Origin of the sequence: Corynebacterium sp. 13CS0277 (assembly GCF_002994655.1) — a bacterium.
In the GTDB taxonomy this organism is placed as follows: Bacteria; Actinomycetota; Actinomycetes; order Mycobacteriales; family Mycobacteriaceae; genus Corynebacterium.
Genome location: NZ_PPDL01000003.1, coordinates 115,343 through 163,305, shown reverse-complemented (window position 1 = coordinate 163,305; position 47,963 = coordinate 115,343). Strand labels below are relative to the sequence as shown.

Annotated in this window: 40 protein-coding genes (1 of these 40 cut by a window edge); 9 read left to right on the top strand and 31 right to left on the bottom strand. The window is 67.4% G+C overall.

From position 1 onward, the window contains the following. The first annotated feature begins 278 nt into the window (after positions 1–278). Positions 279–950: a MarC family protein gene (locus C1Y63_RS02035; RefSeq protein ID WP_233195525.1), complete on the top strand. Its 672-nt coding sequence runs from the start codon at positions 279–281 to the stop codon at positions 948–950. A gap of 152 nt (positions 951–1,102) precedes the next feature. On the opposite strand, the gene C1Y63_RS02030 is transcribed toward C1Y63_RS02035, so the two are convergent. The 3 genes from C1Y63_RS02030 to C1Y63_RS02020 form a co-directional block, all read right to left on the bottom strand. After that, positions 1,103–1,462 carry a hypothetical protein gene (locus tag C1Y63_RS02030; RefSeq protein ID WP_106014791.1) on the bottom strand — a complete coding sequence of 120 codons (360 nt, stop codon included), beginning with the start codon at positions 1,460–1,462 and terminating at the stop codon, positions 1,103–1,105. Positions 1,463–1,619: 157 nt separating this feature from the next. Then, positions 1,620–2,507: a tetratricopeptide repeat protein gene (locus C1Y63_RS02025; RefSeq protein ID WP_106014790.1), complete on the bottom strand. Its 888-nt coding sequence runs from the start codon at positions 2,505–2,507 to the stop codon at positions 1,620–1,622. A gap of 274 nt (positions 2,508–2,781) precedes the next feature. Further along, entirely contained in the window at positions 2,782–3,090 is a 309-nt protein-coding gene (locus tag C1Y63_RS02020) for an MTH1187 family thiamine-binding protein (RefSeq protein WP_106014789.1), read from the bottom strand. A 415-nt stretch (positions 3,091–3,505) separates the two neighbouring features. Here C1Y63_RS02020 and mce point away from each other — a divergent pair, with 415 nt between their 5' ends. Continuing rightward, positions 3,506–3,964, top strand: coding sequence for a methylmalonyl-CoA epimerase (gene mce, locus C1Y63_RS02015; protein WP_106014805.1), 459 nt, complete (start codon positions 3,506–3,508; stop codon positions 3,962–3,964). A 120-nt stretch (positions 3,965–4,084) separates the two neighbouring features. Here mce and C1Y63_RS02010 read toward each other — a convergent pair whose 3' ends face one another. From C1Y63_RS02010 to rho, 18 genes are all read right to left on the bottom strand, one after another. Beyond that, a complete protein-coding gene (locus C1Y63_RS02010) occupies positions 4,085–4,768 on the bottom strand; it encodes a hypothetical protein (RefSeq protein WP_146128831.1) in 684 nt (227 codons plus the stop codon). A gap of 182 nt (positions 4,769–4,950) precedes the next feature. Then, complete coding sequence (locus C1Y63_RS02005; RefSeq protein WP_106014787.1) at positions 4,951–5,241, bottom strand: hypothetical protein; 291 nt, start codon at positions 5,239–5,241, stop codon at positions 4,951–4,953. A 95-nt stretch (positions 5,242–5,336) separates the two neighbouring features. After that, entirely contained in the window at positions 5,337–6,029 is a 693-nt protein-coding gene (nucS, locus tag C1Y63_RS02000) for an endonuclease NucS (RefSeq protein WP_106014786.1), read from the bottom strand. 371 nt (positions 6,030–6,400) lie between these two features. Next, entirely contained in the window at positions 6,401–6,874 is a 474-nt protein-coding gene (locus tag C1Y63_RS01995) for a DUF2550 domain-containing protein (RefSeq protein WP_233195533.1), read from the bottom strand. A 584-nt stretch (positions 6,875–7,458) separates the two neighbouring features. Next, positions 7,459–7,830, bottom strand: coding sequence for a F0F1 ATP synthase subunit epsilon (locus C1Y63_RS01990; protein ID WP_106014784.1), 372 nt, complete (start codon positions 7,828–7,830; stop codon positions 7,459–7,461). A gap of 12 nt (positions 7,831–7,842) precedes the next feature. Continuing rightward, positions 7,843–9,288: a F0F1 ATP synthase subunit beta gene (atpD, locus tag C1Y63_RS01985; RefSeq protein WP_106014783.1), complete on the bottom strand. Its 1,446-nt coding sequence runs from the start codon at positions 9,286–9,288 to the stop codon at positions 7,843–7,845. A gap of 3 nt (positions 9,289–9,291) precedes the next feature. Next, positions 9,292–10,272 (bottom strand): F0F1 ATP synthase subunit gamma, encoded by a 981-nt coding sequence (locus tag C1Y63_RS01980; protein ID WP_106014782.1) that lies wholly within the window; start codon positions 10,270–10,272, stop codon positions 9,292–9,294. Positions 10,273–10,323: 51 nt separating this feature from the next. Next, complete coding sequence (atpA, locus tag C1Y63_RS01975) at positions 10,324–11,967, bottom strand: F0F1 ATP synthase subunit alpha (protein WP_106014781.1); 1,644 nt, start codon at positions 11,965–11,967, stop codon at positions 10,324–10,326. A gap of 237 nt (positions 11,968–12,204) precedes the next feature. Then, positions 12,205–13,023 (bottom strand): F0F1 ATP synthase subunit delta, encoded by an 819-nt coding sequence (locus tag C1Y63_RS01970; protein WP_106014780.1) that lies wholly within the window; start codon positions 13,021–13,023, stop codon positions 12,205–12,207. An 8-nt stretch (positions 13,024–13,031) separates the two neighbouring features. Continuing rightward, positions 13,032–13,610 (bottom strand): F0F1 ATP synthase subunit B, encoded by a 579-nt coding sequence (locus C1Y63_RS01965; protein ID WP_106014779.1) that lies wholly within the window; start codon positions 13,608–13,610, stop codon positions 13,032–13,034. A 48-nt stretch (positions 13,611–13,658) separates the two neighbouring features. Beyond that, positions 13,659–13,901: an ATP synthase F0 subunit C gene (locus tag C1Y63_RS01960; protein WP_106014778.1), complete on the bottom strand. Its 243-nt coding sequence runs from the start codon at positions 13,899–13,901 to the stop codon at positions 13,659–13,661. Between the two features lie 250 nt (positions 13,902–14,151). Continuing rightward, positions 14,152–14,982 carry a F0F1 ATP synthase subunit A gene (gene atpB, locus C1Y63_RS01955; protein WP_106014777.1) on the bottom strand — a complete coding sequence of 277 codons (831 nt, stop codon included), beginning with the start codon at positions 14,980–14,982 and terminating at the stop codon, positions 14,152–14,154. A gap of 1,464 nt (positions 14,983–16,446) precedes the next feature. Then, positions 16,447–16,956 carry a hypothetical protein gene (locus C1Y63_RS01950; RefSeq protein WP_233195524.1) on the bottom strand — a complete coding sequence of 170 codons (510 nt, stop codon included), beginning with the start codon at positions 16,954–16,956 and terminating at the stop codon, positions 16,447–16,449. Positions 16,957–16,962: 6 nt separating this feature from the next. Further along, entirely contained in the window at positions 16,963–18,240 is a 1,278-nt protein-coding gene (locus C1Y63_RS01945; RefSeq protein WP_106014776.1) for an MraY family glycosyltransferase, read from the bottom strand. Positions 18,241–18,243: 3 nt separating this feature from the next. Continuing rightward, entirely contained in the window at positions 18,244–18,894 is a 651-nt protein-coding gene (locus C1Y63_RS01940) for an L-threonylcarbamoyladenylate synthase (protein ID WP_106014775.1), read from the bottom strand. A 493-nt stretch (positions 18,895–19,387) separates the two neighbouring features. Continuing rightward, a complete protein-coding gene (gene prmC / locus C1Y63_RS01935) occupies positions 19,388–20,269 on the bottom strand; it encodes a peptide chain release factor N(5)-glutamine methyltransferase (protein WP_233195523.1) in 882 nt (293 codons plus the stop codon). Between the two features lie 10 nt (positions 20,270–20,279). Then, positions 20,280–21,356 carry a peptide chain release factor 1 gene (gene prfA / locus C1Y63_RS01930; RefSeq protein ID WP_106014773.1) on the bottom strand — a complete coding sequence of 359 codons (1,077 nt, stop codon included), beginning with the start codon at positions 21,354–21,356 and terminating at the stop codon, positions 20,280–20,282. Then, the gene (rho, locus tag C1Y63_RS01925; RefSeq protein WP_233195532.1) at positions 21,356–23,098 is read right to left on the bottom strand and encodes a transcription termination factor Rho; all 1,743 of its coding nucleotides are present in this window, start codon (positions 23,096–23,098) and stop codon (positions 21,356–21,358) included. Before rho ends, prfA begins: the two co-directional genes overlap by 1 nt. Before the next feature lie 1,374 nt (positions 23,099–24,472). Here rho and C1Y63_RS01920 point away from each other — a divergent pair. After that, a complete protein-coding gene (locus C1Y63_RS01920) occupies positions 24,473–26,206 on the top strand; it encodes a long-chain fatty-acid--CoA ligase (RefSeq protein WP_106014771.1) in 1,734 nt (577 codons plus the stop codon). A gap of 102 nt (positions 26,207–26,308) precedes the next feature. Here C1Y63_RS01920 and C1Y63_RS01915 read toward each other — a convergent pair whose 3' ends face one another. Continuing rightward, positions 26,309–27,301 (bottom strand): nucleoside hydrolase, encoded by a 993-nt coding sequence (locus C1Y63_RS01915; protein ID WP_106014770.1) that lies wholly within the window; start codon positions 27,299–27,301, stop codon positions 26,309–26,311. A gap of 119 nt (positions 27,302–27,420) precedes the next feature. Further along, positions 27,421–28,845, bottom strand: a complete 1,425-nt coding sequence (locus C1Y63_RS01910) for an MFS transporter (RefSeq protein WP_106014769.1) — start codon at positions 28,843–28,845, stop codon at positions 27,421–27,423. Positions 28,846–29,512: 667 nt separating this feature from the next. On the opposite strand from C1Y63_RS01910, the gene C1Y63_RS01905 reads away from it, so the two are divergent. Next, positions 29,513–30,454: a ribokinase gene (locus C1Y63_RS01905; protein ID WP_106014768.1), complete on the top strand. Its 942-nt coding sequence runs from the start codon at positions 29,513–29,515 to the stop codon at positions 30,452–30,454. A gap of 224 nt (positions 30,455–30,678) precedes the next feature. Further along, positions 30,679–32,196 carry a hypothetical protein gene (locus C1Y63_RS01900; RefSeq protein ID WP_106014767.1) on the top strand — a complete coding sequence of 506 codons (1,518 nt, stop codon included), beginning with the start codon at positions 30,679–30,681 and terminating at the stop codon, positions 32,194–32,196. A gap of 165 nt (positions 32,197–32,361) precedes the next feature. Here the strand turns inward: C1Y63_RS01900 and C1Y63_RS01895 are convergent, their stop codons facing one another. The 6 genes from C1Y63_RS01895 to C1Y63_RS01870 all read right to left on the bottom strand — a co-directional run bounded on the left by C1Y63_RS01895 (position 32,362) and on the right by C1Y63_RS01870 (position 38,991). After that, the gene (locus tag C1Y63_RS01895) at positions 32,362–33,069 is read right to left on the bottom strand and encodes a hypothetical protein (RefSeq protein ID WP_106014766.1); all 708 of its coding nucleotides are present in this window, start codon (positions 33,067–33,069) and stop codon (positions 32,362–32,364) included. Between the two features lie 9 nt (positions 33,070–33,078). After that, complete coding sequence (locus C1Y63_RS12795) at positions 33,079–34,050, bottom strand: hypothetical protein (RefSeq protein ID WP_199189046.1); 972 nt, start codon at positions 34,048–34,050, stop codon at positions 33,079–33,081. Beyond that, entirely contained in the window at positions 34,047–35,171 is a 1,125-nt protein-coding gene (locus C1Y63_RS01885; protein WP_106014765.1) for a hypothetical protein, read from the bottom strand. The genes C1Y63_RS12795 and C1Y63_RS01885 overlap by 4 nt, the downstream gene beginning before the upstream one ends. A gap of 123 nt (positions 35,172–35,294) precedes the next feature. Further along, positions 35,295–36,218, bottom strand: a complete 924-nt coding sequence (gene thrB / locus C1Y63_RS01880) for a homoserine kinase (RefSeq protein ID WP_106014764.1) — start codon at positions 36,216–36,218, stop codon at positions 35,295–35,297. Between the two features lie 351 nt (positions 36,219–36,569). Beyond that, entirely contained in the window at positions 36,570–37,643 is a 1,074-nt protein-coding gene (thrC, locus tag C1Y63_RS01875) for a threonine synthase (RefSeq protein WP_106014763.1), read from the bottom strand. Positions 37,644–37,653: 10 nt separating this feature from the next. After that, positions 37,654–38,991 carry a homoserine dehydrogenase gene (locus C1Y63_RS01870; RefSeq protein WP_106014762.1) on the bottom strand — a complete coding sequence of 446 codons (1,338 nt, stop codon included), beginning with the start codon at positions 38,989–38,991 and terminating at the stop codon, positions 37,654–37,656. A gap of 720 nt (positions 38,992–39,711) precedes the next feature. Between C1Y63_RS01870 and C1Y63_RS12790 the strand changes: the two genes are divergently transcribed. After that, the gene (locus tag C1Y63_RS12790; RefSeq protein ID WP_199189045.1) at positions 39,712–39,966 is read left to right on the top strand and encodes a hypothetical protein; all 255 of its coding nucleotides are present in this window, start codon (positions 39,712–39,714) and stop codon (positions 39,964–39,966) included. Positions 39,967–40,024: 58 nt separating this feature from the next. Next, entirely contained in the window at positions 40,025–40,288 is a 264-nt protein-coding gene (locus C1Y63_RS01860) for a hypothetical protein (RefSeq protein ID WP_106014761.1), read from the top strand. A 291-nt stretch (positions 40,289–40,579) separates the two neighbouring features. Here the strand turns inward: C1Y63_RS01860 and lysA are convergent, their stop codons facing one another. Both lysA and argS read right to left on the bottom strand, forming a co-directional pair. Continuing rightward, entirely contained in the window at positions 40,580–42,046 is a 1,467-nt protein-coding gene (gene lysA, locus C1Y63_RS01855; protein ID WP_106014760.1) for a diaminopimelate decarboxylase, read from the bottom strand. Then, positions 42,047–43,705, bottom strand: coding sequence for an arginine--tRNA ligase (gene argS / locus C1Y63_RS01850; protein WP_106014759.1), 1,659 nt, complete (start codon positions 43,703–43,705; stop codon positions 42,047–42,049). Positions 43,706–44,607: 902 nt separating this feature from the next. Between argS and C1Y63_RS01845 the strand changes: the two genes are divergently transcribed. After that, positions 44,608–46,275: an L-lactate permease gene (locus tag C1Y63_RS01845; RefSeq protein WP_106014758.1), complete on the top strand. Its 1,668-nt coding sequence runs from the start codon at positions 44,608–44,610 to the stop codon at positions 46,273–46,275. A gap of 910 nt (positions 46,276–47,185) precedes the next feature. Then, a protein-coding gene (locus tag C1Y63_RS01840; RefSeq protein WP_106014757.1) for a (Fe-S)-binding protein crosses the window boundary here: on the top strand, positions 47,186–47,963 show its 5' portion. 8 nt of this gene lie beyond the right edge of the window; only the first 778 of its 786 coding nucleotides appear in the window; its start codon is at positions 47,186–47,188; the stop codon falls past the right edge of the window.

Genomic DNA, 47,963 nt, shown 5'->3' with positions numbered 1-47,963 from the left:
GTCGCGTCAGCCGGCACTGGATCGTTGAAAACAACGACCAGTGATCGGCGCTTTGGCATGCCCTCACACACCCTGCTGGGGAGGTCCCGGCTGGTAGGCATGAGTATCACCAAGGACTACCAGCCGATTTGCGTTTAACATAGGAACACCCCCCCAAAGATTTGTCAATTTTTACCCCCACCCGGGGGAGAACCCGGCGGGCGGGCACCCGCTCCTCGGGCAGGATGTGGAGGCCCTCTGCCGTTGTTCGCCCCAAGGAGAGTTCAGCGTCCTCCGGCATGACCATCACGCCTGCAGCCACTACGATGGCGACCATCATGTCGACAACTCAGATCTTCATCGCCACCCTCGCCGCCCTATTCCCCATCACCAACCCCATTGGGGGTGTGGCTGTCTTCGCCAGCATGTCCGCCCCCTTGGCGGCCGCAGCGAAAAAGAAGCAGGCCATCATGACGGCCGTGTATGTGTTCGCCATCCTCGCCGTGTTCGCCACCGCTGGCCCGTGGCTGCTCAAGGGCTTGGGGCTGACAATCCCGGCCCTGCAGCTGGCTGGCGGCCTGGTAGTGGGGCACTCCGGCTACGCCATGCTCAATCAGAAGCCGGCCATGAGCGATGAGGAGCACGCCGACTCCCACGAGAAAGCCCAGTCAGGCACGGATATTGCGTTCACCCCGATGGCGTTGCCGATGATTGCCGGCCCTGGTGCGATTGGTGTTGTCATCGCGCTCGGGGCGAAGCACCCGGGGATGGAGTCCATGGCGGCCATCGTCGCCGGCATTGCCGCCATGGCGTTGCTCATTGGTGTGCTGCTGCGTTTCGGCACGCCACTGGTGGACAAGATGGGCCCCTCCGGCTTGGGCGCACTGTCGCGCATCATGGGCTTTTTGATTCTCGCCATTGGCGTGCAGCTCATCATCAGCGGCGCGACCGCCGTCTACCCGGTGCACTAAGGCCACGACCGCCCACAGCCATCTCCCCGGGCGGGCTGTTCCCTCCCGGGGGTGCCTGCCACACCACCGCACTGCCGGTGTCGTGTGTGCTTCTCCCCCGCCCCGCGGCTGATGCCCGGCGGGTGGTGTGGTGCTGATCCCCCGGCGGCCCTCTAGACCCAGTCGGCGCCGGGGAACTTCCCCAGGGTGATGACGTAGAGAACAAACAACACCGCGTACGCCGCCCAGAACATCACGAAGGGGGCGATGGCGGCCAGCACTGCGAGTGCCAGAAGCCACCAGGAGCGGACACGGACCGCGCACGCCCCAGCGATGATCCCGAGTGGGATACACACCGCAAACGCGGTCATCATCGTCGCCCCTGGGATCTGCGCGAAGACCCAGGGGCTGACGAACGCCACGAGGGACAGCACCAAACTGACCCACCACAGGCGGGTGCGGGGCCGGCGCTGCCGGCGCGCGCGACTGTCGAGATGGGGTGCGGCGGGGGCGTGTGGCGTGGTCTCAGGCATGATGGGGTCTCCTTCGGCAGGTGGGGGCACAGCCGGTGTGGGGCGGTGTGTCAGGGTGGTGTGGCGAGGTGGCCACTGGGGTGGCCGGTGGGCGCGAACCTAGATAGAGGAGCGCCCCCCGCAGCGGGTGGCTGCGAGGGGCGATAAAAAAAGGGGGCTAGAACAGGACACTGGCCAGGCGGGCGCGGGCGGCCAGCACCCGGGGATCGTCCGGCTCCGCGAGGGAGAACAACTCCAGCAGACGCGCCTTCACGGTGTTTTTCGTCTCCCCTGCGCTGCGCCCCATGAGGTCCAGCAGGCGGGTGTAGGCGGCCTCGGGGTTCGCGGCCGCGATCTCCGCATCGGCCGCCGCCAGCTGCGCATCCACATCATCCGGGTTCGCCTCGGCGGCGGCGAACACGTCCTGCGCCTTCGCCGCGGCCAGGCGGGACAGCAGGCGGGCGGAATCCCGGGCGCTGAGCGCCTCCTTGTTCGTCGGCTCGTGGGCGAGAATGTCGTCATAGACCGCGATCGCCGCCTCGAAATCGCCGGCGTTCAACGCCTCGGTGGCGGGCGCGAAGCGCGGATCCTCCTGCGGCACCGGGGCCTCGCCGAGGCCGGCGAGCTTGCCGGCGACGGCCTGCACCACCGCGGCCGTCCACTGTTGCAGGGCCTCCATCGGCTGCGCACCCTGGAAGTCCGCCAAGGGGCGCCCATCAGCCAACGCGATGACCGTCGGCAGGCCTTGCACCCCCAGCATGCGCGCCAGATCCGGGGTGGTGTCCGCATCAAGGTAGGCGTAGATCCACGCCAGCTGCGCCTGCTGCGCGAGTGTGCTCAAGTCCTGCTTGAGCTGCTCGCTCTGCGGGCTGCGGGCGGTACCCACCTGCACGATGACAGGCACCTGCTGGGAGCGCTCCAGCACCTCGGCTTGGAAATTGTCCATCGTGGCCTCCACGACGGCGGGGATTTCCCCTGCGGGGGTGGCCTGGGCGCGCGCCCGGGCCTCGGCACGGGCCTTCACTTCGCCCAGATCAATGGCGCCGCCCGAATACGGTGCAGTCATGGTTCGCGTCTCCTACACAACGTGGAAATTAAAGGGATAAACAGAAAGAAAAACAGTCGTCTGTGGCGGTCGTATCCACCGTGCAGACGTGTGGCGGCCTTCAGCGCTGAGGCAACCAAACACCGGCACCCCACCGGCACGGGGTCACCACCGCCAGCGTGTGCCCTTGAGCCTAAGGCCACGCGTCATCCAACGGAGAATCCGGCGGCCGGATTCCCCGCGCACCCAGCTCCCGGCAGCACAGGGAACCGTGCACGGGATACGCCAGGGGTGTTTAGGCCGGCGGCCCGAGGCGGTCGTCGATGGCCTCAACCTTGCGGCGGATGGTGTTGGTGTGGCCGGGGCGAATATCCGCCTTGAGCACCAAGCCCACCCGGGGGCTGGTGGCGAGCACCGCCTCGGTGGCGCGCTTGACGACATCCATGACCTCGTCCCACTCGCCTTCGATGTTGGTGAACATCGCGTTGGTTTCATAGGGCAGCCCCGAGGCGCGGACGACGCGGACCGCTTCGGCGACGGCGTCGGCCATCTCCGCCTGGTTGCTCGGCGTTTCGGTGGGGGCGACAGAAAAGGCAACAAGCATGGCCCCACCCTACCGACCTCCGCCGCACGAGGGGCGGGACCAGTGCCCCCATGCCCCACCCCGTGCGCCCCACCCGGCGTGGTACGTGCCGGCGTGGACATTCTCACACTGTGCCCCCATGCAACAGGCGCGGGCACTCCCCAGTCCTGGCGCCATTCGACGAACGTCAGGCGTGCGTGGTGGGCCACTGCCACACCATGCATGCGTGGACGCGCAGATTACCCCACGTCAGCGCAGGTTCCGAGCCCGCACGGCAGGCAGAGCGAGCCTCGCCCGGGTGCCGCGGGCACGGGCGGCTGCGCGCCGAGGTGGCGGAGCGCGGCGCACCCCACAGAGGCATGGACGTGACGAAGCCAACATCCATTGTCCGACTGTGTCCGAACGGGAGAATCTGGTTCAGCGTATCGTGGACGACATGAGCAATGACTACTTGAGCATCGAAATCCCCCACCAGTACGTCACCTGCCTGGACCACGTCGGCATCGCCGTGCCGGACCTGGACGCCGCCATCGAGTGGTACCGAGTCAACATGGGCTGGGTCAACCACCACCAGGAGACCAACGAAGAGCAGGGCGTGGTGGAAGCCATGATCGGCCCGAAGGATCTCACCGACCGCGGCGGCATGATTCAGCTGCTGGCCCCGCTGAACGAGGACTCCACCATCGCGAAGTTCATCGACAAGAAGGGCCCCGGCCTGCAGCAGATGTGCCTGCGCACCCGCGACATGGACGCGCTGTGTGAGCACCTCCGCGCCCAGGGCACCCGCCTGCTCTACGACACCCCGAAGATCGGCACCGGCGGCGCACGCATCAACTTCGTGCACCCGAAGGATGCCGGCGGCGTGCTCCTCGAGATCACCGAGCCCGCGCACTAAGCCATCGCATGAAGCCCCGTCCGCGGCACACCCCGCGGACGGTGCACACTCCACTCCCCGACTGCCGGCCCTCGTGGCCCTGGCAGCCGGGGAGTTTTTTCGTGCGGACGTGGCGACTGGTCAGTCCTGCGGGTCGGGACCGAAGACGCGCGGCCACAGCGGCGTCCGCACCCCCGGCCCCTGGTATGCGCGCTGCAACAACTCCAGACCCCACTGGGGCGGCGCGGAGTCCTCTCCCCGCGCGGGCTGGGCGCTCGTGGGGCTCGGCTCCCGGACATCCAGCAGCCACGAATCAGACACCCCCTCGAACTGCGGGTGCTCACACACGAACCCGGGCGGCAGCGGCAGCGGCACGATAAATGCTGGCGAATACGTGGCCGTGCTCCAGGATTCCACCGGCACGCGCACCAGCGACAGGCACACGTGCGCAGCGATCTCATCCTCGGCGAGATCCAGCTCGACTACGACGCCACGGGCGGAGGACGCCGCGATCCGCAGCGCCGGATCACACCCGTCTACCTCGCGGCAGAGGATCCGCGGATCCGGATCGGTGTCACTGCGCTCGACCGTGACGGCACAATCGAACAGGCACAGGCCCGGCGGAATGAGAAACTCCATCCGCAGCACCCGCACCCCACGGGCATCCCGGGTGACCAGCTCGCCCAAGTCAAGCAGATCAATGTCGCGCGCTGCGGGAAAGAACAGGTCCCCCAGCCACTCAGGCAGGTCGAGGTAGCCCACAATCCCTGGGATGGGGCCCTGGGGGCCGCACAGCAGCGGACGGGCCCACATCGCGTCGCGCACGGCGGGGAAGGCTACCACCCGGTATCACCCCGCAGGCACGCCCCACACACCGCACGGGCAGTCGGGGGAGAAAAGTTTTTCACCATACCCACACCTCACCACACGGCCTGCGTCTCCACAACTGCGTGATCATGCACGCACGTCTCCTCGGGCCGACGGGCACCGCACAGGCGAGGCAGACGTTAACGCCGCTCCCAGCAGGCCTGGTGCCAGTGGCGGCGATCCTCTGCCCCACGCAGCCCATCCTTCGGCCAGGCGACAATGTGGGCAATCCCCGGCGGGATATCCCCGTTGCAGCCCGGGCAGACATAGAACTTCAGCGCCCGATCGGAGCCGATGCGGCGCACCAGGTAGTCGCGCCCATAATCCCAGCGCGGCCCCGGTTGCACCTGGGCGCCGAAGAAGGCCGCCCCGTGGGAGGGCAGCTGCCGCGCCTGGCCGGCACCCGCCCACTTATTGCGTCGCTTTGCCATCGCTCAACCACACTTCCCTTTGGGTGAAATCACTGTGCCCCGATACTGATGCGCCTGCGGCAACAAGGCCTCGCCGCGTTGTACCGGGTGTAGGGCTAGAACAGGCGCAGCTCGTTGGACTCAATGCCGCGCAGCTCATCGTAGTCGAGCACCACGCAGCGAATCCCCCGATCCTCTGCGAGGGTACGGGCCTGCGGCTTGATCTCCTGGGCGGCGAACACGCCCTGCACGGGAGCCAGCACCTCATCCCGGTTCAACAGCTCCAGGTAACGGGTGAGCTGCTCGACGCCATCGATGCCGCCGCGGCGCTTGATCTCCACGGCGACGTGCCCGCCGTCGGCGTCCCGGCACAAAATATCCACCGGGCCAATGGCGGTCGGGTACTCCCGGCGCACCAACTCATACCCCTCCCCGAGGGTGTCGATGTGTTCCGCGAGGAGCTCCTGCAGGTGGCTTTCCACGCCGTCTTTGACCAACCCCGGGTCCACGCCCAGGTCGTAGGCGAGCTCCGCGTGAATGGCCTCAATGGTGATGCGCAGCTGCTCCTTCTTGGAGTTCTCCACGATCCACAGCTGGACGCCGATGGCGTCGCCGTCCTCGTCGGTGATTTCCTTCTCGGTGAGCGTCACCGGCGGCGTCATCCAGTTCAAAGGCTTGTAGGCGCGGTCGTCGGCGTGGATAGAGACCGAACCATCGGCTTTGACCATGAGCAGGCGATCCGCCATGGGAAGGTGGGCTTCCAGGCGGCCGATGTAGTCGACAGAGCAGCGGGCAATCACGAGACGCATAAGTGTCAACAATAGCCAATGACCGCCCACCACACCCACGCGCCCAGCATGCCCCCCAGCACTGCCAGCCGCCCGGCACGAATGACTCGGAGCAACGACCGACGCATGCCCCGCGACAGCCGGACGGTGTGGGCTGCGCCCCCTATCCCCCAGTGTTTCCCCGGCTGATTCCCCGCCCCTCCCGCAGCACCCCCCGTGGAATGAGCCCTCCCCTACCCGGCGTCAAGGGCTTGCGACGACACCGACAGCGGCAGCGTCACGCCGCCCACAGGACTTATCCCCCGGCACGCAGGTGCAGCCGCTGCCGCCAAGGGATACGCGCCCCACACAGCGTGCTGCGCGGGCGGTGTCGGCGGGTGTGCTGTGACTCGCTAGGCGTTCTTGTGGCGGCGGTGGTAGCGCTCCACCTGGCGCATGGCCGTGGCCGCATCGCTGCGCTCCAGGCGCTGCGTCGGCGCGGACTCCAGCCACGCAGTAAACGCAGTCTCCCCCCGCAGATCCAGCGCCAGCTCATACTCTTTTCCACCCGCGGCCACCACGAGCACCTTGAGGAAGCTTTCCAGGGTGTGGGCCTCGTCCTCCCGGGGCGAACGACGCTCGACGAGGGTGGTGCCCATGCGCTGCAGGGTGATGTCCGGCTTCCTAGACAGGGAACGCAGCTGGAAAAAGTCAAGCACCCCGTCGCTGTAGCGAATCACCCCATGGCGCCAGCCATGGCCGCCATCTGCTGGCAGGGTTCGCATCACGATCGGGGTGCCGTGCGGACGCAAGTACAGAAATCGGTAAGCAGCATGCGCACACGTGGCGAGGGCAACGATGCCGAGAATAGTCCAGAAATATGCCACGAGAGCCTTCCCATCAGTCGCAGACAAAGACGCCGTCCTCACCACCACCAACTCACACCCCCACCGCAGACGATGCGGCGACCGCGGTCGTTGTCACAGGGGCTGGTGCGCGGGGCTGGCGCGCTGTTCGCGGTGGGCTGGGCGCGCACCGTGGGTGCGCCCACGGGGCGGCGAGTCTGCGTCCGCGTCACGGGTGGGTGTGATGGTGCCGGTGAAGCACCTGGTATGTGACCAAATAGTACTCGGGCCGTGACCGGATTGTTAAACACATCCTCCCCCTCCACAGACACCCCCGTGCGACTGCACAGGTGCAGCCTATCCCGTGAGGCCGTTGCCGTTCGACGTCGTGAAGCCCACGGGCGCGGGCGTCGCCCGTGGCGTGAGCCCGCACCTGCACCCGGGACATCACAAAGCCCGCAGGCACCACCCGTTCCGGCCCCGGTGTGGGGCGCGGGCGGGGGTGCCTGCGGGCATGTGGGGGAACAAGTGGCGCGGGGCCACGGTGTGCGGGCGAAAACCCTCCCATGCGCACCGTCTGCGGGCACGGAGTTCACCGTGTCCGGGACGGGCGGTGGCGTGGGTGTTTAGGATTCCTTGCTGCGGCGCACGGCGCGCAGCTCAGCCTCGGCACGGGCCTTGTGTTCCTCGTCGTCGGAGTTCAACTCGGCCTGTGCTGCGGACTCGTCGACCTCGTCGGCCCACACTGCGTAGTCCGCGAGGATGGTGACCTTGTCGCCAGTGATGGACAGGAAGCCACCCTGGACCGCGGCGGTCAGCTTGCCACCCTCGATGGGGCGGATGGTGACCACACCGTTTTCCACGAGCTGACCGAGCATCGGCTCGTGGCCGGGCAACACGCCGATCTCACCTTCGGTGGTCTGGGCCGTGACGATGCTGGCCTTGCCCGACCAGAGCATCCGCTCGACGGAGACCAGTTCAGCGGCAATCTCAGCCATAGTGGAGCCCCTTTACTTTCCGGTCATCTTCTTGTACGCAGCTTCGACGTCGTCCAGGCCGCCCAGGCCGTTGAAGGCCTGCTCGGGGTAGTGGTCGAATTCGCCGTTGCAGATGCGCTCGAAGGCATCGATGGTGTGCTCGAGCGGCACGTAGGAACCGGGGATGCCGGTGAACTTCTCCGCGACGAAGAAGTTCTGGCCGAGGAAGCGCTCCAGGCGGCGGGCGCGCTGCACGGTGATCTTGTCCTCTTCAGACAGCTCGTCCATACCGAGGATGGCGATGATGTCCTGGAGTTCCTTGTTCTTCTGCAGGATGTGGATCACGCGCTGCGCAACGTTGTAGTGACGCTCGCCGACGATACCGGGCTCGAGGATTCGAGAGGTAGAGGTCAGCGGGTTCACTGCCGGGTAAATACCCTTGGAGGCGATACCACGGTCGAGCTCGGTGGTGGCATCCAGGTGGGCGAAGGTGGTGGCCGGAGCCGGGTCGGTGTAGTCGTCGGCGGGCACGTAAACGGCCTGCAGAGACGTAATCGACTTGCCCTTGGTGGAGGTAATGCGCTCCTGCAGGACACCCATCTCGTCAGCCAGGGTCGGCTGGTAGCCCACGGCGGAGGGCATACGGCCCAGCAGGGTGGACACCTCAGAACCGGCCTGGGTGAAACGGAAGATGTTGTCGATGAACAGCAGCACGTCCTGGTGCTGAACATCGCGGAAGTACTCCGCCATGGTCAGACCGGACAGGGCCACGCGCATACGGACTCCCGGCGGCTCGTCCATCTGGCCGAACACCAGGGCGGTGTCCTGGAGCACGCCCATCTCTTCCATTTCGAGGAAGAGGTCGGTGCCCTCACGGGTACGCTCGCCGACGCCGGCGAACACGGAGGTACCGGAGAACTCGCGGGCGATACGGGTGATCATCTCCTGGATGAGCACGGTCTTGCCCACGCCGGCGCCGCCGAACAGGCCGATCTTGCCGCCCTTGACGTAGGGGGTCAGCAGGTCGATGACCTTAATGCCGGTCTCGAGGATTTCGGTCTTGCCTTCGAGCTGGTCGAAGGGCGGCGGGTCGCGGTGGATGCCCCACTGCTCACCGTCGCGGCCGAGGCCCGGCTCGTCGAGGCAGTCACCGAGGGCGTTGAAGACGTGACCCTTGACGACGTCGCCGACGGGAACGGAAATCGGCTTGCCGGTGTCGGTCACGACGGCACCGCGGACGAGGCCGTCGGTCGGTGCCATGGAGACGGCGCGCACCAGGTTGTCGCCCAGGTGCTGGGCCACCTCGAGGGTGATGGTTTTCGCAACGGCTTCGAGGGTGACCTCGACAGTCAGTGCGTTGAACAGGGTCGGCAGTTCGCCGCGCGGGAATTCCACGTCGACGACCGGGCCGATGACGCGCACGACGCGGCCGCTGGCAGCTGCCTGCTGTGCGTTGTGCTCGCTGAGAGCTGTAGTCATTTGCTAGTCACTTTCTCCGCTTTCGGCGAGCGCTCCCGCGCCACCGACGATCTCTGTGATTTCCTGGGTAATTTGTGCCTGGCGGGCCTGGTTGGCGACGCGCGAGAGGTCCTTGACAAGCGCGGTGGCGTTGTCGGTGGCGGACTTCATGGCGTTGCGGCGAGACGCGGATTCCGATGCGGCCGCCTCCAGCAGCATGGCGTAGAGGCCACGGGAGACGTACTTCGGCAGCAGTTCGGCGAACAGGGTGTCGGCGTCCGGCTCGAATTCGAAGTCCGGGGCCACCTCCCCATCACCGGTGTGCAGCATGTCTTCGGAGACGTCGATCTCGTCCACCTCGACGACGGGCTCGATGGGCAGCAGCTGGTGGGCACGCGCGGTCTGGGTCAGCATGGACTCAAACTCGGTGTAGACCACGTGCAGCTGGTCGAAGCCCTGCACGGGCTCCCCTTCGGGGCCCGTGACGCCGGTACGCCACTTCGCGGTGCCGGCGGAACCGGCGACGAAGCAGTCGATGAGGTGGCGGCGCAGGTCGTGGGTTTCCTTGTAGCCCGGGTCCTGGGAGAACCCGGTCCAGGCGCCGGCGACCGGCTCACCACGGAACTTGTAGTAGCCAAGCCCCTTGTTGCCCGCAACGTACAGGACCACTTCGTAGCCCTTGTCTTCGAGCATGGACCGCAGCTCTGCGGTCTTCTTGAAGACGTTGTAGTTGTAGCCACCGGCCATACCACGGTCACTCGACACCACCAGGATGGCGGCGCGGTTGCCGCCCTCACGCTCGCGGAGCATGGGGTGATCCAGGGAGCTGGCGCTAGCGAGGCGGTCAATGACCTGGCGGATTTCCCGCGCGTAGGGCAAGGAGGCCTCGACCCTGGCCTGGGCCTTGGTGATTCGCGAGGTTGCGATGAGTTCCTGGGCCTTGGTGATCTTCTTCGTCGAGTTCACCGACTTGATGCGGTTACGCAGTTCGCGAAGATTAGCCATTGCTCATCGCCTCCCTTCTTTTCCTTGGTTGGTCATGTGTTGCAAGCGCCTTTACTTCTTGGCAGCTTTGCGGGACACCGTGATCTGGTTCTTCTTCAGCTCGGACTCGCTGAGAGCCTCGACCTCGGGGTCGTTGATGACCGGGGTGCCATCGGTGGTGACGAAGGAGCGCTTGAACGCGTTCGTCGCAGCGATGAGCTCCGCCTTGGAATCGTCGGAGAAGGCCTGGCCGCCGGCGATCTGCTCGTAGACACCTGCAGCGTTGGCGTGCAGGTACTCGTGCAGCTCTGCCTCGAAGCGGCGGACGTCCTCCACGGGGACGGTGTCCATCTCGCCTTCGCCGGCGAGGTAGATGGAAACCATCTGGTCCTCGACGGACATGGGGCTGTTCTCCGGCTGCTTGAGCAGCTCAACGAGACGCTGGCCGCGCTGCAGCTGAGCCTTGGAGGCCGGATCCAGGTCGGACGCGAAGGCCGCAAAGGCCTCCAGGTCACGGTAGGCGGCCAGGTCCAGACGCAGGGAGCCGGAGACCTTCTTCATGCCCTTGGTCTGGGCGGCGCCACCGACACGGGAGACGGAGACACCGACGTTGATGGCGGGGCGGACACCCTGGTTGAACAGGTCGGACTCGAGGAACACCTGACCGTCGGTAATGGAGATCACGTTGGTCGGGATGAAGGCGGACACGTCGTTCGCCTTGGTCTCGATGATCGGCAGGGCGGTCATGGAACCCGCACCCATGTCGTCGGAGAGCTTCGCAGCACGCTCCAGCAGACGGGAGTGGAGGTAGAACACGTCGCCCGGGTATGCCTCGCGGCCCGGCGGGCGGCGCAGCAGCAGGGAGATCGCACGGTAGGCCTCGGCCTGCTTGGTCAGATCATCGTAGATGACCAGGACGTGCTTGCCCTTGTACATCCAGTGCTGGCCGAGAGCGGCACCGGCAAACGGTGCCAGCCACTTGAAGCCCGCGGAGTCGGAGGCGGGAGCAGCCACGATGGTGGTGTACTCGAGCGCGCCGTGCTCTTCGAGGGTCTTGCGGACGGCCGCAATGGTGGAGCCCTTCTGGCCGATCGCGACGTAGATGCAGCGCACCTGCTTCGTCGGGTCGCCGGACTCCCAGTTCGCCTTCTGGTTGAGGATGGTGTCCAGGCAGACGGCGGTCTTACCGGTCTTACGGTCACCAATGATCAGCTGACGCTGACCGCGACCGATCGGGGTCATCGCATCGATGGCCTTGATGCCGGTCTGCAGCGGCTCTTCGACGGGCTGGCGCTGCAGCACGGACGGTGCCTGCAGCTCCAGGACGCGGTCTTCTTCCGCCGGGATTTCGCCCAGGCCGTCGATGGGCTGGCCCAGGGGGTTAATAACGCGGCCAAGGAACGCGTCCCCGACCGGGATGGAGAGGACCTCACCGGTCCGCTTGACTTCGTCGCCCTCTTTCAGAGTCTCGTAGTTACCCAGGACCACCACACCGATCTTGTCGGTGTCGAGGTTCTGCGCGACGCCAATGACGCCGCCCGGGAACTCGAGCAGCTCATTCGCCATCACCGACGGGAGGCCCGAAACCTGGGCGATACCGTCAGCTGCCGAAATGACCACGCCGACCTCCTCACGGGAGGCCTCCGGGGAGTAGCTCGAGGTGTAGTTCGCAATCGCGCTACGGATCTCGTCGGAGGAGATCGTCAGCTCCGCCATGTTCTTCCTGCTCTCGGTTGTTTCTTCCAGCATGTATTGGTTGTGTAATCGTCGTGTATCGGTGTGCGCAGGCACGCTCCGCTAAAAATCCTGCACTGCGACCACGGGTGCTGCCTCACCCTGCGCGGCGCCACATCAAGAATCATGCCTTGATATGGACGGCCGCGAGGAGAAAGGGAGGCCGCTGGCCCGTGACTCCCCCGGGTTGCCCCGGGGTGGGTGCGGGGGCGGGTTGCCTTAGACCATGGCGGTCCGGAGACGCTCGAGCTTGCCCGAGGTCGAACCGTCAATCACTTCGTCACCGACGCGGATAACCATGCCACCGAGGAGGCTGGGATCAACCTCAGTGTGGATGGACATCGCACGACCGTAAATTCGGCCCAGTTTTTCTTCCAGTGCCTTTTCCTGCCCGGCGTCCAGAGCGGTCGCCGCCACGACGTGAGCCACCTGGCGGCCCTGCAGCGCAGCCACAGTGTCGGCCAGGGAAGCCATGTCGTCGATGGGGTTGTGCTCGGGGCGACCGATGACCTGCAGGGCGAGAGCTTCAGTGACGGCAGAAACCTTGCCGTAGAGAACCTTCGCGAGCAGGTCACGCTTGGCAGACGGGGTTGCCGTGCGATCGCTCAGCAGCTGGGTGAGCTGCGCCTCGTTGTCCAGGACGCGGGACAGCTGGAAGAGTTCGCTCTCCACAGCGCCCAACTGGCCCTGGTACTCGGCCGAACGGAGCAGGGCACGGCGCCCACAGGCCACCAGACCGGCGCGCATTTCGCGCGGGGTCGACCAGGTCTGGGCCGCAGCAAAGGTGAGGACGTCGAGCGTAAGCTGCGACACCTTGCCACCAAAGACTGCCCGCATCAGGCCGGAACGCTTCTCGGCGTCGGCGGAGGAATCGGCGACGGCCACGCGCAGGGCGCGGTCGGTGTCGAGGACCTCCACCACGTCGAAGAGCTCAGCTCCGGTCTGGGCGGCGACGGCAACACCGTTGTCGATGCCGAACAGTGCGGAATCAACAAACTTGTCCAGTGCTGCCAGTGCTTCGCGGCTTGCTGCGTGCATAAAGTCGCCTACTTTCCTGCCGGTGCCACGGTGTCGAGGGAGGACAGGAAGCTATCGATGGTGCCGGAACGCTTCACGGTGTCGGAAAGCTGCTCCCCGAGCAGACGCTCGGCCAGATCGATAGAGGTCTGCCCCATCTCGCGGCGCAGCTCAGCAACGACCTGCTCACGCTGGGCCAGAAGCTGCTTTTCACCGGACTCGATGATGCGGTTGCTCTCTTCCGTTGCCTGTGCCTTCATGTCGGCCACGATCTGCTTGCCCTTATCGCGGGCTTCTTCGCGGATCTGTGCGGCCTCGGCACGGGCTTCGGCGAGCTGTGCGTTGTACTTCTCAAGGGCTGCCTTGGCCTCGACCTGTGCGGCCTCGGCGCGCTCAATGCCGCCCTGGATCTTGTCCTCACGCTCAGCGAGCACTTCCCGGTACTTCGGAAGCACGAACTTCGCGAAGAGCAGGACGACGACGATAAGCGGAATGAGAGACCAGACCATGTCGTACGGCATCGGGAGCAGCGGGTTGTTGCCATGCTCCAGGGGGAGCACGACACCAGCCTCGGCCCCTTCAGCCAAGTAATCAATGACGTCGGTCATAGTGCTGTGTCTTTCTTGGTCTAGGACTTTTTTTGAAGAAAAAGCGTCTTAGAACAGGAAGCCGGCAACGAGGCCGATCAGGGCGAGAGCCTCAACGAAGGCGATACCCAGGAACATGGTGGTGCGCAGCTGGCCAGCCATCTCGGGCTGACGTGCCATGCCCTCGAGGGCCTTGCCGACGAGGATGCCGATGCCCAGGCCCGGGCCGATGGTGGCCAGGCCGTAGCCGACGGTGCCGAGACCGGTGACCTTGGAGGCTTCGTCAGCAGCGAGGAGGAGGATGTCGTTCATGTGGGTTTCCGTTCCCTTTCTCAAAAGCCCGAGCGTGCGAGTCCCAGCACGCCCATCGGCCGCATCGCGCGGGGAACTGCTTCCCTAGCGAGCGACCAGCCGGGCAATACTGTTCGCCATGGGTGGCGAGTGCTCGGGCTGAACAAATTGTGTGAGGTTTTCAGATGACCGTGAGTCCCAGCCCCTACCACCACGAGGCGTGGCAGCGGAGGGCGAACAACTTACGTGTCGGGGCTTTAGGGTTTTAGGGTCAGTGTTCGTCAGCGTGCAACGACAGCTCGATGTACACAGCGGACAACAGAGCAAAGATGTACGCCTGCAGGAAGATAACCAGCAGCTCGAACATCGTGAACGCAATAGACGCGATGATGGTCACGCCCGAAACCACGGACCAGGCGTTGGCCTGCCACAGGAAGAAGTTCGTGGCAGAGAACAGCAGCACCAGGATGATGTGGCCTGCGAGCATGTTGGCCATGAGACGCAGGGTCAGCGTGGCCGGTCGCATGATGAAGGTCGAGAACGCTTCAATCGGCACCACCAGGATGTGAAGCAGCGGCGGCAGGTTAGGAATAACCACCGAGCTCTTCAGGTACTTGAAGAAGCCGTAGCGCTTCGCACCGGCCCACACGAAGGCGACATAGCCGAACAGGGCCAGCACCAACGGCATACCGATACGAGCGTTCGGAGAAACGTTCAGGCCAGGGATCACCGAGGGGAGGTTCGTGGCGAAGACAATGAAGAAGATCGTTGCCAGCACAGGCAGGAAACGACGGCCTTCCTTCTTGCCGAGAATCTCCTCAGCGATGTGGATCCGGACGAAGTCCAGGAAGTTTTCAGCGACATTCTGGATGCCGGACGGAACCAGCTTGGGGCTCCGCATAGCAATCAAGAAGAAGATCGCGACAATTGCCGTCATCAGCAGACGGACGAGCATCAGACGGTCAAGGGCGAAGTAGCCGCCGGCGAAATCGGTGAGCCACATGTTGACCACATGGCCGGTCTCGCCCTTGCTCGACGTGCCCTCGACGTGCCCCGGGAAAAATTCATGGTCCAAAGTGGGGGCGTGGAACGTCCCCTTCATGGACAAGACTGAAACGCTCAGGGTTCTCTCCCGTGTTTGGGCCGCATCCCACCGAAAGCGTTTGGCGGTGGGCGCGGTGCGATGGACGTCTGAAAGTGTGTCTGGATCACCGCGGATTCCGTCGCACATCAGCGCGGCGATCACTGGGCGCTGCGACCTTGGGATGCTCACCTACATCCGACCCCGAGCTCCTCCCGGCATCGCACCCGCCCCACATGACTGCGGGGAGGGAAGAAAATGCAGGGAATGTTTCGAGATGGTGCGGGTGGGCGGTTCACAGCCCGCACAAAACACTAGCAGCACGCTTGGGGTTTTAGGTAAGTATGGGCGGGGGTAGCCGGGGTGCAGGGTTGTGTTCCGGCGACACTGCTGGTGACGGCGATTTTTTACCCCCTGTAAGGTCAGTCACATACCCCCGTTAGGGGTTACTTGCCCTCCCGCGACTTCCCGTTTGGAATCACACAGCCGTAATTCCCGCCGCACAACACGCCTGCCTGCAGCAACTCTGCTGGAACCCATCCCACACGCCCCACAGGCGCCACGGGCACCTCGCCCCGCACACTGACCAAAGGCATGACCCCGCACCGCCCACTCCCCCATCACCGCCTTCGCGGCATCCAGCTACACGCCCGTGACCTGCGAGAAACCTGGTCCCACAGCCGCCAACGCCCTCACACCCACACCCCGCCCAACGACCATGCGCGCCAGCGAATGCATCGCACCCTGCTGGGGCACCAAGGACACCCCTCGTTCACACTTCGTAGGCGAGAATGCACGCACCCTACGACCCAGCCCGCGAGCTGGTAGCGGGCAGGCTGATGCAGCCAATACACCAGGTACACCATGGCCGCGCTGCGTCACGGGACTTGAGGCTCCACCCTCGCCCCGGGCGTTCACCCGAGCTGAGCAGGCAGGCACCGACAACGGGCCACCACAGGCCACCGGCCCACATCACCCCACTCCCCATCGGCCGTGCCTGAACACCAGGATGCACCCACAGCACCGCGCAGCTTTCGGGGGCGCTGCTCAGCCGCCAGCACTCCTGCGACCCCGGCTGCACACGCGCGGGTGGTGCCGGGCCGCAATGATCGCGCGCTCCCACCACAGCGCCCCGACTGTCCGGACCGGGGCTAGCGCGCGTGCGGACACCCCGGGGGGTAGGCAACGGAGAAACGCTCATCCAGCACAGGCCACAATGTGGCTTCTGTGGGTAACCACCCCCACCCCGACTCGGGCCCGCACCACCCCCACACGCCACCCCCGCGCACGCTGTGGAGCAGCCTTATCCCCCGCGAGCACCCCGCACCCGTGCCCGCCGCCCATACGGTGCGATGCAGGCTATGCACCGCCGCACAGGCCGAACGCGGCCGTGACGGTCAGCCGACGACAGCAGCCCCGCAGCATCTGCGCTGCGGAGCTGTTGTGGGCGGAGTCGCCGGGGCCGTTGCCCGGGGGTTGTGTTTTTTAAGTCCCGATGTAGGTGGTGCGGGACTTCATCACGCCCCACACCTCGCTTCCGAGCATCGCCAACAAGGCTGCGACGGCGGTAATGAACAGCGCCACGTGGTGGTAGAAAGTCAGGTCGCGAATGGCGAAGAGAATGATGAGCAGCACCACGATTTTCAGCAGCCAGCCGCCGAGAACCACCGCACCGGTGGTGGCCGGGTTGGTGTTCGCGGTGACGAGCACGGACAGCGCGGTGAGCGCGACGAAGCCGCCGCCGATGGCGGCACCGATGAGCGCACCCCAGATGCCCGGCATGCCCCACACCAGGCCCCAGAGGAAGAGGCTGACGACCGTAATCGCAGCGACGGCGAAAGCGCCATAGCGGATCCCGAGAATGATCGGCTTGCGCTGGTCGTCGGCGTAGACGACCTGGGTCGACTCATCACCGGTCCCCGCGCCGGCTGCGGGCGGGGTGGCGGGGGCAGTGGGGTCGGTGGCGCCGTGCGCGCCGTCGGGGGCTGCAGTCATGGGCGCTTATCCTACCGGATGCGAATCCACGCCCTGCGAGCCTGCTGCGGCATCCCCCGGGGTACCGGGGGCACCCTCCGTTGCCGCAAGAGGGGCTTTCGCACGGGGTGCTGCTCCCCTGCCACGGGGTGTGCCCGCGCCGCGGCCGGTGGCATCCCTGCGGTCTTTGAGCACCGGGATGGCCGTGAGCGCTGCCGCCACAATGATGCCGCCCAAGAGGATCAGGGCCGCCACATACGACGGGAAGGCCGCGAAGCTCACCGTGCCCATCGCCAGCGCCAGCATCCACGCGTAGAGCACCAACACCACGCGCCGGTGCGTGTGGCCGAGCTCCAGGAGGCGGTGATGCAGGTGCATCTTGTCCGCGGAGAACGGGCTGCGCCCATTCTTCGTGCGGCGCACGACCGCCATCACCAAGTCGGTCACCGGGATAGAAAACGCGCCCAAGACCACGAGGAGCGGCACCATGAGACCCACCGTGTCGGCGCCGCCGTAAAGAGCCATATTGATTTTGCCGGACGCGGACGTACTCGCCGCCGCCAGCAACAGCCCCAACAGCATCGCGCCACTATCGCCCATAAAGATGCGGGAGGGTTCAAAATTGTGCGGCAAAAAGCCCGCACAAATACCCAACAGCGCGGCGCCGATTATGGCCGGCGGGTAGGCAGCCACTGTGCCGCCCTGATCGTTCAAAATGATGACGGAGAACGCGAGCAATGCCATCCCCGAAATACCACCCAGGCCAGCCGCCAATCCGTCGAGACCGTCAACAAAGTTGATCGCATTCATCACGATGACGGCGAACAACGTCGTCCACGCCACCGACTGGAACTGGTCGAGCACCACCGTGGTGTTCGCGAAGGGAATGTAGATAAAGGTCCACGACAAGCCCATGAGGCTCATCGTCAACGCGCCGAGGATCTGGCCAATGAGTTTGGTGGCAGCATCCAACTCAACGAGGTCGTCGATGGCACCGACGGCGACGATGATGAACGCGCCCCAGACGACGGCATCCATCTCCGGGGTCACGGGTTTGAAGCCGCGAGTCAAGGCCGGAAGCTGGTCCGCCAGCAGGACGGCGGCGACGAAGCCTGTGTACATCGCCACCCCACCCAGGCGCGGCTTCGGCATGTCGTGCACATCGCGCTCACGGATCTCCATGAGCCGGCCGGAACGCACCACAGCAGAGCGCACCACCCCCGTGGCGAGGTAAGTGATCACGCACGCCACGAGGAAGACGAGTCCCAGTTCCCGCAGGGGAACGCCAGCGCCGCCCGCACCCATGGCTTAGAGCAAGCTCGCCGGGTCAAGCCCCAGGGCGTGACCGATAGCCTCTGCGGAGACGGCCCCTTGGCGCAGGATGCGCGGCGTCCGGGCCGAGAGATCCACGATCGTCGACGGCACCGCCTGCGGGCAGGGCCCACCATCGAGGTAGCAGCTCACCGCCGCACCCAGCTGGTCCTTGGCGTCCTGCGCCGTGGTCGCGGGCGGCTGGCCACTAATGTTCGCCGAGCTCACCGCCATGGGACCCGTGGTCCGCAGCAGTTCAATCGCCACCGGGTGCAGCGGCATCCGCAGCATCACCGTGCCCCGGGTATCGCCCAGGTTCCACGGCAGGCTCGGCGCCTGCGGCACGACGAGGGACAGCCCGCCCGGCCAGAACGCCTTGATGAGCACGTCCGCGTGGTGGGTGAACTCCCGCACCAGGCCCTTGGCGGTATCCCAGGAGCCGACGAGGACCGGCACAGGCATATCCGGGCCGCGCCGCTTGGTCTCCAGCAGCTTCGCCACCGCCTCATTATCGAAGGCGTTGCAGCCAATGCCGTAGAGAGTATCCGTCGGCATCACGATGAGACGCCCGGCCTCCACGGCGTTGGCTGCGGCCCGCAGGCCCAGCTCGCGGGCCTCACTGTCGGCACAGTCATAGATTCGGCTCATGCTTCACGCCTTCCATGCACGCGAGAACAACCTCTCGCGGGACGTTGTCTGTGAACGATATTCCCGCACCCAGAAAGCGTGCGGGTGCGTTACCTCTTGGCTTTTCTCCCCTGCCACACCTGCAGCAGAAAGAAAACCTGCGGCACCGTGCGCGGGCGAGGGAATCAGCGCCGAGCGTCTCCCGACGCACACAATCCACATAGCGCGAGAAACAACGCAAAGAAATAAAGAAATATGGGGAAATTTTCCTACCCCCTTGCGCGACGATCGCTTGTGCGGGTGCAGGCCAGGGGGGCAGAAAAACAAAGATAATATGCCAAGAAGAGAAAAGGTGAAAAAGAGTAAAGAAGAGAAATCACGGTGGGCGCGGCATCCTCCCGGGGAGCCATGGGCGCCGGGGTTTCCCTGCGGGCACGCACCCACCGTGGCGGGTGTTGCCCCACACCATCACAGTGATGGTTGGGGCAACTGCCGTCGTGAGTCCGCGCGCGACTTACGTGGCGCTGCGGCCGGCCTTCATCCGGGTGGCGGTGACGAAACGGGGGCGGCCCGCCAGGTCATGACGCTCCTGGATGTTGGTGAACGCCTTGGTGGCGCTCACCGCCTGGGTGACACGCGACTGGGTCGTCTCGTCGTGCTCCACGCCGAAAAACCCTCCCGGCGCCAACCAGTGGGCGGCGACCCGCGCCATCGGCTTGATGACCGCCATGCCGGTATCGGCGGCAAACACCGCCGCCAACGGGTCCGCACGAGTCTCACTGTCCGTGGCGTGCCCCGTGGGCACGTACGGCGGGTTGGAGACAAACACGTCCACACAGCCCGGCTGGTCCAGCTTGGATTCCAACACCTCCATCCGGGTGGCATCCGACTGGATGATCTCCACGCGCGGGTCGATGGCGCCGACGTTCGCCCGGAGAAACTCCACGGCCTGCGGGTACATCTCGATGGCGATGACTCGCGCCGCGGGCACCTCCCGGGCGATGGCCAATCCCAGCGCCCCGGAGCCGGCGCACGCGTCGACCACGATGGGGTGCTCCACGCCGCGGGCGATCGCATCCCGGGTGGCCTGGATGGCGATCTCCGCGAGTTGTTCGGTCTCCGGGCGGGGAATGAACACCCCGGAGCCGACCGTGAGCTCGAGGCCGTAGAAATGCGCCCGGCCGAGGATGTGCTGCAGCGGTTCGCGGCGTGCGCGGCGGGCCACCAGTTCCTGGTAGCGCGCCACCAGCGCCGCATCCTGCGGGGTATCCGCCAACCCCACCTCGAGGGCAGGAATGCCGAACACATACTCGGCCAGAAGTGCGGCGTCGACGCGCGGGGAGGCCACACCCGCGTCGGCGAGTTGGGCTGTTGCTGTCGCTATGAGTTCACGCACGGTGTCAACTCTACTGCTCTGCTTCCAATCGGGCAGCCCGATCGGCTGCCTGCAGGGCCGTGAACAGGTCCTCCAGGCCGCCATTGAGCACCTGATCCAGGTTGTTGGCCTTGTAGCCGATGCGGTGGTCGCTGATGCGGTTCTCCGGCCAGTTGTAGGTGCGGATGCGCTCCGAGCGGTCCATGGTGCGGATCTGGGCGGCGCGGCCTTCCGCGGCCTCCGCGTCGGCCTGCTCTTCGGCCATCTGCTGCAGTCGCGCGGCGAGCACCTGCATGGCGCGCGCCTTGTTCTGAATCTGCGAGCGTTCCTTCTGGCAGGTCACCACGATGCCGGTCGGCAGGTGGGTGATACGCACCGCGGAGTCGGTGGTGTTCACGCCCTGGCCGCCCTTACCGGAGGAGCGGTAGACGTCGATACGCAGGTCCTTGTCGTCGATGTCGACTTCGCCGACCTCGTCCGGCTCCGGGTAGACCAGCACGCCGGCGGCGGAGGTCTGGATGCGGCCCTGGGATTCGGTGACGGGCACGCGCTGCACGCGGTGCACACCACCCTCGAACTTGAACACGCTCCACGCCCCGTCAGCGCTGGGCTGCTTGGAGCGGATGGTCATGGTCATGTCTTTGACGCCACCGAGATCCGACTCGTTGAGGCCGAGCACCTCCGTGGTGAAGCCGTGCCTGTCCGCGTAGCGCTGGTACATGCGCGCCAGCTCCGCGGCGAACAGTGCGGCCTCCTCGCCGCCGGCACCGGACTTAATCTCCATGACGATGTCGTCGGCGTCGTGCGGGTCGCGCGGCGCGAGCAAGTCGGCGAGCTTTTCTTCCAGCTCCACCTCCTCGGCGGCAAGCCGCTCAGCTTCCGCAGCGAACTCGGAATCTTCGCGCGCCATCTCGCGGGCGGCCTCAAGATCCTCGCGCACGCCCTCGAGCTGCTCGTGCACCTTGATGATGGGCTGCAGCTGGGAGTAGCGCTTACCGACGCGGCGGGCGGCGGCGGCATCGTTGTGCAGCTCCGGGTCGGACAGCTGCGCCTCCAGGCCCTGGTATTCGGCGAGGATGTCGTCGACGACGGAAACAGTGCTCGCCATTAGGAGTAGTCCTCCTCACCATCATCGATGGCCATGTGCTCAGAGTTCATGACCTGCAGCAGGAATTCGCCGTTGTTCTTCGTCTTCTTCAGCTGGCGGATGAGCAGGTCGATGGCCTGCTGGTTGTCCAGCGCGGAGAGAATGCGGCGCAGCTTGTGCATGACGCGCGCTTCCTCCGGGGCGAGCAGCAGCTCGTCCTTGCGGGTGCCGGAGGGGTTGACGTCGACGGCGGGGAACACGCGCCGCTCGGAGATCTTGCGGTCCAGCTTGAGCTCCGCGTTACCGGTGCCCTTAAACTCCTCGAAGATGACGGTGTCGCCAGCGGAGCCGGTCTCCACCATGGCGGTCGCGATGATCGTCAGGGAGCCGCCGTTTTCGATGTTGCGGGCGGCACCGAGGAAACGCTTCGGCGGGTACAGGGCGTTGGAGTCCACACCGCCGGAGAGGATGCGACCCGACGCCGGGGAGCTGTTGTTGTAGGCGCGGCCCAGGCGGGTGATCGAGTCCAGCAGGACGACCACGTCCTGGCCCTGCTCCACGAGACGCTTCGCGCGCTCGATGGCGAGCTCCGCGACGGTGGTGTGCTCGCTCGGCGGGCGGTCGAAGGTGGAGGCGATGACCTCACCCTTGACGCTGCGCTGCATGTCGGTGACTTCCTCGGGGCGCTCGTCGACGAGGACGACCATGAGGTAGCACTCGGGGTTGTTCTGTGCGATCGCGTTCGCGATGTTCTGCAGGATCGTGGTCTTACCGGCCTTCGGCGGGGACACGATGAGCGCGCGCTGGCCCTTACCGATCGGCATGATGAGGTCGATGACGCGGGTGGTCAGCACCTTCGGGTCGGTTTCCAGGCGCAGACGCTGGTTCGGGTACAGCGGCGTCAGCTTCGCGAACTCGGGGCGCTGGCGGGCTTCCTCCACGGACATGCCGTTGATGGAATCCACCCGGAACAGCGGGTTGTACTTCGCCCGGTTGCGGCCCGAGCCGTAAGTCGTTTCCTTGCCCGGCTTGATGGCGCCGATGATGGCGTCGCCGCGGCGCAGGCCGAAGCGGCGAATCATCTGCGGGTTGACGAACACGTCCGCCGGTGCGGCGTTGTAGCCGGTGGTCCGCAGGAACGCGACATTGTTGTCGACGATGTCGAGGATGCCGCCGACGGTGACGAGGTTCGACTCGTCGACCTCCTGCTCCCGTGCCTCCCGGCGATCGTCGCGACGGTCGTCGCGGTTGCGGCCCCGCTCGCGGCGGTTGCGGCGCCCGCGGCGCTCCTCCTCGCGCTCCCGGCGGGACTCGCGCCGGTCGTCTCGACGATCCTCCCGGCGGGCGTCGGAGTTCTTCTGCTCCCGGCCCTTGGTCTCGCCGCGCTCCTCGGAGTGGGACTCGGAGTCCTGGCCGCGCCCGCGGCGGCGTTCTTTCTGGTTCTGGCGGGCCCGGTTGCGGCGCGCCCGGCGCGCAGCGGAGCGCGACTCGTAGCGCACCGGCTTATCCTCTGCTGCCGCGTCCTCGGACTGGGAGTCCTCAGCCTGGGCGGGGGCCTGGGTGGCCGCTTCAGCGGGAGCGGCGGTGGCGTCGTCCGCGTGGGCGCGGCGGCGGGTGCGGGTGCGGGGCACGCTGGGTTCCTCGCCCGTGGGCGCGGACTGCGCCGGGCGGGTGCTGCGGGCGGCGCCGGCGGCGCTGATCATGTCGATCAGTTCGCCTTTGCGCTTGGCAGAAATCCCCTTGAGGCCCATGTCCTGGGCCATTTTCTTCAGCTCAGGCAGGCGCAGGGCAGACAAGTCGCCCGCGGCGGTCGTGGAGTTCTCGCTCACGAAGATCCTTTGATCCTTTCATTCCTCGCCCCACGCACCTCCCCGGCACATCGTGTGCGCGCAGCACCTCACCTCATCTCCCCTGACCGGTTCCGCACCGTGGGTCTGGGCGTCGCATCCTCGTCCAAGCCGGGGAAGCGACACCATCGTCCACTGGTGGCGGTGGTGGGGTGGGTGGGGGCTGCACGCCGTGCGGGTGACAAAGGTGGTGGCGCGGTCGCACACGGGTGGTGGCTGGTGCCTGCAGCCGGGTGTCTTCTTTACGAGCGTTCGCCGCCGGAAAAGACCGTGGTCGAACGCAGCGTAAGAGAACACACCGGTGTCGCAGGCTCAGCCACACGCCCCGTCGTGCGTAGGGCACTGCCCGTAGACCCCAGCACTAGCTCCGGGGTGTCTACGCCATCTGGCAGGCGCCGATGTCGACGGTGGTGAAACAGTCACGACGACGCACAGGGCTGCAACCGTGAGGAACATGCACGCAGTGCGTGTTCCTCACAGACGGCAATCCCGGTGTCACGACGATGCCACGCCACCTGGCACCCCACAGTGTTCTTCCCTTTGTTCTTCCCTTTCCCCCTTCACGGGGTTCTCCCAGCAGCGTCACGCGGGATATGCCCCAGTGGGCGAGTGCCCGGTGGGCAGATTCCTTGTGCGGTCGGCGGGCCTGCTCCATGAAGAGCAGCTCTCACGGCAACCACCACGCGGGCGGCCTTGCGTCGGCGACGCGGGAGAACAAGGAGGGGGTAAGACGAGAAAGAAAGATTGTGGGCCTTCACCCACACACGCGCAGTCATGCCCCGACCAACCCGCCGACGCAGTGTCGACAATGGCCTGGGAAACATGAGGGGTGTGTGTTTGTGGGTGCTGGGCACGCCTGCGGCAATGGTTGTCGCACGGCGTCGTGCACACTCCCGACAGGCCCCAGTGCACGCGGGATAATGCGTGTGGTGTGGGGCGTGACGGTGGCTTTTCAAACGGTGGTGCGCGTCCGTCGGCTCCCGGCTGACGGTCGTGGGTTGCACCAAGGCAACCGTGGATCACTGCCGCTCCGCCGCAGCAGGGTCTGCTGAAGCTGGCCGACTAAGTCGCAGCCGGTGGGGAGCGTGTGGTGCGCACACGTGGCATCACGTGGGTCGTGGTGAATTCACCATGACGGGTGTAGCGCGCATTAGTTTAGCGCACCCCCGCACGGTTTTCGATTCCTGGCACCGCAGACACTCCCAGCACCCCGGTGGTGGCCTGCGGTCGTGGGGCCGCGCGGGGCCGGGTGCCCGTCCGGTTCCGGGTGTGGCCGCTAGAGTGGTGGGCATGCTGAGCACCATGCAGGACGTGCCCTTAAACATCGCCCGGATTTTGCGCTACGGGCAGTCGATTCATGCTGGCACGACCGTCACCACCTGGGACGGCGATGACTACGAGCAGACCACCTTCGCCGCCATCGGCGCCCGGGCGGCCGCGTTGGCGCACGCGCTGCGCGACGAGCTGGGCATCACCGGCGACCAGCGGGTGGGCACGTTCATGTACAACTGCGCGGAGCACCTCGAGACCTTCTTCGCGGTCTCCTGCATGGGGGCGGTGTTCAATCCGCTGAACAAGCAGTTGATGAACGACCAGATCGCGCACATCATCAACCACGCCGCCGACGAGGTCATCATCTGCGACCGGCGGCTGGGCGGGCACCTCGCGGAGATCATGAGCGAGTTCGACTGCCCAAGTGTGCGGGCGGTGGTGTTCATCGGCCCCGGCGATGTCACCGAATTGGCGGCACTGTTTGATTCCTCGGTGGGGGTGTATTCGTACGAGGCGCTGCTGGACGGCCGGGCCGCGACCTTTGACTGGCCGGAGCTCGACGAGCGTACCGCGGCCGCCCTGTGTTACTCGACGGGGACGACGGGCGCGCCGAAGGGGGTGGCGTATTCGCACCGGTCGATCTACCTGCACTCGATGAACCTGCGCACCACGGATAGTTTCGCGGTGTCCCACGGCAACACCTTTTTGTGCTGCGTGCCGATTTATCACGTGTTGAGCTGGGGTGTGCCGATCGCGGCCTTCGCCTGCGGGGCCCCGCTGGTGTTCCCGGGCACGGATGTGTCCGCCCCGCAGCTCGCGCGCATTATTGCCGCCTCCCACCCGCGGGTGGCCCACGGGGTGCCGACGCTGTGGATCGCATTGATGAACCACTACCGCGCCCACCCCCCGGAGCGCATGAGCCTCACCGAGATTTTCGTCGGTGGTTCCCCCGCCCCGCCGATCCTCATCAAGATGTGGGAGGAAGCCTACGGCGTCGATGTCGTCCACGTGTGGGGCATGACGGAGACCTCCCCCATCGGCACCGTCGCCCGGCCCCCGCAGGGTGCGTCCGGCGAGGCGCGCTGGCAGTACCGCATCAGCCAGGGCCGTTTCCCCCCGTCCCTGGAATACCGGGTGGTCAACGATGGGGAAAACGTCACCGGCACGGACCGCAATCAGGGCGAAATTCAGGTGCGCGGCAACTGGGTGACGGGCGCCTACATGCATTCAGCCACCTCGGAGGACGGCGGCCCGGCGCACACGTTCCGCGGTAAGGATGTCCACGACGCGGCCGACAAGTTCACCCCCGACGGGTGGCTCCGCACCGGTGATGTGGGCTCGGTGTCGAAGGACGGCTACCTCACCATCGAGGACCGCGCCCGCGACGTCATCCGTTCCGGCGGCGAGTGGATCTACTCCGTGCAGTTGGAAAACCTCGTCATGGAGGCCGCCGAGGTCGTCGAAGCGGCCGTCATCGGCAACCCGGACGAGAAGTGGGGCGAACGCCCGCTCGCGGTCACCGTGCTCCACGCGAGTGTGCCCCGCGGCGAGGAGGAAGACCGGGCGACGGCGGAGAAGCTCCGCGATCACCTGCGCGCCACCCTCCCGAGCTGGATGCTTCCCGAGTACTGGACCTTCGTCGACCACATCGATAAGACCTCGGTGGACAAGTTCGACAAAAAGGACCTGCGCCAGCACCTGCGGGACGGCCACTTCACCGTCATCAAGCTCAAAGGCCCCGGCGAGAAATAACTCCCCCGCACGCACGCAGCCCCCGACCTCACACATGGTCGGGGGCTGCGTGCCTAAAGCTGTGTCTCTGCGCGTATGGCGCGCGCATCGCGCGCCGTGCGTTTAGATGACGGGGCGTTGTTCGATGGCGGCGATCGCGTCGGTCACCAACGCCCAGAACTTCGCGTGATCCAGGTCGACCGCCACCTGGGTGTGGCAGTCGTCCGGCGCGGGGGCGCGGAAATCCGCCACCGTCATCCCCGTGGTCAGCGCGCCGGACAGTTCCACATCGACGGGCACCTTCACCGTGGAGACCACACTCGGGTCGATGAGGTAGGCGATGGTGCAGGGGTCGTGCACCGGCGGATCCTGGAACGCCTGGTTGGCCTGGTAGGCGGTGCGGAAGAACCCCATGAGGCCGACGACGAACTCGGCGGCGTCAGTGCCGAGCTCTGCGATGGTGCGCTCCACCTCCGGGGTGCACAGCGCCTGGTGGGTGAGATCGAGGCCCACCATGGTCACCGGCCACGGCTCGTTGAACACGATGTGGGCGGCCTCCGGGTCGACTTTGATGTTGAACTCCGCCACCGGCGACCAGTTGCCCTCGTGGTAGCCGCCACCCATGAGCACCACCTCACGCACCCGCTCGACGATCCGCGGCTCCTTCCGGGCTGCGAGCGCAATGTTCGTCAGCGGGCCCGTCGGCACCAGGGTGACGGTGCCCGGCTCGTTGTTCATGATGGTGTCGATGATGAAGTCGACGGCGTGGGTGTCCTGGGCGGCCTGCGCGGGCTCGGGCAGCTCCACCCCGTCGAGGCCGGTGTCGCCGTGAATGTCCTCGGCGACCTCCACGGCGCGCACGAGGGGGCGGGCGCAGCCCGGGTACACCGGGGTGGCAATCCGCGCCACCCGGGCCACGCTGAGCGCGTTGTGGGTGACCTTCGGCAGCGTCTGGTTGCCGCCGACGGTGGTAATGCCCAGCAGGTTGATGCTGGGGTGGCCGGCGGCGAGGATGATGGCGACCGCGTCATCGTGCCCCGGATCGCAGTCCAGGATGACGTTGTGCACGGCCGGGTCGGTGGACACAGGGGCCGGGGAAGCGGGAGTAAAAGTCATGACAACTCCGATACGAGGGGGACGAGGAGACCGAAAGAGATCACGGGGTGGGGCGCCCGCAGGCGCACGCCACCCCCGGAGGGCATCGAAAGCCGGAGAGCCTCAAAGGCCGCGCGCCCTTAGGCCGCGAGGGTTTCCGGCTTCGGGATGAGGAAGCTGGCGGCCAGTGCGGCGAGCAGGATGCCCATACCCGCCAGGGTAGCGATGCGGAAATCCGTGGCGGTGAGCACCGCGAACAGCACGGCGAAGGACAAGCCCGCACCCATGTTGAACGCGCCGGCGTTCATGCCGGGCAGGTAGCCCTGGTTATCCGCCGGGGAGAGCACAATCCCCAGGCCGTTGAGCATGATGTTGGTAATACCGGCGTAGGTGATACCGACGAAGATGGACACGCCCAGCAGCATCGGGCCGGTGATGTGGTCCACCATGGTCGCCAAGGCGCCCAGGCCGACGACGGTGCCCAGCAGACCGATCTGCAGCACCCGGATGTAGCCCATGCCGGCGGCCATGCGGCCGGCGATGGGGCCCATGAGCAGACCCGCCAAGGCGTACGGCGTCAGCGTCCACCAGCTCACCACATCGGCGCTCATGTTGGCGCCGGTCTCTGCCTGCGCGAGGTTCGGCACCAGGCCGTTCATGACGGCGAACACGCCCGTCATCGTCAGCGTCGTGGTGAGCAGCAGCGCCCAGGTGCGGCGCTGCGCGAGGTAGTGGGTGCTCACCAGCGGGTGGGTGGAGGCGCTCTCCACCTTCCAGAACACCACGAAGGCAACGATGCCGATGAGCAGCTCCACGCCGGCGAGCACCCAGTTGGCGTCGGCGAGCTTGCCGGCCTCGTTGAAGGCGAGCAGGATGCCGGCGAGGGCGACGACGAGGGGGACAGTGCCTGCCCAGTCCATGGGCATGCGGACCTCGGCGAAGGTTTCGCCGACGCGGGCAAAGATCGCCACGGCCGCGATCGCGCAGATGATCGCCATGGTCCAGAAGATGGAGCGGAAGCCCAGGTGGTCGGCCAGCCAGCCGCCGGCCAGGGCGTCGACGCCGGCGATACCACCGTTGATGGACGTGAGGATGGCCATAAGCAGGGCGTACTGCTTGTCGTTGGCGACGTGAGCGCGCAGCATAATCAGGCACAAGGGCACCACGGGGCCCGCCACGCCCTGGATGATGCGGCCGATGAACAGCATCGTCACGCCCTGCGCCAGCGCGGAGATCACGCAGCCGAGACCGGTGACCAGCAGCATGCCGAGGAGGATCTTCTTCCGGCCCACCAGGTCACCCCAGCGCGGCAGGAACAGGGAGAACAATGCCGCCGCGGTGAAGAAGGCGGTTTGGCTCATGCCGATCGCGGCATCGGTGGTGTTGAGTTCGCGGGTCATGGTCGCGAGCGCGGGCGACAGCATGGAGGCGTTGAGCTGGAAGGCGAACACTGCCACGAGCAGCGCCGCCAGCAAGGGGGCGGCCTGCGCGGTGGGGAGTGTCGGCGCGGCTGTATCGACGCCCCCGGTGCCGGCACCGGGGGTCTTCGTGGAGTCTGTGGTCATGAACACTCACCCTAGCTGCACCCCCGGCCCGCCTCCCACCCGGTTACGCGTCACCCACCGCCACACCCGCGCCCGCGACCAGCAAGAAAACCCCAGGGGGCATCCGCGTCCCCCGCAGTGCCCCGCCGGGCGGGCCGCGCGGGCCCCACCCACACCATCCATCGAAGGCAGGTCTGTGGCGACGATGAGCCCCAGGCAAACCCAGGCAGACACAGTCAAACGCGTTCACAACACTCCCCCACGCCCCTTGGGCCCCGGCGTCGCAGTGCCCGCCGCCCGGCACCCCACAGGCACCCACAGTGAGAGAATCGCCACAGATGCCGCCCACACCCACCGAGGCCACACTGCACCGTGCGACGCCAACGCACCCCGTGTGACGTGCAGAAATATCGCTCCTGCTGCAACCTCGTGCACCCGCACGTCAGCGCCAGCGGGCGCAAACCCACCCCCACACGGGGGTATGGTGGGAGTCATTGGCCGGCGCGCCGCGCCAGCCCCACCCGCGCCCACCCCGCCCCGCCGACCACGCGTCCGCCGGCGCTGGGGAATGCCCGACCGGGCATCGCGCCCTCCCCTTGTCTCCCCGTCGCCACTGCACCTGCGGGCCGTGTGCCCCCGCCCGGGCGCGGTGACGGTGGACACCTCGCCGATGTGAAAGGTTCCCTCGATGACGAACGCCTCCACCCCCTCCCACCGCATCGCCGTCGTCGGCTCGATTAACGCCGACCTGTCGGTGACCGTGCCCCGCCACCCCAAGCCCGGCGAGACTCTCCTCGGCACCGGCGGCCGCGTCCTGCCCGGCGGTAAGGGAGCCAACCAGGCTGTCGCCGCCCGCCAGCAGGGTGCCGAGGTCATCTTCATCGGCGCTGTCGGCGACGACGCCAACGCCACCGAGGCACTCAGCCTCATGAAGTCCTCCGGGGTGGACACCTCCCGCATTGAGACCGTCGACGCCCCCACCGGCCTGGCCGTGATCTCCGTCGACGCCTCCGGCGAGAACGCCATCGTCGTCGTCCCCGGCGCGAACGCCCTCGTCGACGCCGCCTACGTCAACCGCTTTGCTGACGATATTGCTGCCTGCGACATCGTGCTCTGCCAGGGTGAGCTGCCCGCGGAAGCTGTGGCCGCCGCCAAGGACGCCACCACGGGCCGTTTCCTCATCAACCTGGGCCCCGTCATCGACCTGCCGCGTGAGGTGCTGCTGGCCGCGAACCCGCTCATCGTCAACGAGCACGAGGGGGCGGCAGCGCTCGCGCAGCTCGGGGAGCCGGACAACTCCATCGGCCAGGACGATCTGGCGGAAAACCTCGTCAAGGCGGGCTTCCAGTCCGTCATCATCACCATCGGCAAGAAGGGCGCCATCGTCGCCGAGCCCGGCAGCCTCAAGCACGTCACCTCCCCGGGTGTGTCCGCCGTGGACACCACCGGCGCGGGCGACGCCTTCGCCGGTGTCGTTGCCGCACGGCTGGCCGCCGGCGATTCCCTCGTGGAGGCCGCCCGACACGCCTCCAAGGTGGCGGCCCTGTCGGTGACCCGTCCCGGCGCCCAGACCTCCTACCCCGCCGCCGATGTTGACATCGACCAGGCGCTCCAGGAGCTCGCCGACTAAGCAGCACTCGGCACCCGCTGATTCTTTTTCTCCCTTCTTCTCCCCGCCCGCCTGCAGCGCATGCACCACCCACGGTCCGCCGTGGGGGCGGCCGCCCCCGTGGTCGGCCCCGCACCCTGTCAGGCGGGCGGTGGCATGTCCGCGCCCGCGGCCTCGATCTCCTTGCTCAGGCGTGCCCCCGCGGGGGCCGACAGGGAGCGTGTGCGCTGCTACTGTTGTGTTTCGTGAGCCAGCAGCAGTCCTCCCCCACTCCTCCCGCAGGGGACACGGCCCCCGCCGCCGACACCTCCCGCGGGCCTCAGGCGCACCCCACCGGCGCGGTAGGCGCGCTGTTCGCACGCGCTGTGCGTGTGACCGCCACCGCCGTGCGCGGCGGGCTCAGCCTCTTCGTGCGTTTCTTCCCCGCCCTGCTGACCTTGGTGGCCCTCGGCATGGCGGGCCGGGGCGTGGTGCTGTGGTTGGCGTCCCGCCTGTCGGATTCCTCGCCGCTGGCCGGTAGCCTGCTCGTGCCCCTGGCGCCGATGTGTGTGCTGGCATCCCTGGTGGCCGCCCTATGGGTCATGCGCCCCGGCACGCACACCCTGTCGCAGCTGCCCGCCGTCGACCTCGACAGCAGCACAAGCGGGCCTGAATACCAGCTGCAGGCACAGCCGCGCCGCGGGATGGTGCTGCGCACGCACTTGCTCACCGTCGGCGGGCTGCTCGTGCCCTTCCTCGGGGTGTATGCCTCCAACGGCTTCCTCAAGGAGGACGTCCACCTCTTCATCGGCCAGTCCGCCCTCAACGAGCAGGCCCACTCTTTCGCCGACACCGATTTGTCCCGCGTCGCCCTCGGGGCGACCTGGCAGGTCGCAGCGCTCGTCGTCGTGGCGGTCGTGCTGCGCAAGATCATCGGCTATTTCGCCCTCGGGAAGAAGGGCCTCGGCTGGTCGGGAACGGCCGCCTACATTGAGATCCTGTGGATCAGCACCATCAGCGTCATCATCACCGCGAACACTGCGGCGCTCAAGGAGTGGACCGCCACCCGGGCGGTGTTCACGGAACTGCACTCCCGCATTGACGCCGCCATCGCCGCCGTCACCGGTGTGGATGATGCGCTCACCACGGCCATTGCGAAACTCGGTGGGGTGCTGGCCGCCGCCGATGACGTCGTGGTCGTCCCCGTCGCCTGGTTGACCGTCGGCGCTGTCGTCTTCGGCACCACCCTGGCGGCCGCACCGCCGAAGAAAACCCCCGCCCCGGCTGCCCCCGCCACGGACAGCGGCGCGGGTGCCGCGGCCGCTGCCCCGACCACCGCGGCGGCGGCCAGCACCGATTCCTCGGATGCGGCCGCCTGGAACGAGACTGTGCGCACCCGCGCCGCCGCTGAGGCCGAACGCTACCTGCAGGAAACCATCAAGCCTGTGGCGGGCCCCGCCAAGGCCATCTGGGCGGGCGTGAAGAAGATCGCCGCCGCAGGCCTCATCCCCATGCTGACGCTGTGCGTGGCCATCCTCTGCGCCCGCGCCGTCGAGGCCGCCACCGTCGCCGCGGTGCACGCGCTCATCGGCCCCCAGTGGGGGCTCATGGTCGATGCGGTGACCGCATGGGAGCTGCTGGCCGGCCGCATCGCCTACTTCGTGGTGGTCCTCCCGCTGGTGGCCGCCGGCGTCGACGCCGTCATTGGTGCCACCCTGGACACTGCGGAGGCGGACACCCCGGAGGGCTCCGCAGCACCGGCCACGTCCCACGCCACGGTGTAGCAAGCACCGCCGCACACGCCCCACAATCACCCTGCGGCCACGACCACATGGATCGCAGGCACCCACCCCCACAGATCGACACCGCCCCCACTCGCAGCGCACGAGCGCGAGTGGGGGCGGTCCGTCGTTGCGGGGCCTTAAGCCGCAGGCCGACAGGTGAGCCTGCTAGGTGGCGGGCACCACGTCGCTGGGCGCGGGCAGCGCCAGCTCCAGCGCGTGCGGCGGGTCCAGCGACAACGTCAGTGTCTCAGGTGTCGTGCCCTCCGGCAGCACGAAGATCAGCAGCTTCTCATAGGTGCCGGGGCGGGGCGGGTACCAGTCCTGACCCCCGCCCGGGGTGTTCCCCGGCACGCAGGCAAAACGATCCTCCACGGGCAGCTCCACGTCCGGATCCTTGTGCAGCGCCTCGCCCAGGTAACGGAACTCCTGCCGCCCACCGGGGGTGGACCCCAGAGCTGGCACCTGCGCGGTGAGGGTGGCGTGGCAGAACATCAAGTCGAGATCCGGGTCGGCGGTCACCTGAAAACGCACCCCCCACAGCACAGAGCCCGTGGCCGGGTGGAAGAACGGCACCCGCTCCGCGGGCACCTCGCCGGAGGACAGCAGCTCCACGGTGGCGTCCGCGGGTGCCGGGGTGTCCTCAAGGACGCGGCCCACCAGCACCCCCTGGTCGCCGACGGCCACGTGTGTGACCTGGGAGTAGGTGTTCGGCCGGACGGTCTCCACATAGGTGTAGCTGCCGGCGGCGACGGCCGCCACGACAGCCGGCACGGCGGCCAGCCACCACCACGGCCGCGCCCAGCGGCGTGCGGGCGGCAGAGCGCGGCCCCCCGCAGGGGTGGGGGCCTGCGTCGGTGCGGAATGTTTCGCCATGGTCCTCATCTACCCTTCGCTGTCTACGCCACCGGCAGGGGCGGCGGGTGCGTCGTCTGCGGGTGCATCCACGGCCGCAGTATCGTCTCCAGGCGCGTCCTGCGGGGGCAGGGGTACTGCGGGGGCATCCTCCGCGGCAGGGTCTGCCGGCGCGGCCGGCTCCTCCACCGCGGGCACGTCCGCCCCGGGGAGCGACACTGCAGGATCCTCGTCCTCGGCCAGCAGCCCCTCCAGCAGCTCCACGTAGGCGTCTTGGCCGCCCTCCAGCAGCAGCTCCGCCATGGCCTTGGCTTGCGCGGCGCTTTCAGCGTCGTAGACGGTGCGGTGCTCCAGCGGGGCAGTGACCACCGCGGCGTGGTTCTTCGACCCGCGGTACACCTCCAGCGTGGCGTCGGTGTCCTCCCCCACGGTGCCGGCGGGCACGAGGAAACGGAAGGTGCACCGGCGGCCGAAGTGCGGGTTGGCCAGCTGGCAGGAGTTGGTCTCCGGGGCGAAGGTGGTCTCCCCCACGACGAGCCGCACCGTCGGTGCGAGCGGTTCCTTGGCGGGCACGAACTCGGTGCGCACGAGTACGGCATCCGGCGCATCCTCGCCGCCGGGAAGCACGGCAGTCTCCGTCACGGTGAGGGTGCCGAGGGCATCCTCGGCGACGGTACCCATAAAGGAGCCGGCGGCAACATCCTGGGCCTTCGGAATCCACCCGACGACCAGGCTGCCGAGCGCCAGCGCCGCCACCACGTAGGCTGCGGTCACGGCCACCACGGCGCGGCTGCGCTGCTGCCCGGCGGCGGTGGCGACCTCAGCGAACTCTTCGCCGAAGGCGCGGGTACGGCCCGCGGCCGCCCCCACCACGGACTGGGCGTGCTCCCGGGCGGCACCCACCGCGCCGCGCAGCGGTGCCGGGCCACGCCCCGCACTGCTGGTGGGTTCAGGGGTGTGGGCGTGCGGGTTCTGGCCGTCGGGGGTCACTGTGTCGCTCACAGGTCCTCGTCTCCTCCACTGGCTGCACCGGCGGTATCTGCCGCCCCGGCGGCGGGTGCAGTGGCCTCAGCACCAGTGCCGAGTTCACCCGCACCGATCGTGCCGGATTCTCCTGTGAAATCCGGCGGCTGCGGCAGCCCGGGCTGCTCCACCGGGGGCAGCAGCAGACCGAATTCCTCCCGTAGGCGCTGGGCCTCCGCCTCGCGGGCGGCGCGCTGCTCCGCCTCGGCGCGGACGGCAGCCTCCACGGCCTGCGCTTCCGCGCCGGGGTCGACGGGAATGACGCCGACAAGCTTCGGGTCGAAAAAGCCCTTCGTGCCATCAATGGCACTCGCCCGGTAGGTGAGACCGTACACACCCACGCCGAGAGTCTCAGGCTCGGGGTGGTCGTCGTTTTTCGCCTCCACGTGGCGGGTATCGACGTAATCCCAGGGCACCACCACGGTGACGGCGGTGCCCACCCCGGGGTTGAAGTACCCGCCGAAAAAGCGCTCGTCTTTCCACACGATGGGATACTTCGGCCGCCACTGCGCAGCCGGGTTCTCGACCTGCGTGCCCGCCAGTGCGGCAGGATTTGTCGCCGCGTCCGCGTCGCTCGCGGTGTTCGCTGTGCTCTCTGTGCTCTCGGCGTTGTTGGGGTCGCGGGGGTCGCCGGCGAAGACCTTCGCCAGGGTGCGCCCCGACACCGGTTGTTTCGTCGTGTTCGTGGCGGTGAGTTCCACCTCCAGGCCGTCGACTGTCGGCTGGATGGCAGTGATCTCCAGGTCGAAGGGGGCGGCCTCCACGTGGTGCTCGGCCTGCGGTCCCACGATGACAGCCTCCGGGGGTGCGGCATCAAAGCCACCGACAACACCCATGGCGGCGACGAGGCCCGCCCCGCCGACGAGCATGAGGTTGTTGCGGGTCACGAGCTCATCGCGCACGGAGGCGAAAAAACCGCCCCAGGTCTTCTCCGGGGCAGGTGCGGCCGCAGCACCAGCGTCACCGGGGGTGGCCGCAGCCATAGAGGTGCCAGCGCCTTGCGCGCCAGTGCCCTGGGCGCCAGCGGTGCCCTGCGGCGCAGCGCTCGGCTGGTCGCCGGTGGTCGCAGGCCCGGGTGTGGGCGAATCGGGGCCAGTCATCACGGCCGCCTCCCTTTCGCAGACGATGCAGAAGGTGAAGAAGAATCACGTCAGGGGTGTGTGCGCACCAGGCCACCTGCCGGGCGTCTACGTCGGTGTGTCGTGGCCTGGTGCTGAGAAGCGCTAGCTGGTGGTGATCTCCACGGGGCCGGCCACCTGCAAGGGCAGCACCCGCAGGCCCGCGGCCTCCGCCTCGGCGACGATGGCCTCCGGCAGCGGCTCAGTCGACAACACCATGGCGGTGGGGCCCGCACCCGAGAGGTAGGCGGCGAAGCCACGGTTGCGCAGGCGGTTGACCCACTCGGCGGTCACCGGCAGCACGTCCGCCCGGTAGGGCTGGTGCAGGCGGTCGCGGGTGCCCTCCCACAGAAGCTCCGGGTGGTGCTGCAGCGCCACCGTCATCACCGCGCAGCGGGACACGTTGAAGCGGGCGTCCAGGTGGGTGACATCGCTGGGCAGCACGCGGCGCACAGCCTCCGTGGAGGCCTTGAAGTCGGGCACCAGGGCCGTGGCCTGGATGCGGGAGTCCACCGGGATGCTCACCGCCTTGTACTGGGGGCGAGTCTCCCCGTCGACGGGAATGTCCGTCCAGCTGACCACCGCCTGGCCGAGCACACTCGCGGCCGCGTTATCAGGGTGGCCTTCGAATGCGGAGGCCAGCTGCACCATCTGCTCCGGGGTGAGCGGGCTGCCCGCCAGCCCGTTGGCGGCGGCCACGCCCGCCACCGCGGCCGCCGCCGAGGAACCCAGGCCCCGGGACTGCGGGATGGAGTTGTGGCACACGACCTTCATGCCGGGCACGCTCACACCGATCTCCTGCAGGGCGGCGTTGATGGCGCGCACGACGAGGTGGCGGGCGTCGCGGGGAAGGTTGTGTTCGCCCTCCCCGTGGATCTCCACCACGAGGCCGGACTCGATGACGGTGACCTCCACCGTGTCGTAGAGGCTCAGTGCCAGGCCGAGGGTGTCGAAGCCCGGGCCGAGGTTGGCGGACGAGGCCGGAACTTTCACAGTGGCGTGGGTACCGACAGGCACAGCGGTGGCCATAAAACTCAACTAGTCCTTCCAAGACATACGGACACCACCACGCCCGCAGCCGGCGCGGGGATACGCGCGGGCGGGTCCTGCTGGTGGGTCACACAGGTATTCCTAGAGAAGTCTAAAAGGTGTCAGCCCCCGGGGGCGAACACCGGCCACCCCCTTGGTGGACGGCGCACCCACCCGGGCGCGTGCTCCCGGGCAGTACCCCACCCGGGCACCGACGCACGCCGCCCACCGCACCTGCTCCTGCCGCGGTACCTCATGATCGATGATCGTAGGGGCAGCGGCGAGGAGGGGTGCGGTGGGCGGCGTGGAGGGGGCGCGGCCTTTGTCAGGCTCGCACGCCCCGTGGGGGTGTTACTTCAGGCCCAGGGCGTCGACAACGGCGGCGGGGTCGACGTCGATGGGGGTGGGCTCCGGCATGGACAGCAGGGCGGTCGTCGGATCCTTGAGGCCGTGGCCGGTGACGGTGCACACGATCGTCTGGCCGGGCTCCAGGGTGCCGGCGCGGTGCGCGGCGAGCACACCCGCGTAGGAGGAGGCGGAGGCGGGCTCCACGAACACGCCCTCCTTGGCGGCGATCATGCGGTAGGCCTCGAGGATCTTCTCGTCGGTGGCGGCCACGAACTCGCCGCCGGACTCTTCCTTTGCGGCCACGGCGCCGTGCCAGGAGGCGGGGTTACCGATACGGATCGCGGTGGCAATGGTCTCCGGGTCGGTGACCGGGGCACCGTTGACCAGCGGGGCCGCGCCGGCAGCCTGCACGCCCAGCATGCGGGGGCGCTTGGTGGTGACACCGTCAGCGAAGTACTCGCTGTAGCCCTTCCAGTAGGCGGTGATGTTGCCCGCGTTGCCCACCGGCAGCGCGTGAATGTCCGGGGCATCGCCGAGGCCGTCGGCGATCTCAAAGGCGGCGGTCTTCTGCCCCTCGATACGCATCGGGTTGACGGAGTTGACCAGGGCGATCTCCGGGTACTCGGTGGTGGTCTTCTGCACCAGCTCGAGGCAGTCGTCGAAGTTGCCGCGCACCTGGATGATCTCCGCGCCGTGCATGACGGCCTGCGCCAGCTTGCCCTGGGCGATCTTGCCCTCGGGGATGAGCACGCAGCTCTTGATGCCGGCGCGGGCAGCGAACGCCGCCGCGGAGGCGGAGGTGTTGCCGGTGGAGGCGCACATGAGCACCTTCTTGCCGTTCTGCACGGCGTCGGTGACGGCGACGGTCATGCCGCGGTCCTTGAAGGACCCGGTGGGGTTCGCGCCCTCCACCTTGAGGTAGACGTCGCAGCCGGTCATCGCCGACAGGTAGTTGGCGCGCACGAGGGGGGTGTTGCCCTCGTGGAGGGTGACCGGCTCCCAGTCCTTGGCAAAGGGCATGCGGTCACGGTAGGCGGCGATGAGGCCGGGCCAGCGGTTGTACACAGCGGAGGTCATAAACGTTGTCCTATTCACCTTCAAGTCGGATGACACTGTTGACGGACTTTACCGCCTGCAGTTCGTTGATCGAATTCACCGTGGCCGCAAGATCCCGCTCCCGGGCCTTGTGGGTCACCACGACGAGGCGGGCGCCTTCGGAGGATTCTTCCTGCCGCACCGCCGAGAGGCTGATGCCGTTGGCGGAGAACTTCGCCGCCACCTCGCTGAGCACGCCAATGCGGTCGTCGACTTCCATGTCGACGTGGTAGCGGGTGCGGGTATCCCCGAAGGCGGCAATCGGCAGGTTGGCGTAGGTGGACTCGCCGGGGGCGCGGCCGCCGTGGACGCGGTTGCGGGCCGCACCCACGAGGTCGCCCAGCACCGCGGAGGCCGTCGGGTTGCCGCCGGCACCGTTACCGTAGAACATGAGCCGGCCGGCGGCTTCTGCCTCGACGAAGACGGCGTTGAAGGACTTCGACACGCTCGCCAGGGGGTGGCTGCGCGGCACGAGGGTCGGGTGGACGGCGGCGGAGATCTTCTCCACCCCATCGTCGTCGGTGAAGCGCTCGCACACGGCGAGCAGCTTGATGACGTAACCGGCCGCGCGGGCGGCCTCCACGTCGGCGGCCGTGATCTTCGAAATGCCCTCGCAGTAGACGTCGTCGTAGCTCACGCGGGTGTGGAATGCCAGGGAGGCCAGGATGGCGGCCTTGCTGGCGGCGTCGTGGCCCTCCACGTCGGCGGTCGGGTCGGCCTCGGCGTAGCCCAACGCCATCGCCTCGGCGAGCATGTCATCGTAGGAGGCACCGGTGGAATCCATCGCGTCGAGGATGAAGTTCGTGGTGCCGTTGACGATGCCCATGACCGAGTTGACCTTGTCGCCCGCCAGGGAGCGGCGCAGCGGGCCAACGACCGGGATCGCGGCGGCCACAGCCGCCTCGAAGTACAGGTCCACGCCCGCCGCATCGGCGGCCGCGGCCAGCTCCTCCGAGTGGGCCGCCACCAGGGCCTTGTTGGCGGTGACGACCGACTTGCCGGCGTTGAGCGCCGCCAGCACCAGGGTGCGCGGGTAGTCAATACCACCGATGACCTCCACCACGATATCCACGTCATCACGGTTGATGAGCGCCATCGCATCCTCGGTGAGCAGCGCCGGGTCCACGCCCTCGCGGGGCTTGGACGCATCAGACACCGCCACGCCGCGCACGGCCACGGGCCCGCCAATGCGGTGGGTGAAGTCCTCGGAATTCTCCGTCAGCAGGCGGTAGACCGCCTGGCCGACAGTGCCGTAGCCCAGCAGGGCGACGCCGACCTCCGTGCCGACACCGGCACCGGGCTTGGGATGGGTGGGGACAGTTTGGCTCATGGCACTCCAAAAACATCGGTGTGAACCAGACCCCGTGCAAACGCCGTGCGGGCAGCGCCCACCGGCCGGGAGGTCCGAAAGTGTTACCTCACGCATTCTAGAGTGCGCCCACCACCCTGGGCATCACACCCCTCCCCCCACGGCTCGCCCCCACAGGCGTCCGCGCCAGCGGCGACACCTGCCGTCAGCGCGCACAGCCCACAGCACCCCCGGATGAGTGCACCCGCCGCGGGCGCAGGTGACGCACCCCGTCACAGCGATTCCTGCGGCGGGGATGCCGGGGCGCGCACGCGCCCGCACCATTGTGCGGACGAGGACGACTGCGGCCGGGTGGCGCCCCCTCGCGCGCGCCCGGCGTGCGGCGAGACCTGCGCGAAGGGCGTCACATGTGCAGCCCCACGGGTGGGGGTGCGACACCGTGCGCGCGGGCGCAGACCATGGCCCACAAGCTGCGCCATGGGCGGGGACCCGGGCGCCACCGCCACCCCGAGTAAGCCGCCTGTCACGCCACCCCCAAACGTGTGAAGGAACACATCATTGTGGACTCTTTGTTTATAATCACCACTAGCTTCGAGATGTGAACATTTGAGGTCCGATGCCAGCACATGGCATCTCGCCCGAAAGGGTGTGACCCCGTATGTCAGGGCCGCACCGCACTCTCGACTGTCCCGTGTCCCTTGTCGGACACACCACATTGTGAACACTTCAGAGGAGTTCCCCGTGACCCGTCGCATCACCACCGGCATCGTCGCCGCCGCCACCGCCCTGTCCCTCGGCATGGGCACCGCCGCCGCCTCCCCGAACCCGGATGAGGCCACCAGCGGTTCCCCGACCTCCGCCGTGACCTCCCTGGCCAACACCGGTTCCTCCCTGGCATCGCAGGCCGTGGGCCTGGCCATCTCCGGCGTCATCCTCGTCGGCGTGTACAACTTCATGGTCCAGCAGCACCTCATCCAGCCGCTGCGCACCGCCTAAGAGCACACGCCACCACCCCCATCCCTCATTTCATCGTTTTCAAGGACGTGATTTTTTCATGACTCGCTTCTCCAAGGGCCTCGTCGCCGTCGCTACCTCCGCAGCACTGCTCACCGGCACCGGTGTGGCTGTCGCTGCCCCGGCTGACACCGACCTCGACGCCACCGCCGCCTCCGCCACCCTGAGCGCCGGCCTCGGCTCCGTCGCCGTCGGCTCCGCCGCCAGCGTCCTGCGCTACGGCATCATCGTCGCCATCGTCGTCGGTGCCTACAACTGGGCTGTCGACCAGCACCTGATCCAGCCGATCGCCCTGCCGCAGTAAAACGCCCCGCGCGCACGCGCAGGCTTTTTCTCACCGCGCCGTCCCCGGACCACCACCGGGGCGGCGCGGTCGTCTTTTTACTCCCCTCCCCCTTTTTGGCCAAGGCCGTTCTCCCCCGGCGTACCCAGGCGGGGTTCGGGCTCAGTGTGAAGACGTGTGTATGACGCCCGCGAATGCCGCTCACCGCACACCCCGCCCCACGCACGAAGTCCCCCGGCCCGCAGGTGCCCCACGTCGCTCACGTGGGGTGCCTGGGGCAGGGGGACTGCTTAGTTGTGCGTGTCGGTGGCCTTAGAGCCCCATCTCGAGGGCGAGGACGTCCTCGATGGTCTCCCGGCGCACCATGAGACGGGCCTGGCCGCCACGGACGCTGACGACCGCGGGGCGCAGCATGTGGTTGTACCGGCTCGACATGCCGAAGCAGTACGCGCCAGTCGCCGCCAGGGCCACCAGGTCACCCATCGCCACATCGTCCGGCATCGGCGCATCGTTGATGAGGATGTCGCCGGACTCGCAGTGGGAACCCACCACGCGGGTGCCGACCAGATCCGCATCCGACATGCGGTTGACCATCCGGATGTCGTACTCCGCCTGGTAGAGGGAGGGGCGAATGTTATCGCTCATGCCGCCGTCGACGGCGACGTAGCGGCGCTGGGCATTGTCACCGATGGTGACGTTCTTGATCACGCCCACCTCGTACATCGTCACCGTGGACGGGCCGGCGATGGCGCGGCCGGGCTCCACCATGACCTTCGGCGGGGTGAGGCCCAAGGCTGCGGCGTAGCCCTGCACGCGGGAAATGAGGTCCGCAGCGACAGCCGCCACGTCCAAGGGCTTCTCGTCCGCGGTGTAGGCGATACCGTAGCCGCCACCCAGGTCGAGGACCTCGAGGGCGTCGACGGCCGCCGGGTCAACCTCGGCAATGTCGCGCTGCAGCTGGCCCCACAGGCCCAGCACGCGCTCCGCGGCGAGGGAGAAACCTTCGGCGTCGAACACCTGGGAACCGACGTGGCAGTGCAAGCCCACGAGGCGGAGGTTCTCCGCGCGGACGGCCGCGAGCGCGGCCGCGTGCGCCGACCCGGAGGCCAGGGAGAAACCAAACTTCTGGTCCTCGTGGCTGGTGGCGATGAACTCGTGGGTGTGGGCCTCAATGCCGGGCTTCACGCGCACCAGCACGTCCTGCACGGTGCCCTGCGCGGCCGCCATCATGTCGAGCAGCTCGAGCTCCTGGTGGCTGTCCAGCACCAGCTGGCCGACGCCCTCCCGGACGACGGTACGGAGGAACTCCGGCGACTTGTTGTTGCCGTGGGCAGTGATCCGCGCCGCGGGGAAGCCGGCGGCCAACGCCACCTGCAGCTCGCCGAGGGACGCCACGTCGAGGTTGAGGCCCTCCTCGTCCACCCACCGGGCGATGGTGGTGGTGAGGAACGCCTTCGAGGCGTAGTGCACGAACTCGCCGCCGCCGAACGCCTGCGCCATGTCCCGGCAGCGGGAGCGGAAATCATCCTCGTCGACGACGAACAGCGGGGTGCCGTAGGTGTGCGCCAAGCGGCTCAGCGACACACCACCGATGGTGACCTGCCCGTCCTCCTCGCGGCGGGTGGTACGCGGCCACACGTGGGCGGGCAGCTCGTTGAAGTCGGTGACGGCCACCGGCTGCTGCGGGGGCGGCGCCGGGGTGGGGCTGGCCGGCACGGAGGTCTCAGCGGCGTGGCCGCCGCCGGCCACCTGGGGGGAGGGAGAAAAACGTGCGCTCATTTACATCCGCTCCGGTGCGGTAACCCCCAGCAAGCCCAGCGCATTGCCGAGCACCTGGCGGGTGGCCTGCGCCAGGGCGAGGCGGGCGGTGTGAATGGGGGCCGGCTCCTCGCCCTGCTTCGGCAGGATCTGGCAGGAGTCGTAGAAGCGGTGGAACGTCGCCGCCAGCTCCTCGGCGTAGCGGGCGATGCGGTGCGGCTCCCGCAGCTCAGCGGCGGCGGTGACGACAGCGGGGAACTCACCCAGGGTGCGGATGAGGTCGCCCTCGCGGGGCTCGGTGAGAAGCGCCACGTCCGGGTTGGCGGCCGAGACCCCCAGCTCGTCGGCCTTGCGCTGGATGGAGCACAGGCGGGCGTAGCCGTACTGCACATAGAAGACCGGGTTATCGGAGGACTGGGAGGTCCACAGGTCCATGTCGATGTCGAGGGAGGAGTCCGCGGAGGAGCGCACGAGCGCGTAGCGGGCGGCGTCCACGCCAATCGCCTCCACGAGGTCGTCGAGGGTCACCACAGTGCCGGCACGCTTCGACATGCGCTTGACCTCACCACCGGCGACGAGGTTGACCATCTGGCCAATCATGACCTCCACCTGGTTGGCGTCGTAACCCAGAGCCGCAGCCGCCGCCTTGAGGCGGGCAATGTAGCCGTGGTGATCCGCGCCCAGCATGTAGATCGCCAGGTTGTGGCCGCGGTCGAACTTGTCGGCCACGTAGGCGATATCGCCGGCAATGTAGGCGGCGTTGCCGTCGGACTTGATGACCACGCGGTCCTTGTCGTCACCGTAATCGGTGGACTTCAGCCACCACGCCCCGTCCGCCTCGTAGAGGTTGCCGGAGTCCTTCAGCTGCTGCACAGCACGATCCACCGCACCCGACTCGAACAGGGAGTTCTCGTGGAAGAACACATCGAAGTCGGTGCCGAACTCGTGCAGGGTGCGCTTGATGTGGGCGAACATCAGCTCCACGCCGGCAGCGCGGAAGGCTTCCTGCATCTCCTCCTCGCCGAGCTCCATGATGCCGGGCTGCTGCGCGATGACCTGCTGGGCGATGTCCTGGATGTACTCGCCGCCGTAGCCGTCCTCCGGGGTGGGCAGGCCCTTGGCGGCGGCCACCAGCGAGCGGGCGAAACGGTCGATCTGGGTGCCGTGGTCGTTGAAGTAGTACTCGCGGGTCACCTGCGCGCCCTGGGCTGCCAGCACGCGGCCCAGCACATCGCCCACGGCCGCCCAGCGGGTACCACCCAAGTGGATGGGGCCGGTCGGGTTCGCGGAGACGAACTCCAGGTTGACCTTGAGATCCTTGTAGGCATCGCTGTGGCCATAGGCGTCGCCCTGGGCGAGGATGACGTTGACAAGCTCGCCCTGGGCGGCGGCCGCCAGGCGGATATTAATGAAGCCGGGGCCGGCCACCTCACAGACCTCAATGCCGGCATCCTCGGCGAGTGCCGCCGCGAGCGCCTCGGCGAGCTCGCGGGGGTTCATCCCCACCTTCTTCGCGATCTGCAACGCCAGGTTGGTGGCGTAGTCGCCGTGCTCCGGGTTCCGGGGGCGCTCCACCACAACCTTCTCCGGCGCGGGGAGGACAGAGACGTCGAGGCCCCGGTCGGTCAGGACACGGTGAGCAGTGCTGTGCACAAGCTGTGCGAGATCTGTGGGAGTCATGAGCGGAAAGTTTATCAGGCGCAACAGCCCAGTCCACGCCCCGCCTCCGCACCCAACCCCAGCCCCCGCCCCAGGACACACCGGCTGGCATTTCTGCAGCACGCACGCCCCACCGCCACGGCGAGGATCCACCCCGCCGCCGGCACGCCGGGCGCGGGTCACGCCGCGCCCCGCGGCGGGGTCATGCGGGGGCTGCGGGCATGTCGGCGGCCACAGCACCTCCATGAGCTTGCTCACGTGATAGCGGCCATAGTTTGATGGAAAAAGTGGTACATGCACATCTCGCGGAGGAGTCCTAATGGTGCTGGATAGGGGGAATCCACGCACCGCACACAGCCCGAGAACCCACATGCAAACGGGGGCAGAATGAGCATTTCACAGCGTATGCACGGGTTTTTGTGGCAGTTTTCACATGGTTTAGCATGATGCATGGCCGCTCACATGAATGCTGCTCGCACGTCACACTCGCAGTGAGTCCACTGCCGCGACAGCGATGCGCGGGCGAAACACCCGACTGGCGCAATCGCCGCCGGCACTCGCCCCCGCCTCGCGCGAGAGCCTCAGCTGAGCACACAACGAGGTATCCGACCCTGCCTTGGGGCCACACACAACTCCACGCACCCCACCACGAGGCGGTGCCGCGCCCGCGCGGACCGCGCAGCAAGCGACTGTGCCTTTCCCCACACTGTCGCCGGTGGCGTGCTTCTCCCCCGGGCACCCCGCCCGGGGCGCGGCCACGGAGCCTGGGACGCCGCTCGCGTCCCCGTGCGCACACCCCGCGCACAGGCCACCGCCGCCATCCGTGCCAGGCCGACCCCACCCGGTCGCCACGGGCACTGAGATACCCCTTGTTTCCTTAAAACAACCGTTCACACCCGACTGAAAAGAAAAAGGAGTTGACCGTGCAGACCTTTACCGCCGTCACCACGGCCGTGGGCGACAGTCTCGGACTGTCCGCCCTTGTCGCCACGATTCCGCTGCTGACGTTCTTTGTCATGCTCATCGGTTTCAAGGCCCGCGCGCATGTCTCCGCCCTCGTCGCTCTGCTGGCATCCCTGATTGTGGCCGTCGTCGGCTTCAAGATGCCGGTGCTGCTGGCGGTGGCTTCCGCCGGCCGCGGCGGCCTGTTTGGCCTGCTGCCGATCGTGTGGGTCATCGTCATGGCGATCTGGTTCTACCAGGTCACCGTGGTCTCCGGGCGCTTTGAGGACCTGCGCCGCACCTTCGACCGCCTCGGCGCGGGCGATGTGCGCATCCAGGCCATCCTCATCGCGTTCTGCTTCGGCGGCCTGCTGGAAGCCCTCGCCGGCTTCGGTGCCCCCGTGGCGATCACCGCCACCATGATCCTCGCGCTCGGCATCAAGCCGCTGCGCGCCGCGGTCGTGGTGCTGCTCGCCAACACCGCGCCCGTCGCCTTCGGCGCGGTCGCCATCCCGATCACCACCGCCGGCAACGTGGCGGGCCGCACCGCCGAGCAGACCGAAAACATCGCCGCCATCGTCGGCCACCAGGCCCCCTTCCTGGCGTTCTTCGTGCCGCTCATCCTGCTGTTCATCCTCGACGGCATGAAGGGCGTGCGTGACGCCTGGGTGCCGGCCGTCGTCATCGGCCTGTCCTTCGGTGTCGCCCAGTGGGCGACCTCCAACTACTTCGCCTACGAGCTCACCGACGTCGTCGCCTGCATCGTCTCCCTCGGCGTGGCTGTCGCCTTCCTGCGCTTCTGGACCCCGCGCGGCGTGCCCGAGATGCGTCAGCGCATGGGTGTGCCGGAGGCCACCATCCAGGAGGAGCTCCCCGCCGTGCGCGTGTGGATGGCGCTCATGCCCTACGGCATCGTCACCGTCATCTTCGGCCTCGCGAACCTCATCGACCCGTGGAAGAAGGCCCTCGACGGCATCAAGATCACCGTCGATTGGCCGCTGCTCAGCGAGTACCTCGTCAAGGCTGACGGCACCCCCGTCAACTCCGCCTACTCCCTGTCCTGGCTGTCCAACCCCGGTACCCTGCTGCTGATCTCCGGCCTCATCGTCACCGTCATCTACTCCATCTTCAACGATGGCGGCCGCTACAAGATCACCCTCGGCCAGTCCCTGGCTGAGATCGGCCACTGCATGTACCGCATGCGCCTGGCAGCCCTCACGATTGCCGCCGTGCTGGCCCTGGCCTACGTCATGAACTACTCCGGCCAGACCGTCGCCATCGGCGAATACGTCGCCTCCCTCGGCGCGCTGTACGCCTTCCTCGCCCCCACCCTGGGCTGGATCGGTACCGCCGTGACCGGCTCCGACACCTCCGCCAACGCCCTGTTCGGCAAGATGCAGGTCACCGCCGCCAACCACGCCGGCATCAACCCCGACCTCATGCTCGCCGCCAACACCACCGGTGGCGTGGTCGGCAAGATGGTCTCCCCGCAGTCCCTGGCGATTGCCTCCACCGCCGTCGCCCTCGAGGGCGAGGAGTCCTCCATCTTCAAGGCCGTCCTGCCCTGGTCCGTCGGCATGCTCTTCGTCGTGTGCACCCTGGTGTTCCTGCAGACCAACGTGCTCAGCTTCCTGGTGCAGACCGTCTAGGCACACCCCCACACAAGGAGCACCCCGCGCTCCTACCCCATCCCCTCTCCCCGACACCCGCCACCGCTGTGGCAGACGCGATCGGTGGGAGGGGATTTTTTTACGCGCCTCCTCCGGGCGGAGTCACGCGCCCGGCGCTGGCGCCGGCGTCCCGCGAGGAAGTCTGTGTGCAGTGGAGTGCATATGTGGCGGTGGGGTGATTCGTCGATGCGAAAACACACACGGCGTGGAGTTCCATTGTGGTTTTTTCTTCGCCGGCAGGGAGAAAATACTCCGGGCGGGTGGGCGGCACCTGGGGTGGTGTCGAACAAGGCCCCACGGGTCAGCCCCGCGCCCGGCATGAGCGGGGGTAACCCACCGGCCGATGTCGAGGCGCGATGGCCGGTGCCCGGTGCATAACTGCGGGGTTCGCGGGCTAATTTTCCAACATTTTCGTTGCGTTATTTTCGCAGGTAGGTGGCCCTAAACTGTTCGCGATAGCCCCCAAAAGAGGGTAATATCACCACCACAACACACTGCCCTCCCGGCAGCGTCACACACCACCCCCGCGACACCCGCCAACCCCTGCACGCGCCCGGAGCGCGCCGGCAGATCTCTGGCCAGTGTCCGCGGGCGGGAATGGGACATTCTGCCCGCACTGGGCCAGTTTTCCCGGCCCCACCCGAGGGCGGGCGCGATATTTTTCGCCAATCCTTTAAACATTGCGATTGCCCCACCTTGGATTGGGTGAGGAAAATGCTTTTTCCTCACCCCATTTTCCCGCCGCGGTGCCGGTGGCCGTGAGGTGTGAAGCTCGACCAGCCCCGAGCTTCACCCCGCACAGCCTCCCCCGCCCGCGGGGTGGTGTGTGGCCGCCGGTGGCGGCACTGTCTTTGACTTTTTTATCCCCCTAAAACCCAAGGAGCACCCCGTGCGCGTAGCTCTCTTCTCCACTTGCATCGGCGATGCGATGTTCCCCGACGTGGTGAAAGCCACCGCGGTCATCCTCAGCCGACTGGGCCATGAGGTTGTCCTCCCGCCCGAGCAGTCCTGCTGTGGCCAGATGCACGTCAACACCGGCTACCAGCGGGAAGCGATCCCGCAGATCAAAAACTACGTCGACGCGTTCTCCGACCCGTCGATCGACTGTGTGGTCGCCCCGTCCGGTTCCTGCACCGGCGCGGTCCGCGAGCAGCACGTGCACGTGGCCAACCGCTACGGCAGCAAGGCGCTCGCCGACGCGGCGAAGACGACCGCCGCGAAGACCTACGACCTGTCGGAGTTCCTCATCGACGTCGCCGGCGTCGATCAGCTGGGCGCGTTCTTCCCGCACCGCGTCACCTACCACTCCACCTGCCACTCCCTGCGCTTCCTCAAGGTGGGCGACCGCCCGCTGCGCCTGCTGCGCAACGTCGAGGGCATCGACCTGGTGGAGCTGCCCGCAGCCGACGAGTGCTGTGGCTTCGGCGGCACTTTCTCCGTGAAGAACGCCGAAACCTCGGCGTCGATGGTGGGCGACAAGGTTCGCAACATCAAGTCCACGGAGGCCGAGTACGTCACCGCCGGTGACGCATCCTGCCTGATGAACATCGGCGGCGCCCTGTCCCGCCAGCACGCCGGCACCCGCGCGGTGCACATGGCGGAAATCCTCGCTTCGACCAAGGAACACCCCTGGTCGCCCACCTCTGCTGTGTACTCCAAGGAGGCCA

Excerpts from the sequence above, each read along its gene's own strand:
- C1Y63_RS02035 (WP_233195525.1), top strand. The coding sequence starts at position 279 with ATGACCATCACGCCTGCAGCCACTACGATGGCGACCATCATGTCGACA.
- C1Y63_RS02030 (WP_106014791.1), bottom strand. The coding sequence starts at position 1,462 with ATGCCTGAGACCACGCCACACGCCCCCGCCGCACCCCATCTCGACAGT.
- C1Y63_RS02025 (WP_106014790.1), bottom strand. The coding sequence starts at position 2,507 with ATGACTGCACCGTATTCGGGCGGCGCCATTGATCTGGGCGAAGTGAAG.
- C1Y63_RS02020 (WP_106014789.1), bottom strand. The coding sequence starts at position 3,090 with ATGCTTGTTGCCTTTTCTGTCGCCCCCACCGAAACGCCGAGCAACCAG.
- mce (WP_106014805.1), top strand. The coding sequence starts at position 3,506 with ATGAGCAATGACTACTTGAGCATCGAAATCCCCCACCAGTACGTCACC.
- C1Y63_RS02005 (WP_106014787.1), bottom strand. The coding sequence starts at position 5,241 with ATGGCAAAGCGACGCAATAAGTGGGCGGGTGCCGGCCAGGCGCGGCAG.
- nucS (WP_106014786.1), bottom strand. The coding sequence starts at position 6,029 with ATGCGTCTCGTGATTGCCCGCTGCTCTGTCGACTACATCGGCCGCCTG.
- C1Y63_RS01990 (WP_106014784.1), bottom strand. The coding sequence starts at position 7,830 with ATGGCTGAGATTGCCGCTGAACTGGTCTCCGTCGAGCGGATGCTCTGG.
- atpD (WP_106014783.1), bottom strand. The coding sequence starts at position 9,288 with ATGACTACAGCTCTCAGCGAGCACAACGCACAGCAGGCAGCTGCCAGC.
- C1Y63_RS01980 (WP_106014782.1), bottom strand. The coding sequence starts at position 10,272 with ATGGCTAATCTTCGCGAACTGCGTAACCGCATCAAGTCGGTGAACTCG.
- atpA (WP_106014781.1), bottom strand. The coding sequence starts at position 11,967 with ATGGCGGAGCTGACGATCTCCTCCGACGAGATCCGTAGCGCGATTGCG.
- C1Y63_RS01970 (WP_106014780.1), bottom strand. The coding sequence starts at position 13,023 with ATGCACGCAGCAAGCCGCGAAGCACTGGCAGCACTGGACAAGTTTGTT.
- C1Y63_RS01965 (WP_106014779.1), bottom strand. The coding sequence starts at position 13,610 with ATGACCGACGTCATTGATTACTTGGCTGAAGGGGCCGAGGCTGGTGTC.
- C1Y63_RS01960 (WP_106014778.1), bottom strand. The coding sequence starts at position 13,901 with ATGAACGACATCCTCCTCCTCGCTGCTGACGAAGCCTCCAAGGTCACC.
- atpB (WP_106014777.1), bottom strand. The coding sequence starts at position 14,982 with ATGAAGGGGACGTTCCACGCCCCCACTTTGGACCATGAATTTTTCCCG.
- C1Y63_RS01950 (WP_233195524.1), bottom strand. The coding sequence starts at position 16,956 with ATGACTGCAGCCCCCGACGGCGCGCACGGCGCCACCGACCCCACTGCC.
- C1Y63_RS01945 (WP_106014776.1), bottom strand. The coding sequence starts at position 18,240 with ATGGGTGCGGGCGGCGCTGGCGTTCCCCTGCGGGAACTGGGACTCGTC.
- C1Y63_RS01940 (WP_106014775.1), bottom strand. The coding sequence starts at position 18,894 with ATGAGCCGAATCTATGACTGTGCCGACAGTGAGGCCCGCGAGCTGGGC.
- prfA (WP_106014773.1), bottom strand. The coding sequence starts at position 21,356 with ATGGCGAGCACTGTTTCCGTCGTCGACGACATCCTCGCCGAATACCAG.
- rho (WP_233195532.1), bottom strand. The coding sequence starts at position 23,098 with ATGGCCCAGGACATGGGCCTCAAGGGGATTTCTGCCAAGCGCAAAGGC.
- C1Y63_RS01920 (WP_106014771.1), top strand. The coding sequence starts at position 24,473 with ATGCTGAGCACCATGCAGGACGTGCCCTTAAACATCGCCCGGATTTTG.
- C1Y63_RS01915 (WP_106014770.1), bottom strand. The coding sequence starts at position 27,301 with ATGACTTTTACTCCCGCTTCCCCGGCCCCTGTGTCCACCGACCCGGCC.
- C1Y63_RS01910 (WP_106014769.1), bottom strand. The coding sequence starts at position 28,845 with ATGACCACAGACTCCACGAAGACCCCCGGTGCCGGCACCGGGGGCGTC.
- C1Y63_RS01905 (WP_106014768.1), top strand. The coding sequence starts at position 29,513 with ATGACGAACGCCTCCACCCCCTCCCACCGCATCGCCGTCGTCGGCTCG.
- C1Y63_RS01895 (WP_106014766.1), bottom strand. The coding sequence starts at position 33,069 with ATGGCGAAACATTCCGCACCGACGCAGGCCCCCACCCCTGCGGGGGGC.
- C1Y63_RS01885 (WP_106014765.1), bottom strand. The coding sequence starts at position 35,171 with ATGACTGGCCCCGATTCGCCCACACCCGGGCCTGCGACCACCGGCGAC.
- thrB (WP_106014764.1), bottom strand. The coding sequence starts at position 36,218 with ATGGCCACCGCTGTGCCTGTCGGTACCCACGCCACTGTGAAAGTTCCG.
- thrC (WP_106014763.1), bottom strand. The coding sequence starts at position 37,643 with ATGACCTCCGCTGTGTACAACCGCTGGCCCGGCCTCATCGCCGCCTAC.
- C1Y63_RS01870 (WP_106014762.1), bottom strand. The coding sequence starts at position 38,991 with ATGAGCCAAACTGTCCCCACCCATCCCAAGCCCGGTGCCGGTGTCGGC.
- C1Y63_RS01860 (WP_106014761.1), top strand. The coding sequence starts at position 40,025 with ATGACTCGCTTCTCCAAGGGCCTCGTCGCCGTCGCTACCTCCGCAGCA.
- lysA (WP_106014760.1), bottom strand. The coding sequence starts at position 42,046 with ATGAGCGCACGTTTTTCTCCCTCCCCCCAGGTGGCCGGCGGCGGCCAC.
- argS (WP_106014759.1), bottom strand. The coding sequence starts at position 43,705 with ATGACTCCCACAGATCTCGCACAGCTTGTGCACAGCACTGCTCACCGT.